Consider the following 57,217-nt stretch of genomic DNA (forward strand, 5'->3'; position numbering starts at 1 on the left):
AACTTCATTTTTCCTATTGGATCTGGCAATTTCTTATTTCCTATTTTAATTTCTACTACTGCATCTTTTTCTATTTTTACAGTTATTTTTTCTTTTAATAATTCATAGTCTTTTGGCGCTTCTATTTCTACAAGGATATAGTTTCCTATTGGTAAGTCTTTTGATATCGCTTCTCCTTCTTCATTTGTTAATAGTTCTCCAACTATTTTTCCTTTTGGATCTTCTATATGAAACTTTGCTCCGACCAATTTTTTATTATCATTATTACTATCAACTTTTTTTATTTTTACTTTTCCAGTACTAGGCTTGTTCCAATGTTGCCAGTTAAATTTGAAATTGTGAAATTCAAATCCACCAGTTTGTTGTACCGCACCGACAAATGCTTGTCCATTAATCGAACCGCCTTTTGTTTCTAATACAGCATTTGGGGCAAACACACTACCAACGACACCATATCCCTCTGTTATAATTTTTTTCGCATTTGGAAAAACCCAAATCACTTTCCCATATAGCTGAGTAAACGGGGAATTAGGAGAATATGGTTGTGATGTAGGAACTATATCTGTAGCCCTTCCAATATTGTTCGTGTCATATAGAATAGACCCATTTTTAAATGTAACCTCTGTTGCATCCGAATACATAACAATAAAATCTTTGTCCTTAGCATTTGGTAAAAATACATCTCTTATATCTAAATTAATTTTCCCTGTCAATTCTGATGAAACATAAATATTAGGATTGTTTATATCTTTTCCGATTCCATGACTCATATTTGGAATTGGGGTATTTGTTTTATATTGACCTGCATTTTTACTGACTTGGTTCACTATATTGCGAAATTCATTAAATTTCGCGTCAATTTCTAGTTTTTCTTTATAAACGATACGATCATAAGAGGATTGTATGATGCGATCTGGATCACTCTCTTTTGTCATTACTACTATTCCGTTTTGAATGATAAAAGATTCTTCTCTTGATTTCTTAAATTTTCCAGACAACAACAAGGACGGATATCCCTCATCAACCCATTTTTCACCTACTATATTAGATGTTCCCGCTGCAGCACCTACAATTGTATACCCCGATGCATCCATATCACCTTGAACTGCAGTTGCTCCTTCAATGTCGCCACCTATTGCTTTATGGTTACCAAAGACAACTGCATTATAACGCGATATATCACCTAGACCTTCTAAGTTTGTCGTGGATCCATATACTTCTTTTGGTACATATATGACAAAACTTACACTTAACATTAACAAAACAATAAAATGAATACTTACCAGCTTTAATCGTAGCCTCAATTCCTTTGTTCCCACCTTTACCGTATTTTTTCTATAGTCGAATAAAATGACATATTCACCAATGAGGATTTACTTCATCTTTTATATACTTTATATACTTTCTTTACTTATCTCTGAATTTCCGGTCCCACTTCCCATTAATGCAGGATAAATAAATACATTCTATCGAGTTAACCTTTTCTTATAAATTACGACTAGAAACACACATAACAATAGGATTGGAACTATTACAGTCCACTTATTAAATATAAATATCTCTGTACTCACTTTTTGTTTTTCTTTCCCGTTTAACTCCACACGCACACCTCGAACTAGCAACCTATTGGTGTTTACTCCATAAGGCGTACACGTAATTAAAGTTGTATAATCTTTATTTTCTACAATTTGTAGATCGTCCGTTTCGTGTGGTAACACTACTTTAATTTGATCTACTTTATAAGCAAGAACTTTGTCTAAAGAATGAATATAAAAAAGATCTCCTTCACTCAACTTATCTAAATCTGTAAATAATTTTGCTGATGGTAAACCACGATGCCCTGTTAAAATAGTGTGCGTATTTTCTCCACCTATCGGGAGCGAAGAAAAATCTAAATGACCTATCCCGCGGCTCAATACTTCCTCAGATGTCCCTTGATAGATTGGCAGTTTTATATTAATTTTCGATATTTCAATATACCCCATTACATCTCCTAAATTTAACGCATCAGCATATGCTTGATGATTACTTTTTTTTTCAGAAAATGGATCAGTAAATGTTTTCGTGGAAGTGTGAACTTGTTTATTATATTCGGCTGCTTCTTTTTCCCTACGTTCGACTTCTTTCTTTTGTAATGCTTTGATATTCTTATCGTAAGAGCTAATCTCAGAATAATGTGCACGAGTCGCCAACCAATTACTAATAGTAGGATATAAAAAAACACCTAATCCAAATAAAAAAATACCTCCCAAAACAAGATTTCGTTTCATATTTCCACCTCTGTATATGCTTAAATATCGAAAAGAGGGAAGCATTTTGCTTCTCCCCTTTTCCCATAGTTACATGTTCCTAAAATCTTAATTATTAGCAGACTTTTTTCTAAAGAAAACAAATGCCGCTGTAACCATTAACGTAAGACCTATTACAGTAAAAAGAGTCGTTCCTATGCCACCCGTTACCGGAAGAACCCATCCACTTTTATTATTTTCAATCGTTAATTTAACCGTTTGATTATTTTCGCTAATCTTTACATCAATGGGATCTTTTAATAATTGATAAGAAGCTTTTGTACCATCTTCTTTTGTATATGTTGGAGCTTTCGTTTCGAAAATTTGATAGTCTCCATATGGAATGTTAGACCATTTAATAACACCATTTTCATCTGATACACCTGTTACTTCTTTTCCTGCTACAACAACTATTTTTCCATTTTTATCTTTAAGTACAAACTCTGCACCTTTTAATTTATTCTTATTAGCACCATCAATTTTTGTTAACTCAATTATTCCAGTTGTTGGAACAACAACTACAGGTTTAGATTCCTTTTCTTCAATTACATCATTTTTATTTGTAAAATCAATTTTTGCTGTATTTAAAATTTCCGAACCAGATGGTACTCCTTCTTTTACTTGAGATTTAATTTGCAAATGAAATTCTTTTTTACCATCTAATTTTGTGAAATCTTTTACTGTAGCTGTTACTTTTTGACCTTCTATAGCTACCTCTACAATGCTTGCATTTACTTCTGCTCCATCAATTTTCACGATTGGCTTTCCTTGAATCACTAAACGATTATCCAAAGTATCTGTTACCACATATTTTTTGTATTCCTTAATGTCTTCTGGAATTAATGTTTTAATATCATAATTATAATTAGTTAACGGATTGATCGGTAACGCTTCCAATTTTCCGTTAATCTTTTTATCAATTATTGGTTCTTCATAGTTTTTCACTTCTAATTTAACTACTGTACCAGAAGTAATAGTTCCATCTTCATTAATTGTTCCGGAGTTCTTAACAAAAAACTCACGTTTAGTTGGATCTATTACATAGCCTTTCGGAGCTTTTGTTTCTTGGAAATAGTATTCTCCATACACCAATCCTTGCACGCGAATATGACCATTAGCATCTGTTACTAACTCTTTTTTCACTTCTGTACCGTCTTTTTTAAATAAAGAGAATACTGCACCTGCTAATGCTTTTTCATTTACACCAGTTTTTATTAAATCCACTGCACCACGTTTAACCTCATTTTTAGGATACATGTGAACATCATAGTTTAGCACCTTACCCTCTTTATTCGTTAATGGGATATCCACTGTATACGTATTGGGATTTAGATTAACATGTGGAGGTCCTGCCACTTCTTTCACCTCATAACGTCCTAGTGAAATATCTTTTAATACAGCTTGTCCGTTATCATCTGTTACTACTTGCGTTGGAGTTGCTCCCATTACAGGTTTCACATCTTCTTTCACGATTTTCCCATCGTTTGAAATTTTTTCAAAAGACGCAACCTTTTTCACTTCAAACGTTACACCTTTTAATGGTTTCGCATCTTTTGGCACCTCTTGATTTGCAGAACCGTCACCTTCTAGTCCCTGCGCTCCATCTTTTTCTTGTTCATACTTATGAATCGTTAAAGTACCTTTAGATGGTGAATCTGCCTTTACTAATACACTAGACCATGTAGAAAATGTTAAGAATAACACTAAAAGCACACTAAATATTTTTTTCATTTCTCTTATCCCCTTTACTACTTCTATCATTTTAAAAATCTCTTTATTACTATTACCTTCTTAAAAGCAATAGTGTGCCAAGTATCAGATTTAAACGAATAACATAAAACATAGTCGTCCAACAATCCATTGTTTACAATCACTTATTCACATTTCTTATCTTCTATTATTACGTTGTCTCTCCACATGATATATGTAATTTTCTCCCCTAAATTACACTTATATCTCTACTTCAAAAATCATTACATTTGTTACATAATAGCTTTCACTGCTAATTTCGACTAGTCACTTACTGTCAATCTATTAATTTCTCACTTCCTATCCCTATTTAAAATCCAACCTTAATCATTTTTAATACATATAAGTAATAACCAACAAATAAGTGTGACGATTCATATTTTACGCTACTGTCCAAAACTATTACCTGTATATTCAAATAATATGTGCTATTCATGTTAAATTATGGTATTATTCTTAGAAGTTTATAACTTTTATTTATATTTTTTATTAATAAAGGTTTTCCGTTTCTACTTATGAAAAAAGGAATATATGTTTATTTAACTATTACGCATAACTGTAAGGAGGAAGAATATGACTAAAAAGCTCAGTCTAGTTGAGATAGAGTACATTTGCAATATGTTTTTCCAATCTTTTGAAATTCCAGTTTGTTTTTTAGATTGTAACAAAAATATCCTTTTAGAATTCACATCAAAAAATGATTCACACTTGTTGTATACATCAAAAATAGAACAGTTACATGTGCTTTTTCAGAGAAATGATACATATAATTCCCCCATCTTCAGAACTCACGAACATCTAGGGCACTTCATTTTAATTCACATAAAGAGCGATTATATGGTGAACGGTACTGTTATTATTGGGCCCTTGGCACATGTAAATTTTTCTACAAGTAAAGCGGATAGTAAACTTAATTTTATTCCAAATTATAAAAGAACAAGAGACCATTATTTTTCATTGTCAGTCAAAGATCAAAATTTCTTTGTAAATATAGCAATATTGTTCTATAACATTCTCTATAAAAAAAATTCAGATGTAAGCACATTTTCAAATAACAGTGACTCACTTCATATAAGTCATAGCAGAATCTTAAACGAAGATGTATATATTTCAATGCAAAAAGACGAATCCATTTATCATAATTTATATATAGAGCAGCAACTACTTGGTTCTATAGAAAACGGGGATAAAGAAACCGTGCTCAAATATTATTACGAATTCCAACAAGAGACTCTTTCATCTTTATCTTCATTCCATCAATTAAGACGTCATAAAAACATTTGTATTTCATCCATTACGCTCGCCACTAGATATGCGATAAAAGGGGGTCTTCCATCTGGGATAGCTTACAAAATTTATGATTTACATATTCAAAGAACAGAAAATTTAAAAGACAAAGAATCTGTTTGGGATTTATTAAAAAATGCTTTTTGTACCTTTGCAGACCGTGTAAAGGCACAAAAAACACAGCAACATTCACAGACTATTGCTATTTGCAAAAACTACATTTTTAAAAACATTTACAATCCAATATCTGTTAAACAACTTGCTAAATTTGCAAATGTGAATTCAGATTATTTATCTATATTATTTAAAAAAGAAGTCGGTATTTCATTAATTGAGTACATTCAACGTGAACGAATCGAAGAAGCAAAGAAATTATTAACTTTCACCACCTATCCCTTATCAGACATATGCGCTTCGCTTAATTTTAGCGATCAAAGTTATTTTACTAAAATTTTTAAAAAATTCACCAATGAAACACCTGGTAAATATCGAAAATCTCATGTTGTCATTTAGAGTGACACTTCCATTAAAGCAAAGTGTTTTCAGTAACTTATCAATGGCAAATTAGAAGTACTCCTATATTCATGAGCTATAGGATTTATGCTATTTTCAAATCAAAAAACACGTTACTATTCTCATTAAAATAAAAGAATAGTAACGTGTTTTATATGTAATATAGTTCTGTAGACAGAATAGTATCCAACTGCAAATTTTTATAAAGGCCAAATGTACCGCTTAACTATTAAAATCTTAATAAGTAAAAAATCCATATTTCGTTTTATTTACTTTCTACTTTATTTCTTTTGAATACTGAACTCTTTTCTTCAAACGAATAATCCCTACTATTATTTTTGTATCTTTCTAAATTTGCGAATCAAAGTGAGTACTGTACCTGTAATAATCATCAATATGCCGATTGCTGCACTGTTAGTTGTACTTACACCCGTCTTTGGCAGCTCCTTATATGTATATTCTTTTTTATCTGTATTACTGTTATTTGAGATACTATTGCTATTTGTCTTATTAGCAAGACCATTAGGTTTGCTAGTTTCTTTATCTTTCACTAATACTTTTTGTATTGTATTTACCTCATTACCCACGGAATCTCTTACACTATATATTATTTCATAAATACCAGCTTTAGTTGTATCTATAGTTCCTTTATACGCTACTTTAGAAGTAAGATCACCGTCTTCTTTGTCAGTAGCCGATACTCCTATCAACGGATCAAATTGATCACCCTCAGTAATCGAAGTTGTAGCAGGTACTTTTAGTATTGGTTTTTCATTTTTAATTTCTTCTCTAACTTTGACCGTTACAGTTTGCTTCGCCGTTACTTCATGACCTTTAGAATCTGTAACCGTGTACGTTAATACGTAAGTACCGGCTTTTGATGTATCTACTTCACCATCGACTTTAATTTTAGAAGTGAGATCACCGTCTTCTTTATCGATAGCTAATACTTCTGCCATTGGAACAGATGAATCTCCTACATGAAGTATCGCTCCAACAGGCACTGTTAATTTAGGTTCTAAATCTGATATTTCTCCATTTCCCTCTACAATTACAGTCTGTATAGCCGTTGCATTCCCGCCTTTAGAATCAACAACCAAGTATTCCACAATGTATGTACCTGGTTTTGAAGTATTTACATCGCCTTTATGCTTTACTTTATTTGTTAAATCACCATCTTCTTTATCAACAGCTTTTACATTTCTCATTGGATCAAACGTATCTCCTACACGTAGTGTAATCGTAAACGGTACAGTTAACTCTGGAGCTTGGTTTTCTGCTGTTTTTTCGTTTTCTTTCACTTTTTCTATAATTTTTGCAGCATCAAAAGCATTTTGGACTGCTTGAACTTCAATTGAGTTCGTTCCATATTTATTAGTTGCCACTTTAAGGCATGCCAATTTCAATTCAGAAAAATTAGAAGTCATGTTTAATTCATCAGTATTTGCATAATAGAAAATATCAAACATTTTATCTTCACCAATGCCATTTACATTTACACCGTTATGAGTACCACCTTGTGCAATTAAATACGCAACTTTATTAATAATACTTGAGTTAAAATGAACGCCTCCATAATCCTCTCCATTTAAATCATTATATTTACTATAATCATCAGGATACGGTAGTCCATCTGAAAAATTAATTGCAGTTGGATTTTTCATATTACGAAAAATCGATCCAGTTTGTTCTCCTATTGTCCAGTTAAATTCCCCATTATTTATGTATTTCTCTATAGCCGTTCCCATAATATCCGATAATGCCTCATTAATTGCCCCAGATTCTCCTGAAAATTCAAGGTTAGATTCACTTGATGTAACTGCATGTGTAAATTCATGACCGGCTATATCGAACGCTTTTACCATAGGATCTCCATATAAAAGCATACTAATGTTATTAATATTAGTACTAAATGCATTTTCCCAATTTTCAGGATCATTTGTTCCTCCAGAATCCCATGCATGTACAACTGAAACTACTTTATTTCCTTTATTATCAAAACTATTACGCTTATATTTTTCTTTATAAAAATCGTATACCTTTGTTGCTAAGAAATGAGCGCTTACCGCCTTTGGATCATTAAATGTTGTTGAAACGCTAGTTGCTAGTATACCAGGATAATAACTTTCTTCATTTGTAATATCTCTATAATTTACATCATATGTCTCAATTCCTTGTCCTCTTGTGTAATCAGCAAGCGCATAATTCCCACTGGTCTGTTTAGAAATACCAAATGTACGAGTTACGCCTAAATCATCTTTTCCTGTTCCAGTTAATGATGTAAAATTGCTAGTTTTATTTTCCTTAACGGATTGAACATACTCTTCACTTATTTTCAAACTTGATTCTTGTACCATATCTTTTAACATTTCACCATTATGAGCATTCACTAAATAAGTTCCAGATACATAATTTGGTGTTGTAGCAGCAAATGTAACTTGATATGCATTGCTAGCCTGTCCATGATTTTCATCAACAAAAATAACTGCCTTAACTTCTGGCTCAGAAATAAATTTAGTATCGTTTCCGTACTTTTTATAAATATATTGTTTTGCTTCTTCTTTTGATAAATTAATAGGTTTCTTTAAATCTTCTTGTGTTAAATTTTGTGCGCTATCTCCTGAAATACTTTTAATAATACCTTTTTTATCTACGTGAGCAGTCAACTGGTGACCATATACTTCTTTTCCTTCATATATTTGTTGCATGCGCACAAGTGTAGTTCCATCATAAGAACCACGTTTTTGAAGAACCTTGTAATCTACTCCTGTTTCTGCACTAACTTGTTTTGGAGACAAAGCATGCTCCGTATTTTCCTTAAGTGCATCTTTCACTACATTCTCTGGCGCCTTTTTTGATGGTTGTGTAAGATCACCTGTACGGAACGAATCCTCTTGAATTTCTACTTGCATTTGACCAGTTTCCTCTGCATGACCTAATCCATATGGCGTTACACTTGTTAAAACGAATCCTGTTGTTAATGCAACTATAGCTATTTCTTTTTTATTTCCCATGATATTCCCCTCGTATAAATTCCTATTATTTATATGAAACTGCTAAAATGTATACAATCTATTCCTAACATAAAAAGATGACTTTTGTAATCAACAAAAGCCACCTCTTTAATATGTAATATCCCTAAAATGTTTTTAATACATAATTTCTATACAAAAAAGAAAAAAGCATTCATTAACGAGCATTTTGCAATACTTTTATTAGGTCATTTATATTTTCAACTTTCTGTTGAAACTGATCAAGTCTGCTATGTAGCAATGAAGGATTTTTATCTTCAGTTGAAATAACTTGTTTTAATTCGTTTTCTAATTTATCATACATATCAAAGAAATTATCAAATTCTACACTTACAAGCTCTTCATTTTCGCGATAGAATCTTTTTGCTTCTATATAAGTCATATATGATTTATTTAAAAATCCTAATGAAATTAAATATTTAGAAGTGTTTTCTTGATAAATAGCAATATCACACGCTATTTTAATATCAGAATAAGTCTTTTGAACAAGACAATGCAATTCAAAAATCTTAAACTTTAATCCATTATTCATTTCATCCCCTCCCATCGTATCTATTCTACATAAAATTAGAATATTATACAAAGAAAATTATTAGCATGAAATTGACAATTAAAAAGATAACTTAAGGATAAACAAATTCCTCTCATTACAAATTATAGTTGCGAAGCATTTACCAACTTAACAGAAAAAATAAAAAGCGAAAAGAATAAATCCCTTCCGCTTTTAGAGTAATAAATACATTTCATATTGCGCTAAAGAATTCTTTTCAAATCCACATTTCTTTAAAAAACCCTCCAGTAAATTATTGTTAGGAAACCCAATTGATAAACTTGATAAAATTAATTCTTCTCTTGCTACTTCTAATAATTTCATCCCAACACCAATATTTCTATAAACTTTGTCTACGAAAATAAAACTAATTTTACCTTGTTCATTTACACATAGAGAGCCTTTTAAGTCATTATCGACATATGCACCATAAAATACATTATTTGTTTTTTCGATATAATCAACATCATTTTGCCAATTTATATGGAAGTTTAACCATTTCTGAATTTCATCTTTAAAAGTTGGAAATTCTAATTGTTTTACTTCAATATCCTTACAATCTTTATTCATTATTTTAGTCAAATCATTTAAATTATAATAAGAAAGATCGTACACTTTTTCATAGCCCAACTTATTATAAAAATGAATCGCTCGGTCGTTTCCTACAATGACTTCGAGAAAAAGTTGCTTACATCCATGTTGAATCGCCTCTTCTTTATGCAGTTCAAATAATTTTTGACTCACACCAATACCGCGGTAATTAGGATGAACCGCTAATGTTCCACAGCGCATAGTCTTTATACTTTCATAATCCTTTATACCACCTAATATTACGCCAACTGATTTGTCACCGTCTAAAGCAAGAAAAGAATGTTCTAGCAAATTACCTTCTGGTCCAAAAAAACGTTGTATAAAACCCTCTTTTGAAACTTCCATCTTAATAATATAATCGGAAAATCCATCTTTAAAAGCTTCATATACTAAATCAATATTTACTTCACTACACCTTTTATATTGAATCATATAAAATTGCCCTCCAATTGCTTGTATTAATCTCAACATGTACCCATATAATATATTCCATCTATTATAAATTTCAGCTCTTAATTTGAAATGAACGGACATTTCCCTACATATAACTTACTATTAATTTGTTTTATAATAAACTATCTATTATTTACTACATTAATCTCATAAACACGTAAAAAAGCAATTAAATGCTCACATGCTCTTTCGCATGCTAGCATTTTAAAGATTTTTTGTTCTTCTTTCGTTTTATCATTTGCTTGATCTGAAGCAGCTTTTAAACATAAAAATGGTTTTTTATTTATTTGACACACATAGGCGAAAGCTGCTACTTCTTGATCAACTGCCAATGCTCCGTATACAGTATGAAGTAAATATCTCATTTCTGAACTACGAATACGTTGATCTCCAGATAAAAATGTACCGAAATGTATCGGATCATACAATCGTATTTTTTTTATTCTTCTTACAAGTGATTTTGTTGTTTCAATAGGTGCTGTTCTACCGTTATATAAATTAAAAACATCTTCTCCTGAGCCAGCAGCAGTAACATCGTGTTGTATTGCGTTTAGTGCTACTACAATATGACCGTTTTTCACTTTGTTTGATAAACTTCCGCATATTCCTGTCATAAACAACTCATCTGGCTGAAACTCACTAATTAACAATTGTACACAACTAGCGCAGCTTACTTTACCGACACCAGTTACAACTGATATAATTTCCAGCTCATTGATAGTATGAAAATGAAATTCCCAAGCTGCTCTTTTTTCAACACGTTCACTCGGATAATGTTGATGCAAATACGTCAGTTCTGGTTCCCATGCAGATACAATTGCAATACGTTTCATTACACGCTTCACTTCCCCTATTGTCATTTAAATAAGTTATCTATACTTTCTCGTTCATAATCTGGAATCCATTCTTTATATTTCTTATATAAATCTCGTATTATTTCTTTATTCTTCGCAATTACTTCACATCCTCTATCATCATACATAAACATGACAATATCTTTCGTTGCATTTATGAGAAATACATCTGGATAAGAAATTTCTTTTTTCCGTCCAAATCGAGGATACAAAACAGAGAAATCCTCATGATTAGCAGCTTGTATAAGCGATTCATATTTAATATCTTCCGCAAGACATTTTAAAGAAAATTGATATGTACAATATAATGTGAAACTTTAATCAGTTCATCCCCCACTGATTATCAGCCCTCACCAATCGGGCTTTTAGGGGCAGCCCGCCCCCCACCTACCTTCTTTGCTTTCGCTGAATTTTGAGGTGGGGGTCTTACTGCCCGGCAAATAGCGGGATAAATCTGCCTCTTCATCTTCAAATAGAAACGGTAACGTTTCTTGTCTTATATGAAATCTTAAATCTCTTTTCTTAATATATTTATTGTATACATTTATTTTCTGTGGAGTTTTTGTGTTTTCCTTTTTAAATCTATAAACATTTGTCACTACAAACACTACATCTTCTTTTGAAAATATGTCTTCAAATAAGAATTTATTATATGTATATAGCTGAGAAAAGTATTCCATATTTAAATCGTCGGTTCCTTCTACAATTTGATATTTATCTTTTCCAAAATCAAAATACAAATGATTTCCCCACTGAGAATATAAGTACGGTACTAATGTAACTCCTGGAAATGTTTGATTCATATATTCTTTTAATTGCATTTCCTTGTCCCTTCTACTGTACAATTCTTTTTAAATACCAATATGCTTCTTCTAGCCACGGATGTATAACTTTCAATGTATCTTTCCTTTCCCACAAATATGAAATATATACAAAAGCAGCTTTTTCCAAAGATTTTTCCAATCCTTTTTTTATTTCTATTAAATATGGTGGTGTCCCCTTTTGATCCCATTCTATTTTATCTGCAACAAATAAAACTAAATCCATCTTTGTTGGGTGTTTACGCAGTGTAGTATGACAACAAATTGCATCTAATACGTCTTCATCTTCTACTTTAAATATTTCTTTTGCGATTACTCTCGATAGTTTTTGATGAATAATCATAGGAAACTTTCTTTCTGCTCCCTCTATTTCTACCCCAAATTCTTCAGCAACTGCAATCCGCTCCTCATTCGGAAAAATGCCACTAATATCATGTAAATATCCTGCAATTGCTGCTTTTTCTTTATCTACGTGAAACTTTTCTGCAATCTTTTTTGCCTCATTTGCCACACGAATTGAATGTTTATATGTAAACTCTTTATTATATTTTAGTAGAAAATCTTTAATATCATTGTCTATTTTTCCAGTTGGAGCAAATGAATATATATCATTATATAACATAGAAAATCCCCCTTATAACTAACTTTCAGTATAATGCAGAATTTAAATATCTTTGTTATTTTATATTCGTTATTAATCTTTTTACTCCTTTTTAATACGTTACATGAAATTTTATACAGAATCATTGCTACAAGTACATAAATGTTTGATATTATAGTAATGTTGATGATTTGTAAGGAAAGGAACTACAAAATGAATAAAAACATATTAATTATTGATGATGATAAAGAAATTGTTGAATTACTTGCTGTTTATTTGCGAAATGAAGGCTATAACATTTATAAAGCTTATGATGGCGATGAAGCATTGCAGAAGGTTTCTACATATGAAGTTGACCTTATGATTTTGGATATTATGATGCCAAAACGAAACGGATTAGAAGTTTGTCAGGAAGTACGTGAAAATAATACTGTACCAATTCTAATGCTTAGTGCAAAAGCAGAAGATATGGATAAAATATTAGGTCTTATGACAGGTGCCGATGATTATATGATCAAACCATTCAATCCATTAGAATTAGTAGCTAGAGTGAAAGCTTTATTACGAAGATCATCTTTCCAAAATGCTACTTCGCAAAAGAATGAAGATGGTATTATTCGTATTCGCTCTGTTGAAATACACAAACATAATCATACTGTTAAAGTAAATGGAGAGTATATTAAACTAACCTCTATTGAATTCGATATTTTATATTTACTTGCGAGTAATACAGGAAGAGTATTTAGTTCAGAAGAAATTTTCGAACGCGTTTGGAATGAAGATGGTTATGGTTCAAATAAGACGGTAATGGTCCATATTAGCAACTTACGGGATAAACTTGAAACGGTAATGAATGGAGAAAAATTTATTCACACTGTTTGGGGAGTTGGCTATAAAATTGAGAAATGAAGCATTTGATATATTAAAAGATATCCCTAAATGGAAACTTATTTTTTGGCTCTTACTAGCTATCACACTCACTCCTATTACTGAATTAATTATTTATCGCCTCGTTACGAGTGTAATTGAAAGTTCACTTACTCTAACCGAGCTCGGTAAAGAATTCATTCGAATTTTTGGTTATGAAAAGTATAAAGGGGTTAAAGAATCTTTATGGATGATGATTGTTTCTTATTTGTTTTTATTTTCTATTTTTTCATCCTATCTTTACATTTTTTATCGTCACGAGAGAAAACTTTACTATGAAACTTGTATAAAAAAAATGATAGAAGAAATTCGTTACATTGCAAATGGAAACTTCAATCATAAAGTTTCTGTTGTAAATCATAATTATTTGGAAGAGTTAGCAATCGGGGTCAATGAAATTGTTGAACAATTAAAAGTCTCAATTGATGAAGAAAGACAAGCGGAACAAGCAAAGAGTGAACTTATTACAAATGTATCACATGATTTACGTACTCCCCTTACTTCTATAGTTGGATACGTAAATTTAATTCATCATGATAATTATAGAGATGAAGTGGAATTGCGATACTATATTCAAGTCATTTATGATAAAGTAACTCGTCTTAATGCATTAATGAATGACTTGTTCGAATATACACGTGTTCAAAATAAAGAGTTAAGCTTGTATTCTGTCCCCATTGATATTGTAGAGTTACTTGGACAATTAACTGTTCAATTCCGAATACAGGTTCAAGAAGCTAATATAGAATGTAGACCTTCTTTCCCATCTCAAAAGCTCATGGTATTAGCTGATGGTGACAAATTAGTGCGTGTGTTTGAAAATCTTATTATAAACGCTATCGCTTATGGAAGCGAAGGTCGCTATATTGACCTTACTGCTTATGAAAGCAATAATATGATTACAATTGATATAACAAATTACGGACAACCTATTCCTAGTACGGATTTACCTCATATTTTTGAACGTTTTTATCGCGTTGAAAAATCGCGCTCTACAAACACTGGTGGATCTGGACTTGGATTAGCAATTGCAAAAAGTATAGTCGAATTGCATAAAGGAACAATTGAAGTATATAGTGATGACGAAAAAACAACTTTCACTGTAAAACTACTCCCCTACAAAGGTTAATATCACAAATAAAAAGTTCAATTTCTTATCATATAAGAAATTGAACTTTTTCCATTAATTACAAAAAATTAATAATCCTTTATAATTCTTTAGAAATTCTTTACCTTTTCTTTCTTCCTAATTAAGCATTCTTTTTTACAATACTATTATTGATGTCATAATAGGAGGATCGCTTATGCAATTCTTAAAAAAATTCGCTATTTTATTATTATCTTTTTTCATTACTGCACTTATCGTTTTATATTTTTACCTTTATGTAAATGGTCCGATTATTCAAGCTAAATCAGCTATCTTAATAAATGCTAATTCAGGTGAAATTGTTTATAAAAAAAATGAAGAAACTCCAGTACAATCAGCTGCTTTATCTAAATTAATGACAGAATATATCGTATTGGAGCAACTAAATGATAGAAAAATACAGTTAGATGACTTCGTACAAATAAGTAACGAAGTTTTCCAAGTAGAAACAAGCCCTATACAAGTAACATCGAATGATAAAACAACGGTTCGTGATTTACTTCATGCATTGCTACTGGCAGGGAATAATCGTTCTGCACTCGCTCTTGCAGAACACATTGCTGGAAATGAAGATAACTTTACAGTATTAATGAATAAAAAAGCAAAAGAACTAAAGTTATTACAACCATCTCCATTTCTAAACTCTACTGGAATTAATAATGATACAAATAAACAATCAACTACAACAGCAATAGACGTAGCTAAATTAGCAGCACGATTAATAAAAGATTTTCCAGATGTATTGAATATTACGAAACTAACCTCTTACCAATTTTCCTTCAAAGATTCCCAGGTTTTCAATACGAATAAAATGATATATTCCCTTAATGAAAACATTAAACTTCAAGGTGTTGATGGCTTACAAACTAGTTTTTCAACTAATGGTAATTATAGTTTTGTCAGTACAGCAAAACTTGAAGATACTAGACTAATTTCAGTAATATTAGATGCAGATGAAGAAAACATTTCATTTATTGAAACAAAAAAGTTGCTACAGTATGGTTTTGATCCTTCCTCGTACTCTGCACTCCAAGCTTTTAAAGACACCCTTACATCGTGGATAATATTGCTTCAGTTTAAAAATTTAATTATACAAACTATAATGATTTTTTTAATCATTACCACCTTAATGTTTTTACATATACGTCAGAAAAAATCCGAGGATTTCAATTAAGAAATCTTCTTATATATAAAAACCGACTTGCGTTTGAGATGCAAGTCGGTTTTTAATTCTATCATCCTCTTCCAATTAAATTTGCTGAAACTGGTTGCAAGTTTAACTGCCTCGCCCATATAGACAGCTGACCAATATGATGAATTTCATATCCCATGTCTTAAAACCTATGTTTTTCGAGGCATACACCCATCTCTGTTTCCGTTCGTTGTGTTCGTTTGTTTAGTTTAAATGGGTTAATCTATTAATTCTATTAAATCCAACAATTTAACTATTACATATTAAAGTTCTATTCATATACTATAGTAGATTACTAGAAAGGAGGCTTAACTATGGATAGTTGCGTTGTATTTGTAAACGGACAACCTTTTTTAGTTCTTTCAGTAGCTGGTATTGAAATTGCTAGATTAGAGATTTCCCTTCAAGTAGCATTAGCTCTAAGAGTGCTTGGGATACCAATCTGTGATTAATTACCAAATTAATAAAAAAAGAGGGCATTAGCCCTCTTTTTTTATTTTCTTCTCACCTTTTCTTAACAACAAACAAAATTCAAATTTGATTAATTATAAAAAATTAAAGTACATGAACGTTACATGAAACACTTGTTAAGATCGCTGTCCTTCACACTATTTATTTCGCCGACATTATATAATCAAAGCACACGATGATTAACTTTTTATACGGCTTATTTTAAGTGTGCTAGCCAATACTTTTACTTGTATGTTCTATACACTCATTCTCTACGGTATACTGATACCAACTTATATTTTTTGATGAGAGCCCATTTCCCTATATCCCTCTTTATTCCCATGCACTTTTTTCTCAAATCCAAGCTAAATAATCTATATTCTTATCTTTTAAACTCGCCTCACTATCCGATTATATTAATAACCTATCACCTGGTAACCATTATCTAATTTATCTTCAATTGGATGGTCCATCATTTATACTTACGGATTGGCTTTCCCGTATCTATTGTGCATGGACATTAGGTTTTCTAGCATCTAGCTCATTTCTTTAAAAATGTAGGGTATTTCGTCTATTATTAAATGAATAATGTTTGGAAGGGTGATGTAATATGACAGAAATTAAAGTAGGGCTTACACAATTTTTAGACTTCACACTGAAAGGTAGTACAGCTAAAACAAACTTTATAAAAAATCTAAAATCCCAACCTGAATATCAACCAGCTTTTGATTACTGGAAACAATTACGAGAAACTGTTATTAAATTTCATCAAAACAAACTACCTTTTGAATGTTTCGAAACATTAGTACAAACGGTTGATCAGAAAAAAAAACAAAACTACATTGATGTTATAAAGCAATACAAAAAATTCATTAAAAATAAAGACATCTCCTGGTTTGATCCAGGTAAATCACATTGGAAATCAGATGATTTAATCGTCCGTTCATCACCTGAACTTGGCTTATTCATTAATAATGAGCCACATCTTATCAAACTGTTTTTCAAAGGAAAAAAAGAGCGAATTGATAAATACAACATTAACTCGACACTTACACTATTAAATGAATCAACATTTTCAAATGAACGAAACGATGTGAATTATACGGTACTTAACATCCAAAAGAACAGAATGTATACGAATAACTCTATTAATAATAATCATTTAGTAGCGCTTAAATCAGAAGCTAACCAGTTTTGTTACATATGGAATAATCTGTAAAGTTTACTATTCATCCCTTTCAATACCTTGTTGATGCATACTTTAGTTACAATTTTTACAGATTCATTCAGTTTCGTTTAATTAGGGCTCACCCTCTTATTCCTCAGAAACAATGCAGGTGGGCCTTTTCAAAAATGGTTTCTTTGTCAGTTTTAATATACTAGCTCTCCCCCTGAAACAGCTGCAATTGAAATTATTTTTGTTTTATTATCCACTATACCCACCAAGCCCCTTTTGTTAACATAATATAATTATAAATTACTATTGTTGTTACTTCTTCCATTCATATTCTAACATACTCATTTCCCATAAATTCCAATACGTTTCTCCTACTCTTTTTGACTCTCTTAATAAGCCTTCTTTTACAAACCCTATTTTTTCGTAACAGAAAATGGCCGATGTATTAAAATCGTACACACCAAGAGTTACCCTATGTAGTTTTAATTCGTCAAAAGCAATATGAAGTACTGCTTTCATCATATGTTTTCCTATAGAACGTCCTCTCATCTTCGTATTACCAACTAATACTTTTCCAATTCTAGCGGACTTATTAATATTATCTATTTGCCCAAGCGAAATATGACCAATAACGTCTGAAGTCACTTCATCTACCACTTTGAAAGCGAGTGTATTTGCACTTTCTATATACTTCTCTAATTGCTGTTCGTCTAAAGGGAATGTGAATGCATTTCCTGACCATTGTATTAGAAATTCTTCGGAGTTAATCCAATTTATTAATTGTTTAAAATCAGATTTCTTAAAGCTTTCTAGTTTAATCACTTCCTTGCTCCTTTCATACATCATGCTTTATAACCTCAAACTTATTTCTATATAAAGAATATATTCTCCTTTTATATGAAATTAAAATAAAGCCATTCATGTGAATGGCTTTACAAAAAAGCAGCATAATTATGCTTTGTTTGCTACATCAATACCATTAAAATCAAAGTCAGCAGTAACCGTTGTAACAGGTGGGAAAATTGCTTCAATTTTACAAATGGAAATAATTACTCCAACCGATCCAGGAATAGCCGCAAGCCTAACTACATCACAACTTACAGACGAAACAGTACCTACATAAGTACGTCCCTCTGTATTAATTTGAACTGTTCGATTAATTAATTTCTTAAGTTCATCTCTAATTCCTTGTACACAAGAATTATCACATTTCTCATGCTGTTCTTTTTTACACTCTTCGAATACTTCCCAACAATCATCTTGTTTACATGTACACTTCTTTTTACAATTATTAAATCGAGAACCCAATACCTCACCCCCTAATCCTTTCTATTAGTAAATTATGTCCACTAGCTTAAAAGGGTACGAGGCAAACACATAAAAAGAAAAAAACAAACAATTGTACCAAACCTTCTTTTCATTATTCATTATAAAAACAGACTTCTCCTAATTAAAATCTTGTTTAATGAGCGGCCGTGAATTTAGTCCTACTCCATTTAATGTTTAGACACCACTTTCTAAAACAAATCTTTTTCTTTTAATAAGACGCCCCTTAAAAACACACTAGATTTTCCCATTAACTCACATATACATAGACTTTATTTGTGGATTTCCCATTTTTCATTGTGAAATATACATTTAAAAAGCGTACTCGAAAATAAGATATTATTTGTAATCAGAACATTTTCTTCAATAAATGTTTATTGAAAAATACCATAACTAGTAGTAGTTCTCTCCACTTTCTCTTAAAAATTAGCATAGTTTGTATGAATTCTATATCGAGTAGAAGACACTCTATCATATAAAGATAAAATAGTAGGTTAATAAACAAGCCATTTTTTTATTAAAACATAGAATAATATGAACACTTTTGAAAGGAGGTAGAAATAAATGTCCTGGAAAAATGATTGCTGGAGTTCTCAGAAAAAGCATTGTTGTGATGATTGGTGGAAATCTAAAGAAAAGCATCATTGTGATGATGATTGGAGTTCTAAGGAAAAACATTGTAATGATGATTGGTGGAAATCTAAAGAAAAGTGTCATCGTGATGATGATTGGAGTTCTAAACGAAATAAGTGTCGTTGTAAATGTTTCTTTATTTGTTGCCATTGTAAAAGAAAAAATTGGTAATATTTTTAATGTCAACGTAAAGAAAAAAATATGTCTTTTGGAATCAATCAGGCTTTTCCGGAAAGTTGATCCCTCACCTACTTCCTTGCTTTCGCTGAATTTTGAGGTGGGGGTATTACTGCCCGGCAAATAGCGAGATAAATACTAGGATGTAATATATAAAAAGCTGACTGAGTATAGTCAGCTTTTTATATATTAATACGTAAAGGTTTAAACCGGCATATAAGCAGTCGCGCTTTGTCATCACCTTGTTGTTGTAAATTAGTATTTCTCCATTGAATAGACATTCCATAATATCGTATTTTGATTAAAACAAAAAACATACTTAACACTAATAGTAGAATTTTTCTTCTTCATCAAATTCACTTCTTTTCTTTTTATTAACATAAAAAAGGAGCTCTGTTTATATAGAGCTCCTTTCTAATTTTATAATTTACTAGACTGTAACCCTTGAATAAACGGTACTACTTCAGGATTTACAAGTGACGACAAATCACCTAATTCTTTTCCTAAATAAGCTGCTTTAATAACACGGCGCATTACTTTAGAATTACGTGTTTTCGGTAAATCTTCTACAACGTGGATGTCTTTAGGACACAATGCTTTTCCAATATGTGAGTTTACTAAACTCATTAATTCTTTCTTTAAATCTTCTGTAAATATTACCCCTTCTCGTAATACAGCAAAGCAATGACAAACTTCACCTTTCACTTCGTCAGGTACACCAATTGCAGCAGCTTCGATTACATCGTTATGTTTCACAAGAATAGATTCATATTCAGCAGGTCCAATACGTTTACCTGCAATATTTAACGTATCGTCTGAACGCCCTGTGATGATATATTGTTCACCATCGTAAATGACCCAGTCACCGTGGACCCATTTATTTTCAAAACGCGACCAATATGTGTTCACGTAACGTTCATCATCTTCCCAGAAGCTTTTCGTCATACCTACCCAAGGTTTTTCTAAGCATAATTCTCCGACTTCATCTCGAATTGGTTTACCTTGATCATCCAGTACGACAGCTGCCATTCCTGGTAAAGATGCGTTAAAACTAATCGGTGCGATTGGCTTAATAAGAACATTACCGAAAATCCCACCTGAGATTTCAGTTCCACCTGAGTAGTTACAGATTGGAACATTTCCTTTTCCAACTGTTTCAAACAGCCACATCCATGGATCAGGATTCCAAGGTTCTCCTGTTGATGCGAATACTTCCAAACTCTTTAAAGAATGTTTATTGACATACTCATCACCTTTTGCCATTAATGCTCGGATTAACGTTGGCGAAATACCTAGATGAGTAATTTCATATTTATCAACTGTCTCCCATAACCGGTCTGCTTCTGGGAAGTCTGGAACACCTTCGTACATAACCATCGTTGCTCCATTAATGAGTGAACCGAATAATAGAAACGGCCCCATCATCCAGCCCATATCAGTTACCCATAATACACGATCACCTTGTTTAATATTCATTCCAAATCCTGCATCAAAAGCTGCTTTCAAAGGAAATCCTGCATGCGTGTGTACTGTTCCTTTCGGCTTACCAGTCGTTCCTGATGTATAAATGAGCATTAATGGATCATCACTTTGCATTTCTTCGGCATGTATGAATGGTTTTTCTTTTTCTAGCGTACTCCACGAAAAGTCATAGTTATGTGGTGTAAAATCATTTCCTGCATGACGAACGATTACCACTTTTTCAACAGTTGGGCAATGTTCACAAGCTTTATCTACTTCATCTTTTAAAGAAACAATTTTTCCTCGGCGTGAAAATCCATCTGCGGTAATAATCATTTTTGAACCTGCCGCTTGCACACGTGTCATGACTGCATCAGACGCAAAGCCTGAGAATATTGGTGAAATAATTGCACCGATTTTCATTACAGCTAGCATCGCAACAACTGTTTCTGGAATCATCGGCATATAAATTGTTACACGGTCACCTTTCTCAATACCCGCGTGTTTCAAACCATTTGCAACACGGCTTACCCAGTTATCAAGCTCTTCATATGTAAATGATTTTGAAGTTCCATTTTCCCCTTCGTACTGAAGTGCTGGCTGTATTCTCGTTTCTTCATCCGCAAGCCAGCGGGATAAAGCTGATTCTACAACGTTACATGTTCCGCCATTATACCACTGTGCAAACGGTGTACCATTTTCTAAATCTAACACTTCTGTATAAGGTTTCATCCATTGATAGCCTACTGCTTTTTCTGCCTCTCCCCAAAACCAAGCTGTTTCCTCAATAGATTTATTATAAAAAGTTTCATAGTCTTCATATCCCAATGATTTCATCCAACCATATAAACGTGTTTTTTCCTTATACTCTTCTGTTGGAAACCAAACTGCTTGTTTCAATGTTTTCCCCTCCTTAACTTTTTGAGCAAGAAAGCCCTAATTAGGGCTTTTAAACTGGATATACAGGATGTTTACGATCCGTGAATAATTGATATTTACTCATATACATTTCGAAACGTCCTTTTAACTCTTCACGTAAATTGTTTGGATGAACAATACCATCAATCACCATCTCTGATGCTAAGTGGTATATATCAATATCTTTCTTATACTCTTCACGTTTTTCAGCAATGAAGCTAGCGCGCTCTTCTTCTGGTAAAGCTGCAATTTTATTTGCATATACAGCATTAACCGCAGCTTCTGGACCCATTACCGCAATAGAGGCTGTCGGTAATGCCAGGCAGCAATCTGGTTCAAATGCTGGACCTGCCATCGCATATAAACCAGCGCCATATGCTTTACGAACAACGATAGAAATCTTCGGTACAGTTGCTTCACTCATTGCAGAAATCATTTTTGCACCGTGACGAATAATACCAGCACGCTCTACTTTTGTACCAATCATAAATCCTGGTACATCCGCAAGGAATAATAATGGAATATGATATGCATCGCATAAATTAATAAACTTAGCAGCTTTATCAGCTGAATCGTGAAATAATACACCGCCCTTCATACGCGGCTGATTTGCAATAATACCAACTGGCTTACCATCAATACGTGCTAAGCCTGTAATTAGCTCTTGAGCAAATAATTTTTTTACTTCATAGAATGAACCTTCATCAATAACTCTATTAATGAGATCTTTCATATTGAAAGGAGCATTTTGATTTTCTGGAATGATTTGTTCTAACGTTTTATCGAATTGTTTCGGTTCTTGAGGTGTAACCAATGGAGTCTTTTCTAAGTAGTTGTTTGGAAAATATGAAATGTATTGTCTTGCTTGTGTAATCGCATCTTCTTCTGTCTTACATAAAACATCTCCGCATCCTGATACAGAGCAATGCATACGAGCTCCGCCCATCTCTTCTAAAGTTACCTTCTCACCGATAACCATCTCAGCCATACGAGGAGATCCTAAATACATAGATGCATTTCCTTCTACCATCATTACAACGTCACAAAAGGCTGGAATATATGCACCACCAGCAGCAGAAGGTCCAAATAATAAACATACTTGAGGAACTTTACCTGATAATTTCACTTGATTATAGAAGATTCTTCCTGCACCGCGGCGCCCTGGGAACATTTCTACTTGATCTGTAATACGCGCTCCAGCAGAGTCGACTAAATAAAATAACGGAACACGTAATTTTTCAGCTGTTTCTTGAATACGTAAAATCTTTTCAACTGTGCGTGATCCCCATGATCCAGCTTTTACAGTAGAATCATTAGCCATTACACACGCAGTACGACCATGTATTTTACCCGTTGCAGTTACAACGCCGTCCGCAGGTAAGCCTGTTTGTTCACAGTTAGCAAATAATGCATCTTCTACATATTCGCCATTATCAAATAGAAGCGCTAAACGATCTCGAACAAATAATTTTCCTTTTGCTTTATTTTGTTCATGATATTTCGGTGCCCCGCCTTGTTTAATCGTTTCAACACGTTCTTCAAATGAATTAGATTGTTGTTTTTGGTCTAACATATTTACTCCCCCTTATACATCGGTTTACGTTTTTCTTTGAATGCCTGTAATCCTTCTATTCGATCTTTCGTATGGATTACACCTTCATACGCTTGTTTTTCCATTTGTAATCCGGTATGTAAATCAACTTGAATACCATTTGAAATTGCCTCTTTTGCTAATCGAACAGCAATAGGTCCATTACTAGCAATTTTCTCTGCTATTTCAATCGCTTTCTCTTCAAGTAAATTAGCTGGTACAACAAATTCTACTAAACCATATTCTTTTGCTTCTTGCGCTGAAATACGTCTACCTGTATAAATTAATTCTTTCGCTCTACCAACTCCAATTAATCTTGGTAAGCGCTGTGTACCACCTGCTCCTGGTATAATTGCAAGTGTCGTTTCAGTAAGACCAAGACTTGCAGATTCAGCAGCAATTCTAAAATCACAAGCTAAACTTAATTCCGTACCACCACCAAGTGCGATTCCATTTATAGCAGCAATAACTGGCTGTGGTAATTGTTCAACCATCTCCATAGTAGTGCGAATCATACTAACAGCATGACGAACTTGTTCTTCATTCATATCGGCACGCTCTTTTAAATCTGCACCAGCACAAAATGCTTTTTCACCAGCACCAGTCAAAATAACTACACGTGCGCTTGAATCTTCACTTATTTGAGTTAATATAGTTTGTAATTCATCTAATAATGCCAAAGATAATGAGTTTGCTTGTCTCGCACGATTTAACGAAATCTTTACTACGTGAGGTGTTACGTAATCAACGGAAATGTTTTGTAATTGTAGCATCTACTCACCTACTTATCGTTTTATGTTGAAGCGCTCTATACACATGACTCGGTAATTGGATATTTAACTTACTTTGAATAAATTGACTAGCTCTCAATAACTTTTCTTCGTCTATATTCGTTTGGACTCCTAATTTATGGAGCATATGTACTAGGTCATCAGTAGCAACATTACCTGATGCTCCTGGTGCATAAGGGCAGCCCCCAAGTCCACCACAAGAACTATCAAACGTTGTAATACCGTATTCTAATGATTTAACTACATTCGCTAGAGCCATTCCATACGTATTATGAAAATGCATTGCAAACTGCGAAGCATCATACTTCTTTAATAGGTGTTCTAATACTTGTTCTACTTGTAATGGATTCGCTACACCGATTGTATCCCCAAGAGAAACTTCATAAATGCCGTATGAAAATAGTTGATTACATAATTCGTCAACTGCTGTAGCACTTATATCCCCTTCATAAGGACATCCAAATACAGTAGAAACATAGCCTCTTACCTTTTTCCCTTCGAATAATGCCTGTTTTGTTATATCTTCAATTACAACTAATGCTTCTTTAATCGATTTATTAATATTACTTTTATTATGAGATTCACTTGCTGATAAAAAAACATTCACCTCATCTACATTTTGCAAAAAAGCTCGTTCCAAACCATTTTGATTCGGAACAAGCGCAGCATATGTAACATTTGGATCCCTTTTCAGCTCAGAAAATACATCATTTGCATCTGCTAATGCAGGGACCCATTTTGGGTGAACGAATGAGGAAACTTCAACATACGACAATCCTGCTTCTGTAAGTAGTTGAATCCATTTTACTTTATCTTTTGTGCCAACAATCTTTTTTTCATTTTGTAAGCCATCACGTGGCCCGACTTCTTTAATGACAGCAAAATTAGGTAGTTTCAATTCGCTTCCCCCTATATCTCCCTATTCAATTTCTAATAATACATCTCCTTCATTTACAAAATCGCCTTCTTGCACATTAATTTTCATAACTGTGCCGGCTTCTTCTGAAATGATTGGAATTTCCATTTTCATAGATTCCAAAATGACGACATCCTGCTCTTCCTCTACTGTATCTCCTACTCCTACAACAATCTTCCAAACGTTTCCTGCCATCGATGCGTATACTTTCGTCATCATTTTTTCCCCCTTAATATTGTTAAATCTTATTTTTTAACGAGTTGTTTCGTTACAAAACCCGTTGTATAAATACCCTCTTTGAACACTTCGTCTTCCAAAACTTGCAGTAGCATTGGCGTGTTCGTTTTAATACCTTCTACTTTTAATTCTTCTAGAGCATCATGTAATTTCGAAATTGCTTCTTCACGAGTCTCGCCATGTGCAATGACTTTCGCAATCATTGGATCATAGAAAGGTGTAATCGTTACATGATTTTCTAAGAAGTGATCGATCCGTACATTTGACGGTAATGTTAAATTTGTAATTTTCCCAGGTGATGGGAAGAATGTTTTCGGATCTTCTGCATAAATACGAGCTTCAATGGCATGACCACTACGTTTTACATCATCCTGAGTAAATGATAGTTTCTCTCCACTTGCGATAAGAAGTTGCTGTTCTACAAGGTCTAATCCCGTAATTTCTTCTGTCACTGGATGCTCTACTTGTAATCTCGTATTCATCTCTAAGAAATAGAAGTTCTTCTGATCATCTACAAGAAACTCAACTGTACCTGCATTTGTATAGCCAAGTGCTTTGGCAGCTTGTACAGCAACTTCTCCCATTGCCTTTCGTGTACCTTCATCTAAAAATGGTGAAGGTGCTTCTTCGATTACTTTTTGATTTCGGCGCTGCACCGAACATTCACGCTCCCATAAATACACTGTGTTACCATGTGTATCTGCTAAAAGCTGAATTTCAATATGATGCGCGTCTGCTATATATCGCTCTAAATACATTTCTCCGTTACCAAAAAAGTTTTGCGCTCTTGTTTTATTACTTTCAAACGCTTTGGTGAGCGTTTGCTCAGTTTCCATCAACTGCATACCAATGCCTCCGCCGCCTGCGGATGCCTTAAGCATTAATGGATAACCAATTTGTTTTGCAATTTCAATTGCTTCTTCAGCAGTTTCAATATTTGTAGTAATACCTGGGACTACTGGGACATCTGCTGCTTGCATTGCGATACGTGATTCGATTTTACTTCCCATCTTCGTAATGATTTCTTCTGAAGGACCGATAAATACGATTCCTTCTTCTTTGCAACGAACCGGAAAAGACGGATTCTCTGATAATAAACCATAACCTGGATGAATCGCTTCTGCATTTGTCTTCTTAGCTATTTCAATAATTTTTTCAAGGTTTAAATAACTTTCTTGAACACGCGGTCCACCTACTAAGTAAGCTTCATTTGCCATCTTCACATGAAGGGCATTTTCATCTGCTTCAGAATAAATAGCAACAGTGCGTATGCCAAGTTTTTGACAAGTTTTCATAATACGAACAGCAATTTCCCCGCGATTCGCAATTAATATTTTTTGAAACATAGTGATTCCTCCCTTTTATCTACATCCTAAATGTCTAGCAATTACGAGACGTTGAATTTCAGAAGTTCCTTCACCAATTTCTAATAGTTTCGCATCACGAATATGTCGTTCAACTTCATATTCACGCATATAACCATATCCACCATGAATCTGTACTGCTTGATTCGCAATACGGCTTGCTGCTTCCGATGCAAATAGTTTTGCCATTGCCGCTTCTTTGCCGAAAGGTTTATCGTTATCTTTTAACCAAGCTGCTTTATGTACTAAATTGCGTGCTAGCTCTACTTCAGTCGCCATATCAGCTAATTTAAATTGAATCGCTTGGAAATTAGAGATTGACTTTCCAAATTGTTGACGTTCTTTCGCATATTGCAATGCACGTTCAAAGGCTGATTGCGCAATACCAACTGCCAATGCTGCGATTGAAATACGCCCTCCATCAAGTGTATATAAAAATTGTTTAAAACCTTTATTTACATCACCAAGAATATTTTCTTTCGGTACACGCACACCATCAAGTACGATTTCACAAGTATTAGAAGCACGAACACCCATCTTATCGTATGGACTTGAAATCGTTAATCCTTCACTCGTAGTAGGCACGATAAATGCAGAAATACGTTTTCTACCATTCTCTTCAACGCCATTGACAGCGGTTACAATAATTGTATTTGCATACTCTGCGTTTGTAATCCAACACTTCTCACCACTGATTACATACTCATCGCCATCTAATACCGCTTTCGTTTGAGTACCACCTGCATCAGATCCAGCATTCGGCTCCGTTAATCCGAAGGCACCTAATGTTTTACCTGACGCCATTGGAACTAAATACTTTTGTTTTTGTTCTTCTGTACCGAAATAATAAATTGGAGAAGCACCTAATGAAATTGTTGCAGCATAGCTTAAACCAGTGCCACCACAAGCGCGACCAATTTCTTCAACTGCTAACGCATACGATACCGTATCGCCACCTGAACCTCCATACTCTTCTGGGAATGGGATGCCTAGTAATCCTAGTTCGCCCATTTTTTGAAATGTTTCATATGGAAACTCTGCAGTTTTGTCATAATATACAGCTTTCGGTGCGATTTCCTTTTCAGCAAAGTCACGTACCATTTCTTTAATCATTTGTTTTTCGCGAGTTAGAGTAAATTCCATTCCGCTACACACCCCTTATCGAATATTGAGTTTCGACAGCGTGCGAGTTTCTACTACAAACATAACAACTTAAAAGACAAGAATATTAGTTAGACAATTGCTATAATTCTGTCATAACTTAATTTTAAAACAGATTCTGTACTAATGCACAAAAAAATTCCTACATTGTTCTACAACAACATAGGAGGTTTTGTGTCGAATTATGTAATTTATTGTTTAATAATCTCTACCTTTTCCGGAATCAGAAATTTCTACTAATGCTTCAGGATATGGTTCGAAATATGTTTGTCTTAATAAATACTTTTCATCAAATCGAATAGCCCATGATTTTAAAATTGTAAGTAAACTACTAAGTGGTATTTTCTTTTCTGCATACTTTTGTAACAGTTCTATAAAATGATCTTTTTCTTGTTTTTTTAACTTTGTTTTAAAATATCCAAAAATGTGCTCGCATACATTTACATTCGATGTATAACGGGGCGCACGCATAAATAATTCATATAAAGTCTTCTCATAGTTTTCAAATACCACTTCAATCTTTTCATTTTTTTGATTTGCAATTATACGACCTAATTCCTTTTGTTTCACCTGATTATATGCCATAAATAAATATTTATTATCCGACTGAAACGATACAAGTTCTTTCATATTTTTATTGTGTTTAATCATTTTGTAATATGCGATTGTAAATAGCCTTGTAAAGAAATGCTCTCTAATAATAAAATTCGACAATCTACCTTCCTCTTCAATAGGAAGATGCGAAAATTTTTTTACTACTGCTCCGCCAAATAAGCCAGCTCCTTTTCCCTTTGCTGGCGCTTTTTCAAAACCAGAATAAATTTTCACATCACGCGTACCACAACTTGGTGAACGATTCTTTAAAATAAAACCATCCACATCCGGTATCGTTTGTAAAAAGTCATTTGAAAACTGCTCCATTTTTTCAGTTACATCTTCTCGTGTCGACGGTTGCACAAGTCTATTCTCACCATTTTCTTCTACAATTCGTATCGTTTCACGAGGAGTCCCCAATCCAATCTCGACTTCTGGACAAACAGGTATAAATGTAACAAATGGCTGCAAATTTCGTATTGTTACATCTGGAATCATCTCTCCATTATAACGACAAGCATCAAATTCTAAACATTTACTTACGACGATTGTAGGTTTTGCAAATTGTCGCATCTTATTACCTCCTTATTACTAGTCCGTATAATATAAATTGTACTAAGATTAACATTTTAAGCAAAGTTTGATTCAGTTATTTTTATGAGAAATATAAATCCAATGATACATTAACAATCATTCAACTCTATGTTCTATAAATGTGCGCCCTATTAATGAGGGTTTAGATATTGTGAAATGAATAATACACACATGCTTCGGAGAAATTAATGATTAAGAAAGGAGGGATTGTTATGAAAAAGAAATTATCATCTATTTTGAGTGTTTTAACACTATCTATTATGTTTTTAGGTACATCTACGCAAGCTGAATACGATGGAAATAATATGAATAGAGTTAATAACACTGATATTTCAACTCGAGTAAATGACAATAACTTAGACAGAGTTAATAATGATGTAAGAACTCGAAATGTAAATACAACAAATGATTTAAATGATAATCGTGATAAAAATAATAATTGGGCTTGGCTTGGTTTATTAGGACTAGCAGGATTATTAGGTCTTAGAAGAAGAGACAAAGAAACACGCTGATTTAGAATGTTTTTAGTAAACAAGCACTTATTTATCAAAAATATATAATGAAAATAAATCGCCTTTTTAAAGGCGATTTATTTTTACTTAAAAGTAATGTATGTAATTCACACTTCAACGATTAAATTCGTGGAGTTAATCCATACAATATAAATTGAATCGTATTTTCAATTTCCGCTTCATCATTCCATTTTTCTTCAGGCAATAATAAAAATCGTGTTAATAATAAACCTAATACAGCTGATAAAGTAAGACGTAGTACGGAAGATGGTGGTATCTCAATAATTTCCCCTTCTTCTTGAAATTTCACAATCAACTTTTTGAAATGTGAAAACAGTTCTGTTTCTACTAATTGCTGTATTTCATTTTTCAGTTCTGGTTGGAATGGCACCTCTTGAATTAATATTTTTATCATAGGAAAGTGTTTTTGAGCAAATTTAAACCTATTATGAATTACAACCCTTAAAAGTCCTTCGTATGATTCATACTCCGATTTAAATATTTCTTTTGCAAAGGTTTGTACGAAAAATGGTGCAGCGAACTTAGTTAAAGTTGGCATTACGACCGCTAGTAATAAATCTTTTTTCGTCTTATAGTAGCGGAAGATTGTTCCTTCCGCTACACCAGCCCGTTTTGCAATTTCACTTGTTGAAGTTGAAGCGTATCCTTTTTCTCCAAACATATCAACAGCCGCCTCTAATATTCGCATTTGACGTTCATTTCGTTTATCCGTATTAGTTGCAGCTATTAATTCCTCCAGCCAATCCTTCTGCATTTATAAAGCTCCTTTTTGTCATTATTATATTTTGCGATGTTTCTTTAAAGCAAATACATTTCCTACTGCAAATAATATTGAAAAAAGTAATAATACAGTAAGTTTTATGTTTTATCTTATAATAAATAGTAGTTCATTATAAGTGCTTAATTATTAACTTTTTTCCAAGTGATATATCAGCGATATTTTATGTCTATTTCGTATAAGTGTTAGCAAGTTTGTTTGCAAACTTGTTAGCACTTTTTTTATTTCTTCTATTTTCTAAAAAGAGCAGTGTTTAGTCAGCTCTTTTTTATATCGACAAAATATGACAGGATTACCCCCCTGTATCTGTTATGCTTAATTGGATAATCTTACATATTAACAGGAGGACCATTATGTTTAAAAAAATCTCAGTAATTATCTCTACTGCATTATTTATATTTATTTTATCAGCATGTTCTTCTAATAACTCTTCAGTATCTAAACAAACTAGCAAGAATGAAATCCCAACTGAAGTAATAAGTTTTGTTACTAATTTTAACACTATTTTAGATGAAAAGGGTAGCTCTGAAAATACAGAAAAACTCTCTAAAAATTTAAAGATAGTAAAAGAAAAAGGATATCAAGATAAAACGTTACATGTTATTTCATTAATTGATCATCAAAATATAAAAGATGGAACTGTTGAATTAGGTAATATGAAAAGTTTCCGAATTATTTTAGACGACAAACAAAAGGAAATACAAAAAATAACTTATTTAGGTGAAGACCCTAATGTATTTTTAATCTCACTTGAATCGTTAGAAATTTACACAACCAAAGAAGTAAAAGACATGTTAGAGGATATTCGTATTAAAATCGATAGAAAGGATCCAAAAGTAGAATCTGTGGCTTATACGAAAAAATATAAAGTGTCTTTCACTTATGATTCTAATAGTCCAACAGCATTATTAAGTGTATTATTTGAGAAAAATAATTAAACAAAAAAGAGCTGAATTCATATTCAGCTCTTTTTTGGAATTCTGATACAACATATACTTTTAAAATATTGTATTAATTGGTATGATTTATTTAATTAAAAAGGGATGATACAGTAAAGATTGTCCGGTCAATATTTTGAGGGTTTTGCTTAATCAGTATGATTTTTAATCCAATATTAAAAGCATTATCTAGAAGGAAATTTTAATTACATAGAGATAAAAAAAGCCGACTTACAAACGTCGGTTTTTAACTGTTACATAATGATAATATTTTTATAGAAAGGATGTTTTTTTTGGATTTTATATTAAATAATTGGGCTAGTTTTCTTAGTATTATTAGTTTTATTTTATCTTGCTTGGCTTTATATTTTAATTGGCAAAATACCAACATTAACAAGAAAAAATTTAAAAATGAGCAAGATGATAAAAAGAAAGCGATTATAGTTTGGGAAGAAATTAAAGGAAATAGTGCTCCAAAAGGTATCAAATCAATAAAAATAAGTAATACAGGGCAATCAGACGCCAAAAACCTCCGAATCCTTATCAACGATAGAGATATTGAAACAATACAGAAGAGCGACGAAAAGCCAGGAAATGAATATCCAACCCAGTACTTATTTGATGGACTAAAATTGATTAATGAAAAAAATAATTTCGTTCCAACTGAAGTTAGTGCGGGTTTATCAGCTACATTTAAAATTTGGGCTAACCCTTTAAGTGATCGATTAATTATTGTAAAGTTTATTTGGGATGATGAATTTGAAGAAGAAAGAGAAAAATCCTTTAAATATATACCTGGAAATACTAAATTAGCAAATTAAAATAAGCCGCCCACACAGGACGGCTCTTTTTTGTTAATCAAACTATTCTTTTGTTTTATTTCAACTACTCGTACCACCAGTTTCTTTCATTCATCCAAGTTGAAAATTTATCAAGTTCACCATTCAATAATACTTCAGCTTGTAAATATGCCAATTCAGTTGAAGATTCAAAGACAACTTTCCCTTTAGTTCCACGCCCATTCCTAGCGTTTGCAATTTCCTGGACCAGTGAAATACCACAACCACCTGATTTAACACATTGATTGATAGCCATTATTAGAAACAGCTTAATCTTCCACTTCTACAATTAATACATACTGCATATCAAATATAATTGGCTCTTTACTTTCTGTATCGACTGGTGCGGTATTACCTGTAATTGTCCCTATAACTACTGTTGGGTCGTTTGGATCTATCATTGGTAGTACTTTCACATTTAATGAACTTATTCCCGATCTAGAGTTTAGTGAAATACCATTCATCATTGTAAATGCCTGTTTTACTCTTTTGTCAAATTTTATAAAATCTTTGTAATAAAAGCGGTTTGGCTGCTCAGCATAATTTTGTTTATTACGTGCAATATCCATTAATCTAAACTCTAATGCCATAACTATTCCTCCGATAAGGTCTCTATTTTTTAATTTTCCGCTCACGTAAATTAGTGTGTGTCATTGTATAAAATTTTATTATTAATGAGACTATATTTTTGAGGAGGTGAACCATATGCCAGACAATAAAGATATTTTAATTTCTGAAAATAAAATTCCACATAAAAATTTAGAAAAAATCGAAATTTACACTATAGATAAAGGCTCCCAAAATTTCTGGGGATGTACAGAAGATCCAAAACCTTCTCCTAAACCTTCTGACGGTGGTGATGATGGTGGAAGTGACAGATAAGTTCTTACCCTTCACCTCTAGTCAATACACTTAAAGAAAAAATGACAATAACAAAAGCTACCCTAACAAAAGGTAGCTTTTATCCTTATCTCACATACACATAGGCTTCACTTGCTGTAATATAGTATGTTTTTTCTTTGCTATTGTGTACTTTATATTGCGGTGAACCATTTACATTTACTTTCTCATCAATTGTAAATCCTAATCCTGCATCTACAGAACCAGCCACATCTTTATCCTGCCAAGATGGAGCATCATAGAAACGTAGATTGTTAACTTTTGAGACAACACGCTTTCCAACAATAGAAGAATCTACTGTACTTTTCTTATTAAACTTCACATAAGATGGATCGTTCTTAATCCACTGATTTCCACCAAGATTTAACCAACCGTCTTTTTCAGCCCACACAATATAAGATTCTGGTTTGTTCAACTGACGAATCTTAGAATAGCTTGTACCAGGTCCTTTACGTAAATTAACGTTATAACCTTCAATATAAGCAATCCCATCTGTTACGGATGTTGGTACTTCCGCTGGTTTAGATGGCTTATCAGGAACAGAAACATCCACACTAGAATTATTGTATACTCGTTGTACATCTGCTCTAAATTGAGCTTCTGAAACGCCATGAGACTTTAAGTAAGCAATTGGATCTTCATGATCCGTACCGCCAAGGTAATGAGTTACATCACTATGTGTCCACAATCCTTTTTCTACAGATAACCCACGGTCACGTAAGATTTTAGCTAGTAACTTAACGTATTTGTCATAGCTGCGTTTGAATTTTGTGTAGTCCGCTGTTTCGCATAACTCTACATGTACAAAGCGTTTATTAGCAGCAGGACCGCCACCATAAGCAATGTATTTTGTATCAGCAATTTGGATTGTTTCATCCCAATCGACTGCATAGTGAACAAATGCATTCCTCCATGTTCGAGACTCATATTTTTGAATGTTAATAGCTGGAGCTTCTGGAGTTGCTGTAGAATGTGCTACAACGCCCTCATAAGCACCTACACCATAACGGTATGGTTGTTTCGGTAAATCAGGAATAATAAGTGTTCGATCAGCAAAAGCACTTGTAGCAAAAGAAACAACAAGTACTAGAATCATAAGTAACGAGGTAATATGTTTCATTGTCTTTTTCATTTAGCATCAACATCCTTTTTCATAATTTTTGTGTGGTCAAATAGTCCACTTGCTGATAATCCAATGATGATTCCTTGAAATACATTTGTTTTGATATCTCCGCCCAAAAATAAAACGCCTAGCACAATGCCAAGCGTTAAATTTAATAACGGAACATATTTTGTTTGTAATCCAATTGTTTTTCCAATTTGTGAAAGACCAACTACAATTCCAATCATTACAGTAATTTCAAACATTACATACCACCTCCTTTCATTAAGAAAGTGAGAATGCCACCAACAATTCCGCCAACTATAAGTCGCAAAATCCAGGTAGTATTGGCGCTGATTTTATCTAGCTGTTTGTTGATATTGATAATGTCTTTCTCGTTACCTGTTGTCCGCATTTCTAAACTTTTAATCTCTAAGCGAATGTCCTTAATATCTTGCTTTATTTCTTGAACATCGCTTCTTACTTCTTGTAACCCTTCCACTTTGACCACCTCATTTCAAAATAAAAAAGAGAGACAGTTATTTGTCCCTCTTTTGTTATAAAAGTCGTATTTTGCACAAAATAAAAAACAGCTTATGGCTGCTCTTTTTGTATGTTATTTTCATTAGTTGGTGTTGGCGGTTCTTGAGATGGATATTTACCTGTAAGTGATGCATAGCACTCTAAACAAATGTTCTTTTTCGCAAATCCCATATCTAGTGGATACAAACGAGCTCCGCGTTTACATATTTCACACAGCGTAGCAATCCGAAACTTTACGGTCCCATCCATTTCTCTCCATACTTCAACCCTGCTAACACCTTTTAGAAGACCTGCATTACTTAACATATCAGCAGGTATTTGAACAAAAATCCCTGTCTCTGTGCGCTCTGCATCCACCAGCCTCCCCACAAAAGGAAAGCCTTCACCTGCTTGAAGTGGCATCATTTGATTCTCATTCATTCTTATTTCTCCTTTCTATCCAAGTGCGTTAAATTTCCAACCACTTGGAGTACTTGTATAAAAACCAGCTCCAGCATTACCGTCTGTAAAACGAATATGCCCCCATTGTTGGAATCCACCGCCACCTAAGTTAACTCCCTGCATTGCTCGTATATTCCTAAAGATTTTAACTTCTTTTTCAGTACTTATATCAAACGTTTGTCCGTCTGGTGCTGGAGATATATTGTTATTCACACCACCTACAGCAAGTGCGTTAAACGGCTGAATACCATCTGCTCTTTCTGCTGCAGCACGATCCCAATTATACATAGATGCATATTTGCCACTGTATAACGTTACACCACTTACACAAATCGCTGTCCCTTGTCTCATGTCAGCATTTCCAGAACAAACTTTAATAATCAATGCGTGTTCTTGTGGAATATAGTTTGTCGGGACTTTGAAAGTAAAAGAATACCTTCTGATTTCTCCGTAAAATGTAGACGGCTCAGGGAAGTCCATCTTTTGTTCACTCAATATGTCGTAACTAACGTTGTCTTGGAATTTAACGCAACACACGTGTATTCTCGGTTTTCCTGTCTTTCGCACGCCATTTATCATGGCAGTTCTAAAGTGTGCGGATGCTGTATATTCGTTACCAGGATGTATACCATTATTCACGATTGCTTCTGGATAGTTATACATATCTACCCTTGCAGCATTCACCATTTGCTCGTAGTCAAATATATGTGTATTCTTTTCTATTACGACATTTCCCCATGACTTCCAAGTAAGACCATATCCACCTTCAAATCCATAATAATCGTTATGTCCGATATTTTTCTTTGTAACACTAGAAAAGTCTGGATCTGCTATTAGGTTTCGTCTTGATACCGCAGTTGTTTTTGTGCCCCATTCGTCTTGGAATAGGAAATCTAGCATTTTAACAGTTACACCATCTTTATCAATGGTTATCTTATCACCATCAATTCTAATAAGATTTGTGTCAATGCCTTTTGTAGTTAACCATTTGACTATGGTATCTGCATTAATGTCCAGTTTTGCAGCATTAATTGTAATTTTTCCAGGAGCCATATTAATGGCAGTAACGATACCATCCTTTAAAATCTGTGCAAGGATTCCTTCATCTAATACCTGTAACTTAGATTCCGTTTTCTTTACATAGGCATTATAGGTCTCATCAATAAAACTTTCCTGTTTTTTGGAAATGATAGTAACGCCTTCTTCATTAGTAGCGATACTTCTTTCTAATTCGGTTACTTTTTTATCGTAATCTTTAGTTGCTACTCTATTAGCAATATCCTCTATCATTTTGTCAGCATCCGTTTGATCTTTTGGATGTAGCCAAAATTCTGTAGCTATAGTGCCACGTTGTAACATAGGTGCAGCACACCATAAACGCCCATTTCTTGTAACGTAATAACGCCATCTCACAAACGCTGCATTGGCTGGTGCTTTATCTGTACATACAGCACGAACCCATGTATGATTTACAACCTTGATATTCGTTCTAGCTGTTTTAATGCGAGTTTTTTTGTCAGCAGTCCACCATTCAATTTCAATAAATGCACCAACACTATCAATAGGTGTTTTCCCATCGGTATTGAAATAGCCTGATGCCACAAAGTCTTCGTTAACCTGACACTCAATGAATTGACTTGTAAGTCCCCACCAACGATCTTGAGTCTGGCCAGTAACGGTAATTGCAAATGTATTCATGCCTTTGTATTTTAAATTCGTATCAACAGATCCAGTTGCTCCATTACCACTATTCCAAAACCAATATTTTTGCCCTAGCTTAAAATCAGCATCACGTAACTCGTTTACAGTACCTAAACCACCTACATAATTCTCAACATCTTTTATTTCTACTTTTCCTTCCAGAGCTTTTGCAGTAGTTTCCCAACCTGATTTGGCCTCTTGTAACTGCTTACCTTGAGCGGTTTGTATTTCTTGCACACTAGTAACACTTTCTTTAATACGGTCTGCTGTTTTCTCTACAGTAGTAACACGTTCGCTAAAATCAACTTGTGTTTTTTCTACTGTTTTAATACTTTCTTTAATTCCCATCACACTTTGCTCTAGCTCATATGTTGACTTGCTGAAGTCTGTTGGAACGGAACCTTTTTCTAGTTTAGCTTTCTTGAAACGAAGTTTCTTACCTTTTGAATTTTCATTTCTTTCAAATCTTAATCGCAATCCCCATCCAGTTGCTCGTGCATCAACCTTAAATGTAAATGATCTCCTAGACCAATTAGCGACAGTTAATCTATTGTACAAGTTTTCTGTCCACACTCCATTAATAAATTGGAATACAATTAGATCAATTGGAACGTCGTTTTGCATATCGATACTGAATGTCATATCTTTCGCTTTTTCAAAGTCTCCCATTTTAGTATTATCTAAATGGAATTGATAGAAAGAGTCAGTATGATCTGTACATTCTACGATTATGTAATCCTCAGAGAACGCTTGACCAGCCTTGTTGACTTGTGCGCCTCCAGACATTCCAATTGTTTGCGGCTTTTCGTTTGGACCTGTATGGATTAGCCAGTTTTCAACGCCTACAGTACGAGCCTCAACCTGTTCTAACTTTGTCGAGATTTTCCCAGCTTCTGCTTTAATTTCAGTTGTAACTTTGATAAATTCGTTACTGTCCGCCTGGTCTTCAGGTGCAGGTCTCCACGGATAAACTTTTTTAGTTAGCGATAGCATAGGTGAAGTTTGTTGGTATAAAGCACCTTTAGGTATTGATTCAGCTTCAAATCTATATACAACATTTGGATCAGTGGCATCAGAGCCGACGGGAATTGTTACCGAAACCCTTTTCCATTCTCCATTAACTGTTGTTCTACCAGCACCGTTAGGAAAGAATACTTGTGTAGATTCTCCACCTATCATTCTAGCTGTTACAGAAAATGTTACTGAGTCACCAATTTTTATTTTCCCTCGCTTAATTAATTCACTGGGTTTAACGGCGATACCTTGCCATTCTGTATCTGTTTGCGCGATAGCATTTCCATTGTACGTATCTTTGATGACAGAAAGGCGCCCACCTTTTAAAGATAACTCTTCGTTAGTTGTTAACGTCTTAGTTCCTCTTACAAGGTTGATAACATCACCATCAAGGTTATTTACATTCTTTTCGATTCGTTCAATGGTTTGCTTTGTTCCATTTGCATCTTGTTCCACTTGATTTAACTTTTGGATAGTTTGGGATGACGTTTTGTTGATTTGTTCAATGGAACTGGAAATACCGTTAATGTTTTGTTCTGTTTTTACTACGCGATCAGTAATCCCACTTTGATCTTTTTTGATATCAGATACAGTATTATTTAATCCTTCGACACCTTTTGAAGTTTCAACAATCGTTCGACTCATACTTTCTTGAGTACCTTGTAAGCTTTTAATTGTCTCTTTTGTTCCCTTTTCACTTTCTTCAAGCGTCTTAGTTACCTGACTGACTCTTTCTTGTTCTCCTTTAACAGCATCGAAGTCTTTTTGTAGATTATCTGCTTTCGTTTCAGTTTCTTTAACCCTAGCATCTAACTTTTCTGCACTAGCATTAATCTCTTTTTTTACCTGTTCCAACGTTTCTTTCTTAACCGATGCCACATCAGGAATAAGGAGCTCCCAATCTTTCCCGTTCCATACTTTTAAAACACCAGGTTTACCGTTACTAATATCTCGCCATATCGTCTTACCAATTTTAAGATTCGTTGTTGGCGGATTGACAGCTTCGATAATTTCCACGGTATTATTTTTTAGATTTTCTTGAACTTTTTCGGCTAATTCTTTTGCTACCTGACTCTCTTTTTGAGCTTGTTCGGCTGTCCCTTTCGCCTCTTCTGCTAACTTTTCTAGTTGTTCTAATAGTTCTTTATTAGCTTTATTACCTAAAGAAGCAAGTACTCTATTGTATAATTTTCGCATTTCTTCGTTTGGATCGGTAATTTCACGATAGTCGCCAAATACATATTGATCTTGTGAAGGGTCTGTAAATGATTCATCACCAGCGATAGCGCGTGCTTCTAAATACAGTTTAGGTGTAAATCCAGTATCTTTAATTCGGATTGTATCACCTTCATTTATCAATTCGTGAGCTAGTCCAAATATACGTCCAATACTTTGCGCTTGAACTTCGTAAGAAACAGATGTATTAATACGTTTCTTATGTTCAATTTTCATAAGAGTCAGTAAACGTTCTGGAGTTATATCTTGTTCTGTCTCCGGAGTATAGAATCCGAATTTATGCTTTCCACGCTCATTCCATCGTTGGAACGCATCATTATCAATAATGTAAGGAAGTCCATTATTGATTTTTTCAATTGTGATAGGTTTATCACCTTCACCTCGTACAAAACCGACAAGTGCTGTGCAAATATCCCTTGAATGCTCAATACGTCTCACACCAACTAAATCTTTTTCTAGCACTACTTCTTTTTCTGTTTCTTGACCACGTTTCTTTATCATATCGACATACCAGCCAGTAATTTGAGAACCCACTACTTCGACACGATATTGGATTTCTAACTCAAACAAAGTAGCGATTTTCTTTAAAAAAGTGAGCGGATCTATAAATTCATCAATAGTCATCGTATGGAATGAAGAATAATCCGTTTTTCCACGTTTCCATTTCGAATCCGCAAGAGCAATATCAATAAACGTATTAACTGTTTCGCTCTCTATGCGTTGTGGTTTAATGAACCCATCTTTGGCTATTTGAACCCAGGCGCCAGAAGCATGTACAGTAATCGTTCTATCATTAGATTCTTTTTCTACTTCATTATTGATAACATACGGAACAATACGACCATCACGTACTTCCTTTAATACTAAGTTCTGTTGTTGTAATGTAACTGCATGTGGAGTTCCATCAAAAGTTTTAAATTCTAACATATCAATGTTGTTTTTGATTTCCCAATGGCGTTTATCATTCCAATAGTCCTTTGATTGAATGACTGATATAATCTGATCTGTTTTGAAATCAACAACATGAAGTATCCCACTTGGTGTTCTCATCTAAATCGCTCCCTATATTTAACCTTTGCTGTTCCTATATCGGAAGGCATGATTTCAAGTTTATTAGTACCTTTATTGATAACAGGAAAATTACTAAAAATATCTTTTATGTTAATAGCATTTTTCCCTTCAATACTGACATGACTGTTTTCTGTATCAATCACAACTTTGTCACCAACATCGGCTATATAAGGCGGTGTATTTTGATTATTTAAATTCACTTTCCAAAATTTCAAATCAGAAACTGTCATCGCTTCTACTGGCGGAACATCTTGCCACTGCATGATACTAATCTGTATTTGAGCTGCTTTTTCCATATGTTTATTGTCTTTATCAGTCCATCTTGCAAAGCGCTCTGAATCATCTTTTTCTGTTCCAGGAAGAAATTTTGAAATATAAGCCTCCCAATCATTACCGGTTCTAGCGATCCACAACCTACCATAATACTGATTCCATGTATTTGGATAATCACCACTCTCATAAATTAAACCTGTTTTTCCAGGCTTATTATCATAGCCAATTACCATCGTTCCAAAATTTTGTTCAGCTTGCCAATAGAGGTCATTCATAGCAATTTTTGAAAGAACTTTGCTGTTTTCATCGAGTATCGCTATCTCAACTCGTCCCATTTCATTGATCTTTTTACTTTTACATGTAACGTGGGCTTGCATAATAAAATCTTGTACTGGCCCACCAGGAATACTCTTCTTAACAGCCGCGCCATGCCATCCATTACCCGATCCATAATCCGAACAATAGAATTGGTAACGATCTGTTTTCATTTCACCAACTGGATTACCGTCTTCCATAGAACTAACCTTACTCCACCCTACAGTTGTAGACATTTCATCCCATATAAGACGTTGGTTTCTTTCTACAGGCAATTGCTCCATTTTTAATGGCATTCCAATACGGAAATAATCCGGCTCCTTTGAATATTTATCTTCAAACCATACATCTAAAAAAGTATGTGGTTTTGTAATATCAATTTCAATAATCGGATTTGAATGCACAGAGCCTTTGTTTTTGACATTGGCAATTAACCCTCGACCGTCATTTTCAAAATCAACTGTTTGCTCATTTCCTAACTTATACGGCATAGGACAAATAAATTTCAAAGTGCCTTTTCCGATATCCACAAATTTATCAACATCAAAATCTTCATCTATAACTGCCATATATGTTCTATCAGGCATTACATCAAAAATCAGTTCTGCTGGATTTTCAGTAATAAGCCACTTCGCTATTTCTTCTTTTAATGTTTCTAAATTTGTACCATTTGGAACAACAATCCCCACAGGTACAGGAAGAGGACGGGTTTCGGTATCTGTACTTAATAACCTTGCACCTGGATATCCGGGGGTTTTCAGAAAATTCCTCCTTAAAGGCGCCCATGTCGGAGGATTCCATCCTCTTTCAATATGAATATAACTTTTTCTCTCTCCATTAAATTCAAAGGAACTCATTGTCTCCCTCCTTTTACACAAAAGAAAAGAAACCCAAATCTAAAAGACTGAGTTTCTTGCTTGTGCTCTATTTTGATATTCAGTTACATACGGATGGCTCACACGCGCTATTTCCCTTCCTTCTAGTATGACCGGAATTTCAATATAAGTAGGTTCTGGTTTTATATATGGTTGCTTATCTGGATTATCATTGTCAGGTCTGTATTGTATGACATTCGGATTGTCAGACAACACTTCTCTCCACCTAGAAAGATTACCAACATCGTGGATTGAAAGTCCTTCAAAGCGTTCCATTTGACGTCCAATTTCTCTTACCATATCACGCATACTTTCAGGGATATGAGTGATCCAATCATTTTGCCAATCTCCATCTACAAAGATTGCATTAAAATACTTTGTTAGTGGGTCATCACCTTGGAAACTAAATATTTCTTCTGGTTTTATACTCCGAATACTATCAATAGCTCCAGATACTGTATTTTGCAATGCATCCCGCACAACAGAATATTGCGTTTTAATCCCTTCTGCAATTCCACTTGCCATTTGAACGCCTGTAAATAGCATTTTATTTGAACTGCTACCTAACGCTAATTCATTTACTAAAGCATTATTTGCCCTTGAACCCAGCGTACGACTCTCACGTTCAGCCATATAAGATCCTTTTTGAATACCTAGAGCAAACCCTTCACTAAAAGGTTTCCCACCCTGATCTCTAGTTAGCTTTGACGGTGAGTTCACATTAAGTGTAGCCTTTAACGCTTGGAATGCTCCCCATGCTAAACTAGATGCTACATTTTGTACATTCCATTCACCATTAGAAATACCTTTAGCAAATCCACTAGAAAATGCTTCACCGGGACTCACTGAACTAACGCTTTTCAGACCAGAATTACCACTTTCCGCTACATTAGAACCACTCGATCTCGCTTGCCCTTTTGTATCTTCCATACCTTGAGCAAACTGGCTACCACCTTTTTGACCTTGTGGAGTACCATTGACTGTATTAAAACCAGCATGAGCTGAAGTAACGGCTTCTAGAGCACTTCCTCTGATATAACCTTTTTGATTTACAATACCACTCCCGAAGCCTTGTCCGCCTTGATTACCTGCTGGGTTACCATTGATTGTGTTAAAACCGGTATGAGCACTAGCAACCACTTGCAAAGCGCTCCCCCTGATATAACCATCTCGACTTATTATCCCTTGCCCTAGTTCGCTGCCACTCTTACTTCCACCACCACCATCTGTAGTACTTCCCATAATACCCTCTACGGCTTGTTTCTTTCCTGTTGCCGCATTCTCAGGAGCTGTATTACCAGAAATACCATTAGCCTGCGTTTGACTGATATCAAATCCTACTTGTGTTAAATCTAACTTCGCTCCATTTTCAACTAGTAAAGCAATTGCTTTTGCTGCTAGTTCAGCGTTAATGGAGCCATTTTGCATACCTTGAACAAGTGTCTGTACATTAAATTGTCCTGCTTCACCAAGATCTACTTGAACATTACTTTTAATATCTAGCCCCATAGTCTGTGCGACTTGTGGTAAAGATAATGCCCCAATCTGCATTCCATTAATTAAAGTTTGAATGTTATTCTGACCTTCTTGAGTAGCGTCAACATTCATTCCGTTTTTAACGTTTTGTTGAAAGAATTGGAATACAGTATCAAAAGATAAAGTCCCTGTTTGAAGTCCTGTAATCCACGAGTCCATTGTCATTTTCCCGTAGATTCCTAAATCAATTGTGGTATTACCTTGCATATTTTTACTTAGGAATTCTCTTACTTCACCAGTATCTTTTGTTTTAATACCATCAATCCATTTTTGGATGGATTCAATACCACTTTGTGATAAATCCACTTTATAAACTTCTTTTAATTTATTAGCATTTGCGGTGGCTACAGCTGAAGAATCTAATTCACCCTTTTGAAGCTTCTGTAAGAATGTATCAATTGTGAATTGTCCAGCTGGTCCTAAATCAATTTTCATTTTGCCATCAATTTCTTTTGCCATTGATTCGGCTAACAATCTAGATGATTCTGTACCCTTTTGTAATTCAGAAAGATACATTCCTATACTTTCAATTTTAGATTTGCCATATTGCAATTCGTATCGAAGCAATTTATCTTGATAATCTTTTTCAGCTTTCTCCTGATCACTTCTAAAGCGTTGTTCCAAATCAGCCGATTTTTCACGGAATCCATATGCCGCTTTGAACCTTTCGCCCCACCCCTTATCTTCTGCTTCTATCCTTTTAGCTTGTGATGCCAAAACTTCTGAATCTTCTTCCTTCATATGTTGCTGTAACACTTTAAATCCATCATTTCTAATTGTCTGCAAGTCATTTACATGCTTCGATTCATAAAGTGCAATAGCATCTAATGTTGCTTTTCTTTCTTCCGGTTTAATTTCACCTAATTTAAACGCTTTTTCTACATTTTCGCGCCAACCTTTGGTTTGCTTTTCTAAAGATTTAACACCATCTTCATATACCTTTATGATGCTTTCAAACCGTTTTTTGCCAGCATCTAAAGATAGCATCCCTCCAGATTCAATTTCTTTCGAAATAGACGTGATTTCCTTTGCTTTTGTGTAGAATTGTTGAACATTTTTATCAGCAACCTGTAATGCTTGTTCGAATTTTTGAGCGAAATCCTTTGGCATTTTCATGGTATCTCCTTGATACCTTTTAATACCCTCTTCCAAAATCTTTTCCGCTTGTGTAGCAACTTCAATCTCTTTATTAATGGATTCAATGACATTATTTTTCACTTGTTCTAGGGTTTGTTTAGCACCCTCAGGAACAGTTCCCATCAACTGACTAAACATTTTATTGAATTCGCTTTTCTTTCCTTCTAACTCTTTAATAACTTCATTTGTCATTCTTTGAAAAGCTTTAATGGTTTCGTCCGCTGCTTTATTTGCTTCTTCACCTGTTTTAATTTTTAAATCCATCATGTTATTGATAGCTTTATCTTTTAAATCCACATAAGCACCAGCTGCTTTACTCGTTGCGTCACTTACTCTTTGACCAAACTTATCCATATCAGTTTGTGCCTGTTTGGATTTTTCGTTCAGATCAACTATTGCTATACCTAGCGCCCCTACAGCAAGAACCGCTCCAGTAATAGCTAAAGCAATCGGGTTTGCTAATAAAGCACCTATTCCCATTGCTAAAAATCCTACAGCTGTTGTTACCCCTGCTATTCCGAAGGCCAATAAAGCACTTTTTGCAATTATTTGTTGTGTCGATTCATCTAAATTATTAAACCAATCTACAACACCCTGAACACCAGATACTACATCAACTAAAATAGGTAATAACGCATCACCAAATGACTTTTTAAGAGTATCTACAGCACCACTTAATTCTTCAATTTTTCCTTTTGTTGTATTCATCTTTGTCTCAGCAACTTCTAATGCTGTTACCTTTGACATTTCCGTATACATATTTTTCACACCATCTGAGCCCTCTTTATAAAGAATATTAGCGGCACGAATAGCATCAGAACCAAACAATGTATACATGTACGACTGTCTTTGCTCAGCCGTTAGCCCTTGCATTGCCATTTGAAGAATTTCTGCAATATCGGACATTTCTTTCAAATTACCATTTGAATCGAAAAAGGCATTTGTCATAATACCCGTTTCAAAAGTTAATTTTTGAAACGCCTTCTCTGCTTTTTCAGATCCAACCTTCACACCAGCTTGTTTTGCTGCGTACTCAGATAAAGCACCAGTTACATCTTTAAATGAATTTGAAGTTGGTTTAATCCCTTTTTCTCCAAGAAACTGCATTGCTTTGCCAGTATCGATTGTTATTAATCCCAAATCACTAAACATATCGTAAGCTTCATTAGATTTTGGAATTAAGTTTGCTAACATTGTCTTCAATGACGTACCTGCATCGGAACCTTTTAAGCCATTCTGTGCAAATAAAGCTAATGCCGTTGTTGTATCTTTAAAACTAAGTCCCACACCAGCTGCAACCGCTGAAACCATTGATAACCCAAACTTCATTTCTCCAACACTAGTTGCTGAAGCATTTGCTGCACCAGCTAATAGATCAGCTGCTTGAGCTACTGATAAATTATCATCCTTAAATGCATTTAGAGCTGTAGAAGCAATTTCTGCTGCATCCCCCAATTCTAATTCCCCAGCTGTCGCTAAGTTCAAGGCACCCTCTAAACCGCCATTAATAATGTCTGTTAGGCTTACCCCTGCTTTAATTAGCTCTTCAATACCTTGTCCTGCTTCAACAGATGAATATTTTGTTTTTTCTCCCATCTGTACTGCAAGTTCGCTAATTTTCTTCATTTCATCGCCAGTTGCACCAGAAACTGCTTGAATATCAGCCATCTTCTGCTCGAAATTCATAGATTCCTTTACAGCCATCGCAAGTCCAGCACCAATAACCCCAGTCATAGCTGCAAAGGTAGTACCGACCTGTCCACCTACATCTTGCATTTTATTTCCTGTATCGCGCATCCGTTCTCCGGTACGATGAAGACGATTTTGTTGCTCGGCTAATTCACGGTTCGTTTCTCTTATTTCATTTTGAATTCTCTCTTGAACTGTTTCAGCACGATTCATAGCAATCGTATTGTTATCAATTTGCGTATTTAATCGTTGAAGCGCTTGACCGTTAGATGTGTATTCAGCTTGAAGTTGTTTTAATTCTTGCTTTAATTGTTTGGCTTCTTGGGAATTACGTCCGAAATTTTGTACAGCCTGATCATACTGTGTTTCAAGACGTTCCATCGATGCCGCCAATGTTAAATTTGAAGCTTGTAATTGCTCTTGTTTTTGTCGTGCCTGTTCAATTTTTTGACGATAATGTTCTACTTTTTGGCCTTGTAAGGTGAATTTTTCATTCAAATGAGTTAATTTGTTTTGTAGCTGTTCAACAGAATTCCCAAGTAATCTAGCTCGTTCGCTTGTGAGATTGAATTCTGAATCTAACAAACGTAAACCTCGGTTAATTCCTGCAACTCCATTTTCAAAACGTTGGGTGTCAAGTGTGACCCGCGCGCCAATCTCCATATCTCCAGCCATTTATCTCACCTACCTTTATAACCAAGCTGGTGCTTGATCTGCTGTTCGTACTACTTTTCTATCTTCTTGTTTTTTCTTATAGGCTAACGTTTTAAAGAAAAGTACTAAATCCATCTGATTAATATCCGCTTGGGATATACCAGAATCTTGTAACATGCTATATATACCAAGCATCATTTCTATGGGTTTGAACGGTTCCTTTTGTTCCTCGTTCTCTTTTTTTTTGCTGAATTCGTCTTAGACTCTATCGCATTGATAACTGCGACAGCCTCAGCGATACGACCTACAATCGCTAGACAAATTGCATAGATAGTTGATGTTAAAAACCAAATGTGTACTCCCTCAAGGAACTCTTCCTCTGTAAATCGATTTCCAAACACTTTAACAACAAAATGTGTAGCTTCTTTTAGCACATCAAAACGAACATTTTCAACATTTAATTTCTCAGTCCATTCAGCTGCTTCAAATCCGTCAGTAGACGAAATATATGTTGGTAAAAAGAAAGTTTTTTTACCAGTGGGTAGATTTAAAACCAATTTAAACGATTCTGTCTTTTGATTGTCTTGCATAATTGAATCTCCCTTCATAAATAAAGGGCACAGCATTATGCCGTACCCTTTTTATAATTTTATTTGCTAAGTGATGGCGCTGTTTCTGTTGGTGGTGTTGGAACTGTTTTAAACCAGTTCGATGCAACAGTTGAATCGTATCCAGTTTCTTCTTCATCTAAACGATGTCTCCAGTTTCCATCTGAACGTTGGATCGCTTTGCATTTAATTTTAGCTGATTGGAACGTCGGTTTGTCTTCAGCTGTCTTGTGTTCATCTTCAGGAATTTCAAACTTCGTTTTGTAGTAGCAATAAAAACGATTTTTCCCATTATCTTTTGGTAAACGATATAATAACGCTACATATGGAGCAACATCATTTACATTATCAATTACCTGACCTTTAATTAGTTTCTTTCCTAATAATTCAGCGTAAGTAGATAGTGAAATATCCGCTGTTTCTAATTCAATCTCCACACCGCCAAAGGCGCTTGCTGTTGCTAGTGGACCTCCTTCTGCGTAGAACGTTACAGATTCATTTTTAGGTGAAGCCTTGCCACTTACTGCATCTCCAATTTTCTTAGGTGCTGCATACGTAAACTTACCATCTGGTGTTTCTGTCAAAATCGCATAATGTAAATCTCTAAAATCGACTGCAATTGCCATATTTGTTTTCCTCCTAAATTTTTAATTCTGTACGAAACCTCATACCATAATGATAGATTTTCGTATCGGGTTCATATAAATTTGCTGTTGTAATACGCTGAAATCCTATTTTTTTCATAGAAGTGTTTACTGCTTCTTTTAAATCACCCTTAACAGGGCTAAAAGACCAAATGTCTACTTGAAATAAAATAGTGCTAGTAGATTCCGCACCCTCCGCGTATCTCCTAGCACTATTATCTAACTCAGAATAAGTAATCCATGTTTTTCCGTTATCGTCACCACGAATCATATTGTAGATATATTCTCCACCAATTTTTTCTACAATAAAAGGCGTTGTAAGTGCACGTAACACATCTCTTTCTAAGAACCTCATACGATATTCAATGCCGTTGCAAAGACATTTCGCATCTCATGAACTGCCTTTACTTCCGTGTGAGTTACTGTCTTCTCAATAAAGCCTTTATGTGGTGGATGTGGCATTTTACTTGTTCCCCAGTTTTGGAATTTCATATAAAAGTGTGGGGAATTATCATCTCTTTCCCACCCCACACTAATTGATTTGACTCCATTTCTAGTTTTTATTTTTCCGACAAGCACCTCGTCCTTTGCATGTTTACCTGTTCTCCATGATTCTTTTGGTGAAGGTGGCTTTGGATGTGTACTTACTGGGCTTTCTATCTCTAAAGCATCCCTTACTACCTCAGCACCTTTCTTTAATGCTGAGTTTTCAATTGTTTTTACACTTCTTCCTAAAGCTTCAAAACGCTGAATTGCTTCTTGTATTCCAAAGGTTGTTACTTCTGCCATATAGATCGCTCCTCGCACACCAAGCATGTCTCATGATGTTGTTCATCAACATCTACAACAGCTTTTATTTCAAAGAGTCGGTCATCATATAAGACTCGCATTTTCGAATCAATTCCCTTACGAAATCGCATAAAAAATTTCACTGTACGTACGGCATTTTCAGTATTTCCAGCGAATATTTCATAGTTAAATCCCTTTCCGAATGGTGTTTTTGCTCTTGCCCAAACATTGACAACATCTTTCCATTCTGGTGGAATTGGATTCCCTTCTTCATCTTTTTTATTTGCAATTTCCTTTTGAATTGTTATTCGTTTATTTAATTTACTTGGATTCATGATTATCACCGTTATTATAGTCCCTTAATTGTAATATGGTAGTTTCTAATGACTGTTTTAACGCAGGGACATTTAATGATTTATCTTGATTCTCATAGTTTAATAAAACATGTGTAATTACCGCTATTTTGTAAAGGGCCTTTTCACTTTCAGGAACACCAGAACCTAGTAAAGCTTCTTTTGCTCCATCGATTAGAAGTTGGATAACTGTATCCTCTTCATTCCCATCAATTTTTAATTTTCCTTTTATAAGCTCCAGCATGCTATCACCTACGATCCTGAAGCATTTGTTTTCACTGATAATTCAACGCTTAACGTTGAACTTAATCCGTTATTCCCAACAGCTTTTACTTGATAAGAATATGTTGTATCACCTGTTAATCCTGTATCTTTATAGGTTGTTGCTACTGATGTTCCTACTTGTTTGCCATTACGTAATATTTGATATTCTCTAATGCCCCCATCATACACAACAGGAGACCAACTAATGTTGGCCGTTGTTACTGTTGTAGAATCAACTTTTAATCCTGTTGGAGTTTGGGGTGGATTAGGGTGTAGTCTGTACTTCCGCAATACGGAATGCGGATTTCAGTTTGATTTTATGATCAAACCAAGCTGTTAACACAAATAGTTCAATACCCGTTTTCACATCTTTATCGCGATCATAAATCATATTTGGATCATAGTTGAAGTGGGAATATCGAAAATCACCCACAATAGGATTCACTGCTGAATCACAGAACTTAACTGGTTTTCCTAAAACTTGTTCTGGTTGAGCATTATATAAAGTAGCACTGCCATTAGCAAGCGTTTCAATTATGTCTAAATAATCTGCGTAGCGCATTTTAATAGTTGCATTTGCACGGAAGTCCTCATGTAAATCTGCAACTGCTGACTTAATAGCTTTATATAAAGTTGCACCTTTAACAGCTTTAATGCCAGCTTTATAGAATGACATAGACTCTTCCCCAGATTTAGGTGTTGTAGCGAATGCCACTTTCTTCTCTTTTGCTGCTAAACCACTTTCTAACGCCTGATCTACAGTTTGCACCAAGTTTGTATCTGTTGCTGCTAAAATAGTTTCTGAAATGGGTACAAACACCTTGAATTTATTACGTCCGAAGGTTACAACATCACCTTCCGCTTTTAATTCCTTTGCTGTTTCTGTATCAGCAATAAAATCATCATCATCTAATGTAAATGTAACTTTAGGAATTTCAAGATTCGTTACACTTGTAAATGTAGATACTTCCCTTAATGGATTTTTAACGAATGGTTCATGTAATAATTCATTCGTCATTGTACTTGGGAGAATTTTTTCTCCACCTGTTGAGTTCTTATCACCAAGAGCTGCTCGTGCTTCTTGCGATAAAGTACCACCGCGAATTGTAGCGCGAACTAACTCTGCTTTCGCTGCAATTACCTTTTGCTTTGGATCTTCAATAGATTGTAAACCAGTTTGAGTTTGAAACTGTGCTTTTTGTTCAGCTTCCATCGTGTCATGTTGTTCTTTAATTACATTGAAGCGCATTTGAAGATCTTTCTTAGATTGTTGTAACGTTTGTAGACTTTCCATGGTTGCGGATGGATCAATTGCCTTCTGAGAAAGTTCACTCTCTACTTTTTGGAGCTGTTGACCAATAGTAGATAAATTTTGTTTTAATTCAAATAATGTATTTTTTGAAAAGTATTGAAAGTTACCAAGAGATAATCGAAATTTATTTTTCATTTTCATGAATGAATTCCTCCTAAAATTGTTTTTATATAGTCCGCATTAGCTTTCGCTTCTTCGGCAATTTTTTGTCGTTCTAACATTTCGTTTGATGATATGTTAGCTTGTGCATTAACTAATTGTTGTGGAATATTTTTGTATTCCTTCATCCACTTTTCATCTAGACATGCTGCTGCATTATTTGCTGAAATAATTTCATCACAAAGTCCATACCCCATTGCTTCTTCAGCTGATAACCATGTCTCTGCATCTAGTAATTGTTTTAATGTATCTTCATCTAACTTGTCACCAGCACGGGTTAGATAGTGTTGTACCATCGATTGGTTAATACGTTCAATATCATCCGCTGCTTTACGTAACTGATTGGCATTTCCTGATGCATATGTCCATGCATTGTGTATCATCATCATTGAATTAGCATACATAATAATTTTATCTGAAATCATTGGTAATACTGACGCACATGAAGCGCCTATTCCATCAATATAAGAGATAACCTTCGCCTGATGCCTTTGTAACATTGCGATAATAGCCATCGTTTCAAAGACAGATCCACCTGGACTATTGATGTAAAGGTTAATCGTTTCAATATCGTCACCTAATTCATCAAGTTCATTTTTGAACGTAATAGAAGATACTTCTCCATACTCTTCCCATGCATACTTTGTAATTTCTCCATAAATAAAAACATCGGCCGTTTTACCATTGGCGGATGCTTTCATTTGGAAAAACTTATTCTGTTTGTTCTTTGCCACCGTTTTTCACCCCCTTCCGTTGAGTTGGGTCCATATCAATCGGATATAAATCACCACTTACCCAAAGTTTTGAAGCATTACCACCCACAGGCGTTTCATCTTCTTTTTGACGAACATCATCTTGTGATAACCATCCACTCCTAATTGCGGCTTGGTAATAAGCTGTTCTTGAAGCTGTATCACCTCTTAACAGCCCTCCAAGGTTGAATTTAAAGTAATGGCCTTCTTGCCGTTCTTTTTTATTTAGCAACTTACGATTCATTTCTTGCTCATACTGACGAACAATAGGAGTCAGAGTCATTTGAACAAACTGAATCATCAACTGTTCATTACTGCTGTAACTTTGTCCTTCCGTGTCATTTAAAAATGTAACCGGAACATTAAAAACGTTAGCAACCCGTGAACGAGTAATTCGTTCTGATGCTAACGTATCTGAAGCGAAGTATTTCCGCTCCATTTCTTCTATATTCACACCTGGTTCCCTGAATAAAATACCACCATTCTCTTGATAGAATCGTCTAAAATCATCAATGATTTTTTGTCTCTTGTCATTATCTACCTGTGTTGCATAATCCAAAATAAAACTATCTTTCTTCTGCATTTCTGACAAACTAAATTCTTGTACTGCCTTATCATATTCAAGAGTATTTTTCAATACATCAATTGGACAAATACCTTTCCATCTTGAAATACCTGTGATGTGTTTGACATGAAACATGTTCATATTGTGGATGTAATATGTACCTTCAATCCCACGTACCTCATACCACAAATTATTATCATCAGTGTTTAAAAAAGGCGTTACATAAGCGGATTCAATAGGGATTAATGATTCCACTTGAAATCGAATGTCACGGATAATAGCTGCATATCCATTTCCAGTCTCATTTCTTGAAACTTCAATTTTATTTATCCATTCAAATCCGGTCATGTTTGGATTAGGTTCATTCATCACAACATCAGACACTTGGTTAAAAACCGTGTCATAATCCTTGTAAAGTTTTAATGGCAAAGATGCTACCGTATTAGATAATCTGCTAATCACACTAAAAATCGTCTCATTTGTAGCTAACTTCGCATTATCAATACCCCAAAACTTCCTTCCAAACCATGAAGTGAAGTCATATCCAGCACCTTTCCATCCCAATGAAGCTCCTTTAATTGCCCCCTTAACACGATTAATCAATTTCAATTTCTCACCGCCCTTCTATTTAAAAAGATCGTTAACTGATATAAATTCAATATTTCCATCACCTTGTAATTGAGATAACATAGGGATTACTTCCGTATGAGCGTTTAAAAACGCTGCAAAGCCATCAATCTTTCGATATTTACTCTGTTTAGATGGTAAAAAGTTCCCATTTCTGTCTTCCACAAGCTTTACATTGTTCATATACCAACGGAAAAGACGGTTTTTATTACTGATTATTTTTCCATCCAACAACAATTCTTTTACATCCTTTAATGCTGGGCTTAAAGTTAAATGCCCTTGTCGAACTGGTTCGGTTTTAAATCCATATGCTTTCAAATCTTCATTTAAACGGTAAGCATTGGCTGGATCATAAGTGATTTTCTTTATGAAATAGTGTTCAGATTGTTCGACAAACCAATCATACACATACTCATATTTCACATACTCACCAGGTATAATAGTGAGCCAACCTTTGTCTTTAAATTCTTTAAAACTAATATTCTCGTTATCACGATCAACTTTAGCTTGAGGAACCCAACTATGAGATAGCACAAAAACATTCCCATCCTCTAAAGGGAACTCTAAACAGGCGCTTGTAAAATCTTCTGTTGCAGATAGATCATAACCCGCAACGCATTCTTTACCTGCTAATGCCTTTATATCAATAACTTCTTCGTTTCTTTTTAATATCTCAATACCCACAAAGGACATTTCATCATTATCAACAAAGATGTTAAATTGTTTTGTAATCCAGTCATTCTTTTCTGCATCTGTATGCTTGTCTGTATTCCAGTCATCAATAAGCGATGGAAGATCTAGCGAAACTCCCATATTAGGATTTGCTTTAATCCATAGTTCAGGATTCTCAATTTCATCCACACTATCCATTTCGGCCATGAAATAAAACTTTCTATCTTGGTCGATAACACCTTCCAAAACATCAGTTGCAATTTCATAGTATTGAACAAGTGGTCCTTCAAGCTGATATCCTGCTGTAGTAATATAAACAATCATTGGTTGTTTACGTGCACCACGTGATTTTTTAATAACATTAATTAATTTAAAGTTTTTAAATTCATGTATTTCATCAAAAATACCAAGGTGTGTATTTAATCCGTCTAGTTTCTTACTATCTGATGCACGAGGTTCAATTTTAGAATGCGTTTTATCATGGAAAATCCCTTTCTGATTTTCGCGTAAATGCTTCCTAAGAAGCGGTGATTTTTGAACCATTGCACGACTTTCATCAAATAATTCCCCAGCTTGTTGTTTTGTATTTGCCAAAACATAAACACGAGCGCCTGGTTCATTATCTTTAGCAACAGCATAATTAGATAAGCCAGAAATCATTGTAGTTTTTCCATTTTTACGTCCAATAAAAATAAGGCCCTCACGAAAGCGCCTATAACCTGTATCTTTATGAATCCATCCATACAAAGAACCTATAACAAAGTGTTGCCACGGTTGAAGAACCAACCTTTTATAATCACCTTTTGATGGACGACAAAACTTTTCTATATATCGTATAGGTCGATGCGCTTTTTCTTCATCAAAAACCCAAGGGAACTCCTCAGTCCCCTGTCTCCTCAAATCGTTTAGATGACGTTGACAAGACAAGACATTTTTCTTACTAGCTATTATGTTTCCTTTCACAACTTGTTCTGCATACCAAGTTGTTCTTAGTTCAGGAGATGGATCTACCAAAATATTAAAATGCTGTATCTGTTCATTTCGCCACTTTTTATACCACTTAGCTATTTCAGAGGGCTTAGAAGTTGTCGTAATCATCATCAGAATCTCCAGTTAGCTCTTCCTGAAGCTTTTTTCGGCTTGCCCCAGTTAACCCTAGCTCCCCTAAATATTGTCGAATCTGCTGTAAATATTTAGGTATCTCTGGAATTAAAGTATGCTTAGTTAGATTTGTAGCGCCAGCTTTATTTGTATACTCCATTGTCAGCCCTTCTTTTTTAACATTGGCTGCCATCTCCCTAAACATTTGATAACTGAAAGCAATCGCTTCAACTACAATTGGATCATTGATATCAGCCTTCCCTTCAACTTCTAAAACAGACCAAATACGAATCCAAGTATCTTTTCCTACCTTTTTTAAATGCGTAGGTGGTTTCCTCTCAATCAATCCTTTATCCACGATATCACCCCACTTACATTTTATGGATAAAAAGTGCCTGTTCGAAAATAAAAAGCTCTTATTTCTAGGCTTTACCCCCCTTTAGAAACATCACTTGCGCTACCCACGAAGGAGGCGTCCGGTCTGGGCGGAAACGGCTCTGAACAATAAAAGGAGGGGGGCTATATGAATTCTTTGTTCGCTTTTATTTTTACGAACTTAATCTTTCTTTTATTTTTCTTTTTTCCCCCACCCTTTTCAGGATGTTCTTTGTTATGACATGCATTACATAAACTAATTAAGTTATCTAATGTTAACGCAAGTTCAGGATATTCATTTCTTTCTTTGATATGATGAACCATATCAGCAGGTACTGGTATTAATGGATCATGCTTCATGCACTCTTGGCAAAGGTAGTTGTCTCGTATTAACGCTAACTCCCTACACCTTCGCCACGCTGTGCTATCGTAGAACTTCTTCGCTTCTTTATCACGTTTATATTTATCGTAGAACTTTCGTTGTTGTGTTGTTTTATTTTCAGTCATCACTTTGAACTATCGTTCGAGCTACAGCTTTACCGTCAAGACATAATTCAACGGTTTCAGCTTCTCCTGTATACTTGTTCATAACCTTTTCTAACCTCTCAAACGCACTTACACACTCGTTGATGGCTAATGTAAGTTCTTCAATATTTGCCTTTGCTTCTGTCGTATCAATATCGATGTGAGCTGAAACAATATTTTGTTTTTCCATTCTTCAACACTCCTTAATAGCTATTTGTTTAATCCTTATTCTGCTGATAATCCTAACTCACGTTGAATTCCTGAGAACGAATAACCATATGCATATCCAACAATACGAATACCCGAAGCATATCTATGCTCTAAATCCTCATTGTACGTCTTCTTGTAATAATCCAATTTTGATTCAATGTTATGTTTATCATTAATAATTACTTCATCGTTAGGAAATCCATCCATTTCAATCTGAACAGCTACATAATTGGCCTCTTCAGTTAAAGCCTCGTTAAAACACTTTCCTAAACCTTCTAATGTTAAATCCATTTTTTATCCTCCCTCAAAATAAAAAAGCACCCAATTGGATGCTTCTCTCTCAATTATTCAATTATTTTTTAATTGTGGTACGTGAAGTTTTATTCTTTTTCCAATTACCTAATGTTGTTGCATTCATCTGTATCAACATTATTAAGTAACTGGAAGAAGAGCAAAAGCTCTCCTTAATAACGGTATCATTCAATCATTACCATCTGCTGGTTTCGGATTTTATGTGCCGTCATTACGAAACCATTTAGACAACATATAGATTATAAAGGAATCTTTATGAGTTGTGTTTTCCGCCACTTCTCACAATACAAATATATCATGTTAAAAACCAAAACGTGTCCGTAAATAGTTCACAGATTGTCCGCAAATAGTTCGCATTTTTAGTTTAACTTTAATAACTGCTTGATATCTTTCTCATTTAATAGCTTAACTATCCGGACCTCTCCAGCTATAAGATATTCTACCTTACTATTATCTAAAGATTCTCCATTCCAATATCTCTCAGCTTTTTGCTTAACTGTATTTAAAGATAAACCTTGTCCATTCACAAATGATGCATCTCCTTTGAATACCTCACCTGCTACTTGAATCTCAGCAACTTGATATTTCGGATGTTTAAATTCTTCAATCCAATATCTCAATCCTTCCTTTGAAGTGGCAAATAAGCATTTATGTCTTGATGGTAAAGAAGGGAAACTTTCTTTTCTCACTTCTTCAAAAGTAGTCTCCCTCGCAAAGTGCCAATAATATCCTAACAATCGAATTAAATGAGCATGATCACTCGAAAAAGAAATATCATCTTTATAATATGGTGCCATGAATGGATTTAATTCTTTTCCACATGGAATTATTTCTCCCTGTTTCATCTCTTTATGTATTTCTGTATTCCTTATATGATACATTTTCTCCACAATTACCATCTCCTTTATATCTCTCATTTTATCAAAAAAAAATATACTTTTTCCTCACCTTTTTTGATAGTTTTTGCTATTAATGATTC

The 57,217-nt window shown here is 34.3% G+C and carries 55 protein-coding genes and 3 pseudogenes; 11 read left to right on the forward strand and 47 right to left on the reverse strand.

Annotated features, from left to right (window positions below; translation table 11 throughout):
- The 3 genes from MR160_RS14075 to MR160_RS14085 all read right to left on the reverse strand — a co-directional run.
- Positions 1-1,304, reverse strand: a 1,304-nt coding sequence (locus MR160_RS14075; protein ID WP_242297602.1) for a collagen-binding domain-containing protein, incomplete at its 3' end; no start/stop codon positions are given.
- Between the two features lie 162 nt (positions 1,305-1,466).
- Complete coding sequence (locus tag MR160_RS14080) at positions 1,467-2,270, reverse strand: class C sortase (RefSeq protein ID WP_079997319.1); 804 nt, start codon at positions 2,268-2,270, stop codon at positions 1,467-1,469.
- Positions 2,271-2,357: 87 nt separating this feature from the next.
- Positions 2,358-4,019 (reverse strand): LPXTG cell wall anchor domain-containing protein, encoded by a 1,662-nt coding sequence (locus tag MR160_RS14085; protein WP_082180164.1) that lies wholly within the window; start codon positions 4,017-4,019, stop codon positions 2,358-2,360.
- A 591-nt stretch (positions 4,020-4,610) separates the two neighbouring features.
- On the opposite strand from MR160_RS14085, the gene MR160_RS14090 reads away from it, so the two are divergent.
- On the forward strand, positions 4,611-5,837 hold the full coding sequence (locus MR160_RS14090; protein ID WP_000162841.1) for a helix-turn-helix domain-containing protein: 1,227 nt from the start codon (positions 4,611-4,613) through the stop codon (positions 5,835-5,837).
- Positions 5,838-6,169: 332 nt separating this feature from the next.
- On the opposite strand, the gene MR160_RS14095 is transcribed toward MR160_RS14090, so the two are convergent.
- The 6 genes and pseudogenes from MR160_RS14095 to yqeK all read right to left on the reverse strand — a co-directional run bounded on the left by MR160_RS14095 (position 6,170) and on the right by yqeK (position 12,760).
- The gene (locus MR160_RS14095; protein ID WP_000527047.1) at positions 6,170-8,851 is read right to left on the reverse strand and encodes a M4 family metallopeptidase; all 2,682 of its coding nucleotides are present in this window, start codon (positions 8,849-8,851) and stop codon (positions 6,170-6,172) included.
- Positions 8,852-9,026: 175 nt separating this feature from the next.
- Entirely contained in the window at positions 9,027-9,401 is a 375-nt protein-coding gene (locus MR160_RS14100; protein ID WP_001059022.1) for a hypothetical protein, read from the reverse strand.
- A 192-nt stretch (positions 9,402-9,593) separates the two neighbouring features.
- Entirely contained in the window at positions 9,594-10,442 is an 849-nt protein-coding gene (locus MR160_RS14105) for a GNAT family N-acetyltransferase (RefSeq protein ID WP_000617064.1), read from the reverse strand.
- Between the two features lie 143 nt (positions 10,443-10,585).
- Positions 10,586-11,323: a phosphorylase family protein gene (locus MR160_RS14110; protein WP_002082744.1), complete on the reverse strand. Its 738-nt coding sequence runs from the start codon at positions 11,321-11,323 to the stop codon at positions 10,586-10,588.
- Positions 11,320-12,138 (reverse strand): annotated as a pseudogene (locus MR160_RS35320) (DUF3885 domain-containing protein). Before MR160_RS35320 ends, MR160_RS14110 begins: the two are co-directional and overlap by 4 nt.
- Positions 12,139-12,151: 13 nt before the next feature.
- Entirely contained in the window at positions 12,152-12,760 is a 609-nt protein-coding gene (gene yqeK, locus MR160_RS14125) for a bis(5'-nucleosyl)-tetraphosphatase (symmetrical) YqeK (protein ID WP_000966599.1), read from the reverse strand.
- Between the two features lie 192 nt (positions 12,761-12,952).
- Here yqeK and MR160_RS14130 point away from each other — a divergent pair, with 192 nt between their 5' ends.
- The 3 genes from MR160_RS14130 to MR160_RS14140 all read left to right on the forward strand — a co-directional run bounded on the left by MR160_RS14130 (position 12,953) and on the right by MR160_RS14140 (position 15,987).
- Positions 12,953-13,648: a response regulator transcription factor gene (locus tag MR160_RS14130; protein WP_001038808.1), complete on the forward strand. Its 696-nt coding sequence runs from the start codon at positions 12,953-12,955 to the stop codon at positions 13,646-13,648.
- The gene (locus MR160_RS14135; RefSeq protein ID WP_001243314.1) at positions 13,638-14,795 is read left to right on the forward strand and encodes a sensor histidine kinase; all 1,158 of its coding nucleotides are present in this window, start codon (positions 13,638-13,640) and stop codon (positions 14,793-14,795) included. Before MR160_RS14130 ends, MR160_RS14135 begins: the two co-directional genes overlap by 11 nt.
- A gap of 175 nt (positions 14,796-14,970) precedes the next feature.
- Entirely contained in the window at positions 14,971-15,987 is a 1,017-nt protein-coding gene (locus MR160_RS14140) for a D-alanyl-D-alanine carboxypeptidase family protein (RefSeq protein WP_242297604.1), read from the forward strand.
- 61 nt (positions 15,988-16,048) lie between these two features.
- Here MR160_RS14140 and MR160_RS14145 read toward each other — a convergent pair.
- Positions 16,049-16,138: pseudogene (locus MR160_RS14145) on the reverse strand (DinB family protein); the annotation flags it as partial.
- Positions 16,139-16,319: 181 nt separating this feature from the next.
- Between MR160_RS14145 and MR160_RS14150 the strand changes: the two are divergent.
- Together MR160_RS14150 and MR160_RS14155 are read left to right on the forward strand one after the other, a co-directional pair.
- On the forward strand, positions 16,320-16,457 hold the full coding sequence (locus tag MR160_RS14150) for a DUF3956 domain-containing protein (RefSeq protein ID WP_000376554.1): 138 nt from the start codon (positions 16,320-16,322) through the stop codon (positions 16,455-16,457).
- 608 nt (positions 16,458-17,065) lie between these two features.
- On the forward strand, positions 17,066-17,674 hold the full coding sequence (locus MR160_RS14155; protein WP_000136050.1) for a hypothetical protein: 609 nt from the start codon (positions 17,066-17,068) through the stop codon (positions 17,672-17,674).
- A 270-nt stretch (positions 17,675-17,944) separates the two neighbouring features.
- Here MR160_RS14155 and MR160_RS14160 read toward each other — a convergent pair whose 3' ends face one another.
- Both MR160_RS14160 and MR160_RS14165 read right to left on the reverse strand, forming a co-directional pair.
- On the reverse strand, positions 17,945-18,478 hold the full coding sequence (locus MR160_RS14160) for a GNAT family N-acetyltransferase (RefSeq protein ID WP_000990084.1): 534 nt from the start codon (positions 18,476-18,478) through the stop codon (positions 17,945-17,947).
- 105 nt (positions 18,479-18,583) lie between these two features.
- On the reverse strand, positions 18,584-18,940 hold the full coding sequence (locus MR160_RS14165) for a hypothetical protein (RefSeq protein ID WP_000535577.1): 357 nt from the start codon (positions 18,938-18,940) through the stop codon (positions 18,584-18,586).
- 562 nt (positions 18,941-19,502) lie between these two features.
- Between MR160_RS14165 and MR160_RS35130 the strand changes: the two genes are divergently transcribed.
- Positions 19,503-19,895, forward strand: a complete 393-nt coding sequence (locus tag MR160_RS35130) for a hypothetical protein (protein WP_325098324.1) — start codon at positions 19,503-19,505, stop codon at positions 19,893-19,895.
- 293 nt (positions 19,896-20,188) lie between these two features.
- Here MR160_RS35130 and MR160_RS14175 read toward each other — a convergent pair whose 3' ends face one another.
- The 8 genes from MR160_RS14175 to MR160_RS14210 all read right to left on the reverse strand — a co-directional run bounded on the left by MR160_RS14175 (position 20,189) and on the right by MR160_RS14210 (position 29,374).
- Positions 20,189-22,129, reverse strand: coding sequence for an AMP-binding protein (locus MR160_RS14175; RefSeq protein WP_098832876.1), 1,941 nt, complete (start codon positions 22,127-22,129; stop codon positions 20,189-20,191).
- Between the two features lie 49 nt (positions 22,130-22,178).
- Positions 22,179-23,720, reverse strand: coding sequence for an acyl-CoA carboxylase subunit beta (locus MR160_RS14180; RefSeq protein WP_063675383.1), 1,542 nt, complete (start codon positions 23,718-23,720; stop codon positions 22,179-22,181).
- A 2-nt stretch (positions 23,721-23,722) separates the two neighbouring features.
- Positions 23,723-24,511 carry an enoyl-CoA hydratase gene (locus MR160_RS14185; protein WP_000939799.1) on the reverse strand — a complete coding sequence of 263 codons (789 nt, stop codon included), beginning with the start codon at positions 24,509-24,511 and terminating at the stop codon, positions 23,723-23,725.
- A gap of 4 nt (positions 24,512-24,515) precedes the next feature.
- Positions 24,516-25,427: a hydroxymethylglutaryl-CoA lyase gene (gene mvaB, locus MR160_RS14190; RefSeq protein WP_000775428.1), complete on the reverse strand. Its 912-nt coding sequence runs from the start codon at positions 25,425-25,427 to the stop codon at positions 24,516-24,518.
- Positions 25,428-25,448: 21 nt separating this feature from the next.
- Positions 25,449-25,664: an acetyl-CoA carboxylase biotin carboxyl carrier protein subunit gene (locus tag MR160_RS14195; RefSeq protein WP_001987345.1), complete on the reverse strand. Its 216-nt coding sequence runs from the start codon at positions 25,662-25,664 to the stop codon at positions 25,449-25,451.
- Between the two features lie 26 nt (positions 25,665-25,690).
- On the reverse strand, positions 25,691-27,028 hold the full coding sequence (locus tag MR160_RS14200) for an acetyl-CoA carboxylase biotin carboxylase subunit (protein WP_000486743.1): 1,338 nt from the start codon (positions 27,026-27,028) through the stop codon (positions 25,691-25,693).
- A gap of 15 nt (positions 27,029-27,043) precedes the next feature.
- Positions 27,044-28,189 carry an acyl-CoA dehydrogenase gene (locus tag MR160_RS14205; protein WP_000397282.1) on the reverse strand — a complete coding sequence of 382 codons (1,146 nt, stop codon included), beginning with the start codon at positions 28,187-28,189 and terminating at the stop codon, positions 27,044-27,046.
- A gap of 216 nt (positions 28,190-28,405) precedes the next feature.
- Positions 28,406-29,374, reverse strand: coding sequence for a YbgA family protein (locus MR160_RS14210; RefSeq protein ID WP_001248638.1), 969 nt, complete (start codon positions 29,372-29,374; stop codon positions 28,406-28,408).
- A 233-nt stretch (positions 29,375-29,607) separates the two neighbouring features.
- On the opposite strand from MR160_RS14210, the gene MR160_RS14215 reads away from it, so the two are divergent.
- Positions 29,608-29,907 (forward strand): WGxxGxxG family protein, encoded by a 300-nt coding sequence (locus MR160_RS14215; protein ID WP_000728159.1) that lies wholly within the window; start codon positions 29,608-29,610, stop codon positions 29,905-29,907.
- Between the two features lie 121 nt (positions 29,908-30,028).
- Here MR160_RS14215 and MR160_RS14220 read toward each other — a convergent pair whose 3' ends face one another.
- Positions 30,029-30,682, reverse strand: a complete 654-nt coding sequence (locus tag MR160_RS14220) for a TetR/AcrR family transcriptional regulator (RefSeq protein WP_001168192.1) — start codon at positions 30,680-30,682, stop codon at positions 30,029-30,031.
- 377 nt (positions 30,683-31,059) lie between these two features.
- On the opposite strand from MR160_RS14220, the gene MR160_RS14225 reads away from it, so the two are divergent.
- Together MR160_RS14225 and MR160_RS14230 are read left to right on the forward strand one after the other, a co-directional pair.
- Entirely contained in the window at positions 31,060-31,644 is a 585-nt protein-coding gene (locus MR160_RS14225) for a hypothetical protein (protein ID WP_242297606.1), read from the forward strand.
- 293 nt (positions 31,645-31,937) lie between these two features.
- Positions 31,938-32,465 (forward strand): hypothetical protein, encoded by a 528-nt coding sequence (locus tag MR160_RS14230; RefSeq protein WP_242297607.1) that lies wholly within the window; start codon positions 31,938-31,940, stop codon positions 32,463-32,465.
- 64 nt (positions 32,466-32,529) lie between these two features.
- Here the strand turns inward: MR160_RS14230 and MR160_RS14235 are convergent.
- Together MR160_RS14235 and MR160_RS14240 are read right to left on the reverse strand one after the other, a co-directional pair.
- Positions 32,530-32,727: pseudogene (locus MR160_RS14235) on the reverse strand (N-acetylmuramoyl-L-alanine amidase C-terminal domain-containing protein); the annotation flags it as partial.
- Positions 32,728-32,752: 25 nt separating this feature from the next.
- Positions 32,753-33,073 (reverse strand): hypothetical protein, encoded by a 321-nt coding sequence (locus tag MR160_RS14240; RefSeq protein WP_001162672.1) that lies wholly within the window; start codon positions 33,071-33,073, stop codon positions 32,753-32,755.
- Between the two features lie 115 nt (positions 33,074-33,188).
- On the opposite strand from MR160_RS14240, the gene MR160_RS14245 reads away from it, so the two are divergent.
- Positions 33,189-33,365 carry a hypothetical protein gene (locus MR160_RS14245; RefSeq protein WP_002162537.1) on the forward strand — a complete coding sequence of 59 codons (177 nt, stop codon included), beginning with the start codon at positions 33,189-33,191 and terminating at the stop codon, positions 33,363-33,365.
- 85 nt (positions 33,366-33,450) lie between these two features.
- On the opposite strand, the gene MR160_RS14250 is transcribed toward MR160_RS14245, so the two are convergent.
- The 24 genes from MR160_RS14250 to MR160_RS14365 all read right to left on the reverse strand — a co-directional run bounded on the left by MR160_RS14250 (position 33,451) and on the right by MR160_RS14365 (position 57,119).
- Entirely contained in the window at positions 33,451-34,515 is a 1,065-nt protein-coding gene (locus MR160_RS14250) for an N-acetylmuramoyl-L-alanine amidase (RefSeq protein ID WP_242297609.1), read from the reverse strand.
- Positions 34,512-34,751 carry a hypothetical protein gene (locus MR160_RS14255; protein WP_000461725.1) on the reverse strand — a complete coding sequence of 80 codons (240 nt, stop codon included), beginning with the start codon at positions 34,749-34,751 and terminating at the stop codon, positions 34,512-34,514. The genes MR160_RS14250 and MR160_RS14255 overlap by 4 nt, the downstream gene beginning before the upstream one ends.
- Entirely contained in the window at positions 34,751-34,987 is a 237-nt protein-coding gene (locus MR160_RS14260; RefSeq protein WP_000398738.1) for a hemolysin XhlA family protein, read from the reverse strand. The genes MR160_RS14255 and MR160_RS14260 overlap by 1 nt, the downstream gene beginning before the upstream one ends.
- A 92-nt stretch (positions 34,988-35,079) precedes the next feature.
- On the reverse strand, positions 35,080-35,448 hold the full coding sequence (locus tag MR160_RS14265; protein WP_061654353.1) for a hypothetical protein: 369 nt from the start codon (positions 35,446-35,448) through the stop codon (positions 35,080-35,082).
- Positions 35,449-35,463: 15 nt separating this feature from the next.
- Positions 35,464-40,470 carry a phage tail spike protein gene (locus MR160_RS14270; RefSeq protein ID WP_242297611.1) on the reverse strand — a complete coding sequence of 1,669 codons (5,007 nt, stop codon included), beginning with the start codon at positions 40,468-40,470 and terminating at the stop codon, positions 35,464-35,466.
- Positions 40,467-41,936: a distal tail protein Dit gene (locus MR160_RS14275; RefSeq protein ID WP_242297613.1), complete on the reverse strand. Its 1,470-nt coding sequence runs from the start codon at positions 41,934-41,936 to the stop codon at positions 40,467-40,469. The genes MR160_RS14270 and MR160_RS14275 overlap by 4 nt, the downstream gene beginning before the upstream one ends.
- A gap of 39 nt (positions 41,937-41,975) precedes the next feature.
- Complete coding sequence (locus MR160_RS14280; protein WP_242297615.1) at positions 41,976-46,991, reverse strand: phage tail tape measure protein; 5,016 nt, start codon at positions 46,989-46,991, stop codon at positions 41,976-41,978.
- Between the two features lie 15 nt (positions 46,992-47,006).
- Positions 47,007-47,147 (reverse strand): LysR family transcriptional regulator, encoded by a 141-nt coding sequence (locus MR160_RS14285; RefSeq protein WP_078404646.1) that lies wholly within the window; start codon positions 47,145-47,147, stop codon positions 47,007-47,009.
- Positions 47,148-47,170: 23 nt separating this feature from the next.
- On the reverse strand, positions 47,171-47,560 hold the full coding sequence (gpG, locus tag MR160_RS14290) for a phage tail assembly chaperone G (RefSeq protein ID WP_242297617.1): 390 nt from the start codon (positions 47,558-47,560) through the stop codon (positions 47,171-47,173).
- A 59-nt stretch (positions 47,561-47,619) separates the two neighbouring features.
- Positions 47,620-48,204, reverse strand: coding sequence for a major tail protein (locus tag MR160_RS14295; protein ID WP_000952022.1), 585 nt, complete (start codon positions 48,202-48,204; stop codon positions 47,620-47,622).
- Positions 48,205-48,217: 13 nt separating this feature from the next.
- Positions 48,218-48,577 carry a structural protein gene (locus tag MR160_RS14300; RefSeq protein WP_242265613.1) on the reverse strand — a complete coding sequence of 120 codons (360 nt, stop codon included), beginning with the start codon at positions 48,575-48,577 and terminating at the stop codon, positions 48,218-48,220.
- Complete coding sequence (locus tag MR160_RS14305) at positions 48,574-49,011, reverse strand: HK97-gp10 family putative phage morphogenesis protein (RefSeq protein ID WP_242265616.1); 438 nt, start codon at positions 49,009-49,011, stop codon at positions 48,574-48,576. Before MR160_RS14305 ends, MR160_RS14300 begins: the two co-directional genes overlap by 4 nt.
- Complete coding sequence (locus tag MR160_RS14310) at positions 48,999-49,346, reverse strand: phage head closure protein (protein ID WP_242297619.1); 348 nt, start codon at positions 49,344-49,346, stop codon at positions 48,999-49,001. The genes MR160_RS14305 and MR160_RS14310 overlap by 13 nt, the downstream gene beginning before the upstream one ends.
- Entirely contained in the window at positions 49,333-49,608 is a 276-nt protein-coding gene (locus tag MR160_RS14315; RefSeq protein ID WP_000891191.1) for a head-tail connector protein, read from the reverse strand. The genes MR160_RS14310 and MR160_RS14315 overlap by 14 nt, the downstream gene beginning before the upstream one ends.
- An 8-nt stretch (positions 49,609-49,616) precedes the next feature.
- Positions 49,617-49,919 carry a fibronectin type III domain-containing protein gene (locus tag MR160_RS14320; protein ID WP_242297621.1) on the reverse strand — a complete coding sequence of 101 codons (303 nt, stop codon included), beginning with the start codon at positions 49,917-49,919 and terminating at the stop codon, positions 49,617-49,619.
- The gene (locus tag MR160_RS14325; RefSeq protein WP_242297623.1) at positions 49,894-51,081 is read right to left on the reverse strand and encodes a phage major capsid protein; all 1,188 of its coding nucleotides are present in this window, start codon (positions 51,079-51,081) and stop codon (positions 49,894-49,896) included. Before MR160_RS14325 ends, MR160_RS14320 begins: the two co-directional genes overlap by 26 nt.
- Positions 51,078-51,833 carry a head maturation protease, ClpP-related gene (locus MR160_RS14330; protein ID WP_242297625.1) on the reverse strand — a complete coding sequence of 252 codons (756 nt, stop codon included), beginning with the start codon at positions 51,831-51,833 and terminating at the stop codon, positions 51,078-51,080. The genes MR160_RS14325 and MR160_RS14330 overlap by 4 nt, the downstream gene beginning before the upstream one ends.
- Positions 51,811-53,025 (reverse strand): phage portal protein, encoded by a 1,215-nt coding sequence (locus MR160_RS14335; protein ID WP_242297627.1) that lies wholly within the window; start codon positions 53,023-53,025, stop codon positions 51,811-51,813. Before MR160_RS14335 ends, MR160_RS14330 begins: the two co-directional genes overlap by 23 nt.
- A gap of 15 nt (positions 53,026-53,040) precedes the next feature.
- A complete protein-coding gene (locus MR160_RS14340) occupies positions 53,041-54,813 on the reverse strand; it encodes a terminase large subunit (RefSeq protein ID WP_242297629.1) in 1,773 nt (590 codons plus the stop codon).
- A complete protein-coding gene (locus MR160_RS14345) occupies positions 54,794-55,174 on the reverse strand; it encodes a phage terminase small subunit P27 family (protein ID WP_000357492.1) in 381 nt (126 codons plus the stop codon). The genes MR160_RS14340 and MR160_RS14345 overlap by 20 nt, the downstream gene beginning before the upstream one ends.
- Positions 55,175-55,335: 161 nt before the next feature.
- The gene (locus MR160_RS14350; protein WP_242297631.1) at positions 55,336-55,698 is read right to left on the reverse strand and encodes an HNH endonuclease; all 363 of its coding nucleotides are present in this window, start codon (positions 55,696-55,698) and stop codon (positions 55,336-55,338) included.
- Complete coding sequence (locus tag MR160_RS14355; RefSeq protein WP_098015084.1) at positions 55,691-55,906, reverse strand: hypothetical protein; 216 nt, start codon at positions 55,904-55,906, stop codon at positions 55,691-55,693. Before MR160_RS14355 ends, MR160_RS14350 begins: the two co-directional genes overlap by 8 nt.
- A gap of 35 nt (positions 55,907-55,941) precedes the next feature.
- The gene (locus tag MR160_RS14360; RefSeq protein ID WP_098015085.1) at positions 55,942-56,217 is read right to left on the reverse strand and encodes a hypothetical protein; all 276 of its coding nucleotides are present in this window, start codon (positions 56,215-56,217) and stop codon (positions 55,942-55,944) included.
- 380 nt (positions 56,218-56,597) lie between these two features.
- Positions 56,598-57,119, reverse strand: a complete 522-nt coding sequence (locus MR160_RS14365; protein ID WP_242297633.1) for a DUF2441 domain-containing protein — start codon at positions 57,117-57,119, stop codon at positions 56,598-56,600.
- Positions 57,120-57,217 lie beyond the last annotated feature (98 nt).

The sequence above is a fragment of the Bacillus cereus group sp. BfR-BA-01382 genome (genome assembly GCF_022663475.1).
Taxonomy (GTDB): Bacteria; Bacillota; Bacilli; order Bacillales; family Bacillaceae_G; genus Bacillus_A; species Bacillus_A thuringiensis_S.

Excerpts from the sequence above, each read along its gene's own strand:
- MR160_RS14270 (WP_242297611.1), bottom strand. The coding sequence starts at position 40,470 with ATGAGAACACCAAGTGGGATACTTCATGTTGTTGATTTCAAAACAGAT.
- MR160_RS14215 (WP_000728159.1), top strand. The coding sequence starts at position 29,608 with ATGAAAAAGAAATTATCATCTATTTTGAGTGTTTTAACACTATCTATT.
- MR160_RS14080 (WP_079997319.1), bottom strand. The coding sequence starts at position 2,270 with ATGAAACGAAATCTTGTTTTGGGAGGTATTTTTTTATTTGGATTAGGT.
- yqeK (WP_000966599.1), bottom strand. The coding sequence starts at position 12,760 with ATGTTATATAATGATATATATTCATTTGCTCCAACTGGAAAAATAGAC.
- MR160_RS14110 (WP_002082744.1), bottom strand. The coding sequence starts at position 11,323 with ATGACAATAGGGGAAGTGAAGCGTGTAATGAAACGTATTGCAATTGTA.
- MR160_RS14310 (WP_242297619.1), bottom strand. The coding sequence starts at position 49,346 with ATGAATCCAAGTAAATTAAATAAACGAATAACAATTCAAAAGGAAATT.
- MR160_RS14185 (WP_000939799.1), bottom strand. The coding sequence starts at position 24,511 with ATGCTACAATTACAAAACATTTCCGTTGATTACGTAACACCTCACGTA.
- MR160_RS14255 (WP_000461725.1), bottom strand. The coding sequence starts at position 34,751 with ATGTTTGAAATTACTGTAATGATTGGAATTGTAGTTGGTCTTTCACAA.
- MR160_RS14250 (WP_242297609.1), bottom strand. The coding sequence starts at position 34,515 with ATGAAAAAGACAATGAAACATATTACCTCGTTACTTATGATTCTAGTA.
- MR160_RS14285 (WP_078404646.1), bottom strand. The coding sequence starts at position 47,147 with ATGTTACAAGATTCTGGTATATCCCAAGCGGATATTAATCAGATGGAT.
- MR160_RS14210 (WP_001248638.1), bottom strand. The coding sequence starts at position 29,374 with ATGCGACAATTTGCAAAACCTACAATCGTCGTAAGTAAATGTTTAGAA.
- MR160_RS14195 (WP_001987345.1), bottom strand. The coding sequence starts at position 25,664 with ATGATGACGAAAGTATACGCATCGATGGCAGGAAACGTTTGGAAGATT.
- MR160_RS14355 (WP_098015084.1), bottom strand. The coding sequence starts at position 55,906 with ATGGAAAAACAAAATATTGTTTCAGCTCACATCGATATTGATACGACA.
- MR160_RS14295 (WP_000952022.1), bottom strand. The coding sequence starts at position 48,204 with ATGGCAATTGCAGTCGATTTTAGAGATTTACATTATGCGATTTTGACA.
- MR160_RS14130 (WP_001038808.1), top strand. The coding sequence starts at position 12,953 with ATGAATAAAAACATATTAATTATTGATGATGATAAAGAAATTGTTGAA.
- MR160_RS14180 (WP_063675383.1), bottom strand. The coding sequence starts at position 23,720 with ATGTTAGACCAAAAACAACAATCTAATTCATTTGAAGAACGTGTTGAA.
- MR160_RS14140 (WP_242297604.1), top strand. The coding sequence starts at position 14,971 with ATGCAATTCTTAAAAAAATTCGCTATTTTATTATTATCTTTTTTCATT.
- MR160_RS14315 (WP_000891191.1), bottom strand. The coding sequence starts at position 49,608 with ATGCTGGAGCTTATAAAAGGAAAATTAAAAATTGATGGGAATGAAGAG.
- MR160_RS14305 (WP_242265616.1), bottom strand. The coding sequence starts at position 49,011 with ATGGCAGAAGTAACAACCTTTGGAATACAAGAAGCAATTCAGCGTTTT.
- gpG (WP_242297617.1), bottom strand. The coding sequence starts at position 47,560 with ATGCAAGACAATCAAAAGACAGAATCGTTTAAATTGGTTTTAAATCTA.
- MR160_RS14105 (WP_000617064.1), bottom strand. The coding sequence starts at position 10,442 with ATGATTCAATATAAAAGGTGTAGTGAAGTAAATATTGATTTAGTATAT.
- MR160_RS14240 (WP_001162672.1), bottom strand. The coding sequence starts at position 33,073 with ATGGCATTAGAGTTTAGATTAATGGATATTGCACGTAATAAACAAAAT.
- MR160_RS14090 (WP_000162841.1), top strand. The coding sequence starts at position 4,611 with ATGACTAAAAAGCTCAGTCTAGTTGAGATAGAGTACATTTGCAATATG.
- MR160_RS14365 (WP_242297633.1), bottom strand. The coding sequence starts at position 57,119 with ATGTATCATATAAGGAATACAGAAATACATAAAGAGATGAAACAGGGA.
- MR160_RS14350 (WP_242297631.1), bottom strand. The coding sequence starts at position 55,698 with ATGACTGAAAATAAAACAACACAACAACGAAAGTTCTACGATAAATAT.
- MR160_RS14265 (WP_061654353.1), bottom strand. The coding sequence starts at position 35,448 with ATGAATGAGAATCAAATGATGCCACTTCAAGCAGGTGAAGGCTTTCCT.
- MR160_RS14340 (WP_242297629.1), bottom strand. The coding sequence starts at position 54,813 with ATGATTACGACAACTTCTAAGCCCTCTGAAATAGCTAAGTGGTATAAA.
- MR160_RS14325 (WP_242297623.1), bottom strand. The coding sequence starts at position 51,081 with ATGAAAATGAAAAATAAATTTCGATTATCTCTTGGTAACTTTCAATAC.
- MR160_RS14220 (WP_001168192.1), bottom strand. The coding sequence starts at position 30,682 with ATGCAGAAGGATTGGCTGGAGGAATTAATAGCTGCAACTAATACGGAT.
- MR160_RS14100 (WP_001059022.1), bottom strand. The coding sequence starts at position 9,401 with ATGAATAATGGATTAAAGTTTAAGATTTTTGAATTGCATTGTCTTGTT.
- MR160_RS14095 (WP_000527047.1), bottom strand. The coding sequence starts at position 8,851 with ATGGGAAATAAAAAAGAAATAGCTATAGTTGCATTAACAACAGGATTC.
- MR160_RS14275 (WP_242297613.1), bottom strand. The coding sequence starts at position 41,936 with ATGAGTTCCTTTGAATTTAATGGAGAGAGAAAAAGTTATATTCATATT.
- MR160_RS14160 (WP_000990084.1), bottom strand. The coding sequence starts at position 18,478 with ATGATGTATGAAAGGAGCAAGGAAGTGATTAAACTAGAAAGCTTTAAG.
- MR160_RS14225 (WP_242297606.1), top strand. The coding sequence starts at position 31,060 with ATGTTTAAAAAAATCTCAGTAATTATCTCTACTGCATTATTTATATTT.
- MR160_RS14300 (WP_242265613.1), bottom strand. The coding sequence starts at position 48,577 with ATGAGGTTCTTAGAAAGAGATGTGTTACGTGCACTTACAACGCCTTTT.
- MR160_RS14360 (WP_098015085.1), bottom strand. The coding sequence starts at position 56,217 with ATGGATTTAACATTAGAAGGTTTAGGAAAGTGTTTTAACGAGGCTTTA.
- MR160_RS14200 (WP_000486743.1), bottom strand. The coding sequence starts at position 27,028 with ATGTTTCAAAAAATATTAATTGCGAATCGCGGGGAAATTGCTGTTCGT.
- MR160_RS14205 (WP_000397282.1), bottom strand. The coding sequence starts at position 28,189 with ATGGAATTTACTCTAACTCGCGAAAAACAAATGATTAAAGAAATGGTA.
- MR160_RS14155 (WP_000136050.1), top strand. The coding sequence starts at position 17,066 with ATGACAGAAATTAAAGTAGGGCTTACACAATTTTTAGACTTCACACTG.
- MR160_RS14280 (WP_242297615.1), bottom strand. The coding sequence starts at position 46,991 with ATGGCTGGAGATATGGAGATTGGCGCGCGGGTCACACTTGACACCCAA.
- MR160_RS14150 (WP_000376554.1), top strand. The coding sequence starts at position 16,320 with ATGGATAGTTGCGTTGTATTTGTAAACGGACAACCTTTTTTAGTTCTT.
- MR160_RS14245 (WP_002162537.1), top strand. The coding sequence starts at position 33,189 with ATGCCAGACAATAAAGATATTTTAATTTCTGAAAATAAAATTCCACAT.
- MR160_RS14085 (WP_082180164.1), bottom strand. The coding sequence starts at position 4,019 with ATGAAAAAAATATTTAGTGTGCTTTTAGTGTTATTCTTAACATTTTCT.